General features: G+C 50.6%; 35 protein-coding genes and 1 pseudogene (1 of these 36 running past the window's edge). 8 read left to right on the top strand and 28 right to left on the bottom strand.

Going from position 1 to position 57,671, the window contains the following annotated elements; translation table 11 throughout:
* The 5 genes from PRUB_RS19830 to rppH form a co-directional block, all read right to left on the bottom strand.
* Positions 1-335: the beginning of a thymidylate synthase gene (locus tag PRUB_RS19830; protein WP_010386756.1), read on the bottom strand. Its footprint begins 499 nt before the window's first position; the window shows 335 of its 834 coding nt (coding positions 1-335); its start codon is at positions 333-335; the stop codon falls past the left edge of the window.
* A 150-nt stretch (positions 336-485) separates the two neighbouring features.
* Positions 486-1,280, bottom strand: a complete 795-nt coding sequence (gene lgt, locus PRUB_RS19825) for a prolipoprotein diacylglyceryl transferase (protein WP_010386755.1) — start codon at positions 1,278-1,280, stop codon at positions 486-488.
* Between the two features lie 9 nt (positions 1,281-1,289).
* Positions 1,290-2,102, bottom strand: coding sequence for a sulfite exporter TauE/SafE family protein (locus tag PRUB_RS19820; RefSeq protein ID WP_010386753.1), 813 nt, complete (start codon positions 2,100-2,102; stop codon positions 1,290-1,292).
* A gap of 66 nt (positions 2,103-2,168) precedes the next feature.
* Positions 2,169-4,448, bottom strand: a complete 2,280-nt coding sequence (gene ptsP / locus PRUB_RS19815; RefSeq protein ID WP_010386752.1) for a phosphoenolpyruvate--protein phosphotransferase — start codon at positions 4,446-4,448, stop codon at positions 2,169-2,171.
* Between the two features lie 93 nt (positions 4,449-4,541).
* The gene (gene rppH, locus PRUB_RS19810) at positions 4,542-5,060 is read right to left on the bottom strand and encodes an RNA pyrophosphohydrolase (protein WP_010386751.1); all 519 of its coding nucleotides are present in this window, start codon (positions 5,058-5,060) and stop codon (positions 4,542-4,544) included.
* A 431-nt stretch (positions 5,061-5,491) separates the two neighbouring features.
* Between rppH and mutH the strand changes: the two genes are divergently transcribed.
* Positions 5,492-6,166: a DNA mismatch repair endonuclease MutH gene (gene mutH, locus PRUB_RS19805; protein ID WP_010386750.1), complete on the top strand. Its 675-nt coding sequence runs from the start codon at positions 5,492-5,494 to the stop codon at positions 6,164-6,166.
* Positions 6,167-6,245: 79 nt separating this feature from the next.
* Here the strand turns inward: mutH and PRUB_RS19800 are convergent, their stop codons facing one another.
* The 6 genes from PRUB_RS19800 to rlmD all read right to left on the bottom strand — a co-directional run bounded on the left by PRUB_RS19800 (position 6,246) and on the right by rlmD (position 14,382).
* On the bottom strand, positions 6,246-6,611 hold the full coding sequence (locus PRUB_RS19800) for a hypothetical protein (protein WP_010386749.1): 366 nt from the start codon (positions 6,609-6,611) through the stop codon (positions 6,246-6,248).
* 265 nt (positions 6,612-6,876) lie between these two features.
* Complete coding sequence (gene eno, locus PRUB_RS19795; protein WP_010386748.1) at positions 6,877-8,169, bottom strand: phosphopyruvate hydratase; 1,293 nt, start codon at positions 8,167-8,169, stop codon at positions 6,877-6,879.
* A gap of 185 nt (positions 8,170-8,354) precedes the next feature.
* Positions 8,355-9,989, bottom strand: a complete 1,635-nt coding sequence (locus PRUB_RS19790) for a CTP synthase (RefSeq protein ID WP_010386746.1) — start codon at positions 9,987-9,989, stop codon at positions 8,355-8,357.
* 103 nt (positions 9,990-10,092) lie between these two features.
* A complete protein-coding gene (gene mazG / locus PRUB_RS19785; RefSeq protein ID WP_010386744.1) occupies positions 10,093-10,893 on the bottom strand; it encodes a nucleoside triphosphate pyrophosphohydrolase in 801 nt (266 codons plus the stop codon).
* 2 nt (positions 10,894-10,895) lie between these two features.
* Positions 10,896-13,052, bottom strand: a complete 2,157-nt coding sequence (gene relA / locus PRUB_RS19780) for a GTP diphosphokinase (protein ID WP_010386743.1) — start codon at positions 13,050-13,052, stop codon at positions 10,896-10,898.
* A 4-nt stretch (positions 13,053-13,056) separates the two neighbouring features.
* Positions 13,057-14,382, bottom strand: a complete 1,326-nt coding sequence (gene rlmD / locus PRUB_RS19775) for a 23S rRNA (uracil(1939)-C(5))-methyltransferase RlmD (protein WP_021032890.1) — start codon at positions 14,380-14,382, stop codon at positions 13,057-13,059.
* Between the two features lie 82 nt (positions 14,383-14,464).
* Here rlmD and barA point away from each other — a divergent pair, with 82 nt between their 5' ends.
* Positions 14,465-17,242, top strand: coding sequence for a two-component sensor histidine kinase BarA (barA, locus tag PRUB_RS19770; RefSeq protein WP_010386741.1), 2,778 nt, complete (start codon positions 14,465-14,467; stop codon positions 17,240-17,242).
* A gap of 94 nt (positions 17,243-17,336) precedes the next feature.
* Here barA and PRUB_RS19765 read toward each other — a convergent pair whose 3' ends face one another.
* The 8 genes from PRUB_RS19765 to pspA all read right to left on the bottom strand — a co-directional run bounded on the left by PRUB_RS19765 (position 17,337) and on the right by pspA (position 24,019).
* Complete coding sequence (locus PRUB_RS19765; protein ID WP_010386740.1) at positions 17,337-17,681, bottom strand: 4a-hydroxytetrahydrobiopterin dehydratase; 345 nt, start codon at positions 17,679-17,681, stop codon at positions 17,337-17,339.
* A gap of 10 nt (positions 17,682-17,691) precedes the next feature.
* Entirely contained in the window at positions 17,692-18,489 is a 798-nt protein-coding gene (gene phhA, locus PRUB_RS19760; protein WP_010386739.1) for a phenylalanine 4-monooxygenase, read from the bottom strand.
* 213 nt (positions 18,490-18,702) lie between these two features.
* Positions 18,703-19,881, bottom strand: coding sequence for a trans-sulfuration enzyme family protein (locus tag PRUB_RS19755; protein ID WP_010386738.1), 1,179 nt, complete (start codon positions 19,879-19,881; stop codon positions 18,703-18,705).
* Between the two features lie 200 nt (positions 19,882-20,081).
* Positions 20,082-21,158, bottom strand: a complete 1,077-nt coding sequence (locus PRUB_RS19750; RefSeq protein ID WP_010386737.1) for a TIGR01620 family protein — start codon at positions 21,156-21,158, stop codon at positions 20,082-20,084.
* Entirely contained in the window at positions 21,155-22,561 is a 1,407-nt protein-coding gene (locus tag PRUB_RS19745) for a YcjX family GTP-binding protein (RefSeq protein ID WP_010386735.1), read from the bottom strand. Before PRUB_RS19745 ends, PRUB_RS19750 begins: the two co-directional genes overlap by 4 nt.
* Before the next feature lie 76 nt (positions 22,562-22,637).
* Entirely contained in the window at positions 22,638-23,054 is a 417-nt protein-coding gene (gene pspC / locus PRUB_RS19740; RefSeq protein ID WP_010386733.1) for an envelope stress response membrane protein PspC, read from the bottom strand.
* On the bottom strand, positions 23,051-23,284 hold the full coding sequence (gene pspB, locus PRUB_RS19735; RefSeq protein ID WP_010386732.1) for an envelope stress response membrane protein PspB: 234 nt from the start codon (positions 23,282-23,284) through the stop codon (positions 23,051-23,053). Before pspB ends, pspC begins: the two co-directional genes overlap by 4 nt.
* Positions 23,285-23,359: 75 nt before the next feature.
* On the bottom strand, positions 23,360-24,019 hold the full coding sequence (pspA, locus tag PRUB_RS19730) for a phage shock protein PspA (protein WP_010386731.1): 660 nt from the start codon (positions 24,017-24,019) through the stop codon (positions 23,360-23,362).
* A gap of 181 nt (positions 24,020-24,200) precedes the next feature.
* Between pspA and pspF the strand changes: the two genes are divergently transcribed.
* The 6 genes from pspF (at position 24,201) to PRUB_RS19700 (ending at position 30,605) form a co-directional block, all read left to right on the top strand.
* Complete coding sequence (pspF, locus tag PRUB_RS19725; protein WP_010386730.1) at positions 24,201-25,265, top strand: phage shock protein operon transcriptional activator; 1,065 nt, start codon at positions 24,201-24,203, stop codon at positions 25,263-25,265.
* Between the two features lie 89 nt (positions 25,266-25,354).
* On the top strand, positions 25,355-26,935 hold the full coding sequence (locus PRUB_RS19720) for an ABC transporter substrate-binding protein (protein WP_242065286.1): 1,581 nt from the start codon (positions 25,355-25,357) through the stop codon (positions 26,933-26,935).
* A gap of 2 nt (positions 26,936-26,937) precedes the next feature.
* Positions 26,938-27,972, top strand: a complete 1,035-nt coding sequence (locus tag PRUB_RS19715) for an ABC transporter permease (protein ID WP_010386728.1) — start codon at positions 26,938-26,940, stop codon at positions 27,970-27,972.
* A complete protein-coding gene (locus PRUB_RS19710) occupies positions 27,959-28,852 on the top strand; it encodes an ABC transporter permease subunit (protein WP_010386727.1) in 894 nt (297 codons plus the stop codon). Before PRUB_RS19715 ends, PRUB_RS19710 begins: the two co-directional genes overlap by 14 nt.
* Positions 28,852-29,859 (top strand): peptide ABC transporter ATP-binding protein, encoded by a 1,008-nt coding sequence (locus PRUB_RS19705; protein WP_010386726.1) that lies wholly within the window; start codon positions 28,852-28,854, stop codon positions 29,857-29,859. The genes PRUB_RS19710 and PRUB_RS19705 overlap by 1 nt, the downstream gene beginning before the upstream one ends.
* Positions 29,844-30,605 (top strand): ATP-binding cassette domain-containing protein, encoded by a 762-nt coding sequence (locus PRUB_RS19700; RefSeq protein ID WP_010386724.1) that lies wholly within the window; start codon positions 29,844-29,846, stop codon positions 30,603-30,605. The genes PRUB_RS19705 and PRUB_RS19700 overlap by 16 nt, the downstream gene beginning before the upstream one ends.
* Positions 30,606-30,668: 63 nt before the next feature.
* On the opposite strand, the gene PRUB_RS19695 is transcribed toward PRUB_RS19700, so the two are convergent.
* The 9 genes and pseudogenes from PRUB_RS19695 to PRUB_RS19640 all read right to left on the bottom strand — a co-directional run.
* Entirely contained in the window at positions 30,669-33,077 is a 2,409-nt protein-coding gene (locus PRUB_RS19695; protein WP_010386723.1) for an ABC transporter permease, read from the bottom strand.
* An 11-nt stretch (positions 33,078-33,088) separates the two neighbouring features.
* Entirely contained in the window at positions 33,089-33,796 is a 708-nt protein-coding gene (locus tag PRUB_RS19690) for an ABC transporter ATP-binding protein (protein WP_010386722.1), read from the bottom strand.
* Positions 33,797-33,805: 9 nt separating this feature from the next.
* Entirely contained in the window at positions 33,806-35,065 is a 1,260-nt protein-coding gene (locus PRUB_RS19685; protein ID WP_010386721.1) for an efflux RND transporter periplasmic adaptor subunit, read from the bottom strand.
* Positions 35,066-35,163: 98 nt separating this feature from the next.
* Complete coding sequence (locus PRUB_RS19680) at positions 35,164-36,135, bottom strand: TauD/TfdA family dioxygenase (RefSeq protein WP_010386720.1); 972 nt, start codon at positions 36,133-36,135, stop codon at positions 35,164-35,166.
* Complete coding sequence (locus tag PRUB_RS19675; protein WP_198452397.1) at positions 36,113-39,886, bottom strand: non-ribosomal peptide synthetase; 3,774 nt, start codon at positions 39,884-39,886, stop codon at positions 36,113-36,115. Before PRUB_RS19675 ends, PRUB_RS19680 begins: the two co-directional genes overlap by 23 nt.
* Complete coding sequence (locus PRUB_RS19670; RefSeq protein ID WP_198452396.1) at positions 39,883-43,101, bottom strand: condensation domain-containing protein; 3,219 nt, start codon at positions 43,099-43,101, stop codon at positions 39,883-39,885. The genes PRUB_RS19675 and PRUB_RS19670 overlap by 4 nt, the downstream gene beginning before the upstream one ends.
* Positions 43,098-46,331, bottom strand: coding sequence for a non-ribosomal peptide synthetase (locus PRUB_RS19665; RefSeq protein ID WP_198452395.1), 3,234 nt, complete (start codon positions 46,329-46,331; stop codon positions 43,098-43,100). The genes PRUB_RS19670 and PRUB_RS19665 overlap by 4 nt, the downstream gene beginning before the upstream one ends.
* A gap of 328 nt (positions 46,332-46,659) precedes the next feature.
* Positions 46,660-52,239 carry a non-ribosomal peptide synthetase gene (locus PRUB_RS26510; RefSeq protein ID WP_242065265.1) on the bottom strand — a complete coding sequence of 1,860 codons (5,580 nt, stop codon included), beginning with the start codon at positions 52,237-52,239 and terminating at the stop codon, positions 46,660-46,662.
* A 17-nt stretch (positions 52,240-52,256) separates the two neighbouring features.
* Positions 52,257-57,671 (bottom strand): annotated as a pseudogene (locus tag PRUB_RS19640) (amino acid adenylation domain-containing protein); the annotation flags it as partial.

Here is a 57,671-nt window from a genome sequence, read left to right as displayed (position 1 = left end):
ATTTGGTTAATCTCGCCGCCTTCTTTGGTCGGCCAGGCCGTCCACTGTTTGCCATAAATCGGGCCCAGATCTCCGTCTTCCAGTGCCCATTCATCCCAGATTTTAACGCCGTTTTCATTCAGCCAGGTTTTATTGGTATCCCCTTTTAAGAACCAGATCAACTCATTGGCAATACTCTTAAAGTGCAACTTTTTGGTGGTCAGCAGCGGAAAACCATCCTGGAGGTTATGACGGATCTGACGGCCAAATACGGAGCGCGTACCTGTACCAGTACGGTCCCCTTTCTGGGTGCCGTTTTCTAATACGTCTCGCAACAACTCCAAATACACTTTCATGCTTTACTCCTCAAAATGATCTCTCTAATGACCCTACACAGGGGGTGGTCTGGTACAAAAGTATACTACGTTCGCACGCTGGGGTAACTAATTCACGATGGGATTTATTGAAAGGCAGACGGGACCCCAAGTACGGGGTCCCGATGTAGTTTAAGCGCTCGCTGTCGAGGTGCGCTTGTGGCTCCAAAGCATTAAGCCAAGGCCACCAATCATCATAGGTAAGGACAAAATTTGCCCCTGAGAAATCATGCCGGCATACAAACCGATATGCGCATCTGGTTCACGGAAGTACTCAACGATAAAGCGGAAAGTACCGTAGCCAACCAGGAACAAACCGGCAATACTGCCAGCCGGACGCGGCTGCTTGCGATACCAGATCAGCATGATGAATAACACCAAGCCTTCTAAAAAGGCTTCATAAAGTTGCGAAGGATGACGTGCAAGCGGGCCTCCTGTCGGGAAAACCACCGCCCAGGGCACATCTGTGGGACGACCCCACAACTCACCATTAATAAAGTTACCAATACGCCCGGCCAGCAAGCCCACAGGGACCATAGGTACTACAAAGTCGCCGACTGCCAACGGTGACTTTTTGAATCGCCATGCAAAGATAAAAATACCTGCAATGACACCCAATGCGCCGCCATGGAAGGACATGCCGCCCTGATCGATACGAAGCAGATACATCGGGTTTTCAAGGAAGAGATTGAACTGGTAAAATAAGACGTAGCCAATTCGTCCGCCCAGGATGACCCCCAACATGCCATAAAATAGCAAGTCACTGACTTCATCTTTGGTCCATCCCGAATTGGGCTTATCGGCTTCTTTATTCGCCCACCACATGGCAAACGCAAAACCGATTAAATACATCACGCCATACCAGCGCACACTTAGGGGTCCAATCGAAAATATAATTGGATCGATTTCTGGAAACTGCAAAGCCATCGCTTTCCCTCAATAAAATAACATTTTTCCCGCAATCACCACGAGCAGTAACGCGAACACTTTCTTAATCACTGGCACCGGCAGATAGTGCGTTGCTTTGGCGCCCATTGGCGCAACAAACCAGGATGTCAGCACAATACCAAATAATGCCGGTAAATACACAAAACCGGCAAAACCGTCTGCTAATTTCAATGCCTGTCCACCCGACACGATGTAACCTACGGAGCCAAATAAGGCGATCACAATGCCACTGACCGCTCCGCACCCTATCGCTTTGCGCATATCCACAGAAAAGTAGCTCAACAGTGGCACAATCAGTACACCGCCGCCAATGCCTATCATCGCAGACAAAGCCCCCATTAGGGTGGTGATGGCGGTTAAAACCGGGCCTGGCGGCAAATCGCGTGGCTTGTCGGGGGCCGATGATTGAGAACTGAAGACCATTTTAATGGCAATAAGCAACACAGAAATGACAAACGTCCACTTTACCCAGTGCACCGGGATCAGTGAAACCATAAAGCCACTGACTAAAGCGCCCAGAGCCACGCCCGTCATCACCCAGGGGGCAATCTCCCAGGGCACATTGTGATTTCGATGGTGTGCCAGCGCGGAAGACGTTGACGTAAACAATATCGATGCCAAAGACGTGGCAATGGCCACAACAATCACATGTTCATCAGCCAACACTTCGAAATACAATAAAATTGCCGACAGTACCGGAACGATGATCAAGCCGCCGCCAATACCTAATAACCCTGCGAGGAAACCAACCACACAGCCAAGCAAGGCGCAGCTCAAAATGAGTAACACACTGATTGTCATAAAGACACTCTTATTATTATGGGCGCGTTATAGTAACGTATCTGGGCAGACGCCTCCAGTCGTGGTTCAGGCTGTATCACTTTTGGTATACAGTAACTCGCTTAGTCCCTGCGCTATCAAAAATTCACGTAACAGTCGGTGAACCTGTTTGGCACTGGATGCCGCAAGGCACTGGGCAAGCAAGGCTTCCATATCTTTGACGGCAAGCCGGCGCAGTGTCCACTTGATTTTGTTCAAAGAGGAGATATTCATACTGAGACGACGAAACCCCATCGCCACAAGTAAAATGGCACCTTCCGGTTCACCACCCAGTTCACCGCATAAACTAAATGGCAGCTCCAGCTGCTGGCAGTCATCAGCAATTTTTTTCAACACCCGTAATACGCTAGGGTGATAAGGCTCAAACAGCTCTGCAACCTGTGCATTGGCTCTGTCTACCGCCAGCAGATATTGCGTTAAATCATTACTGCCTACTGAGCAAAAATCGACTTTTTCAGCCCATTCGGGCAACAAAAATATACTTGATGGTACTTCAAGCATCACGCCGATGTCAGGCTTATCTATGGTATAAAATTGGTCAGCCCACTCTTCTTGTAGTTCAAAGTAGGCCTGCTCCAGAAGCCCCAAAGCTTCATCCACTTCCTCGGTATGACTAACCATAGGCAACATAATACGTAAATTGCCCAGACCGGCATTGGCTTTAAGCATGGCCTTGAGTTGATCTAAAAACAGTTCAGGGTGATCAAGCGTCACCCGGATCCCTCGCCAGCCAAGAAAGGGGTTGTCCTCACTGATGTTAAAATAGTCCAGTACCTTATCACCCCCAATGTCCAGCGTACGCATAATGACAGGTTCAGGGTGATAACGTGCCAGCACATCGCGATACCAGCTCTCCTGCTCAGCCTGAGAAGGAAACTGTCCGCGCTGCATAAACCAGGCTTCGGTACGATACAAGCCTACGCCATCACAGTACTTAGCACTGAGATGCTCAGTTGATAAGTCAAGGCCTGCATTAAGCAACAGGCTGATCCGCTCACCATCAGCGGTAACAGAAGACAAATGATGCTCAGCTTCAAATTTGTCGTGTAGCTGGCCCTCTTTAAGCTTCAGCGCTGAGTATTCGTTACGCAATACATCGGAGGGTGAAATATAGACACGCCCTGCGTAAGCGTCGAGGATCATATCTTTGCCATCGAACTGCAACAAAGGAATGTCTTCAATCCCCCAGATAGCGGGGATCCCCATTGCCCGGGTCAAAATAGAGGCATGCGAGTTTGCCGAGCCATGTACACTGATGACCCCTTTGAGTTTGTTTTTAGGGACCTCAGCCAGCATCGCCGGTGTCAGCTCATTGGCAATTAAAATGGTATTATCCGGGTAACTCTTAACCATGCTCTCGGTGCTGACCAGGTGATGCAGAACTCTGAGCCCCAGATCTCGAACATCAACCGCCCGCTCACGTATATAGGGGTCTGACATGGCTTCAAACTGTGTTACCAGCTCAATAATCACATGCTTCAACGCAGATTTAGCATTCCACCCCTGCTCCAGCTGTTGCTCAACACGCTGACCCAGGCTGCGGGCATCCAGCAGCTGCTGATACACTTCAAACACAGCCAGTGCTTCTTTGGGTAGCGAATCACTAAGGGTGTTTTTCAGCACATGAAATTCTTGGCGTGTCGCAGCAACCGCCTGTTGGAATAGCTGCCGCTGCTGATGTATCTGTTCACACTGCTGAGATTCAATACTGGCAAAGTCGAGCTTGGGGATGACCACAAAAGCTTCACCAAGGGCAATACCAGGCGCACTTGCCACCCCTTTGAGCACCGAAGTTTTATGACTGGATGCGTCCTGCTTCAGAACAGACTGCAATTCCACCTGCGCCAGTTGTGAGGCCAGCTGGGCAGACAGCGTAATTAAAAAGGACTCCTCATCATGGCTGAAGACGCGCTCTTCTCGTTGCTGAACCACAATCACGCCCAACACTTTTCGTTGATGCACGACAGGCACTGACAAAAAAGCGTTATAGCCTTCTTCATGCACTTCGGCGTGTAATTTAAATCTGGGGTGACTCTGGGCATGCGCGATGTTGATAGGCTCTTCACGCTGGGCAACCAACCCAACCAGACCCTCTGTGAAGCCGACCCGAAACTGGCCAACGGCGTCCGGATTGAGGCCGTCACTGGCCATCAGTACAAAGTTGTCCTGACTATAATCGGCAAAGTAAACGGAACAACACTCAGTGTGCATTGCTTCCTTAACCATCATCACAAAGCGAGATAAGGCCGTTTCGAGGTTATCCTGCTGTGAGACTACCTCCGCGATGGTTCGTAATGTTGCTAACACACCTGACTCCTAAATTGGTAGAAATCGCTCTGTACTGCTCATTTACTCTTTCTGTTAAGCTTAACCAACACTGGTGACGATACGCTGCGCCACTTAACGACGTCGCCAGTGGTCTTTATGTGCATGTTCTTTACGATTAAAAGGCATCGCAAAGGGGGCAAACTCTTTCATCACCCTGCGGTATACATCGCGTTTAAACGACACAACCTGGCGCACGGGATACCAGTAACTGACCCAACGCCAATCATCAAATTCAGGGTGATGTGTGCGCATTAAGTCTACATCTTCATCTTTGCACTTGAGTTTCAGCAGAAACCATTTTTGTTTCTGGCCAATACACACTGGACTTGAATCTTTACGGATCAGTCGCTTTGGCAATTTATAACGTAACCAATGTTTTGAGCTGGCAACGATTTCCACATCTTCCGGTCGTAGCCCAACTTCTTCATGCAGTTCTCGGTACATGGTCTGCTCGGGCGTTTCACCTTCATCCACACCCCCTTGCGGAAATTGCCATGAATGCTGACCATAGCGCCGCGCCCAAAATACCTGCCCCTGATTGTTACAAATAACAATTCCTACATTGGCACGAAATCCTTCGGCATCAATCACCTTAAGTGCCTCGTATATTTGTTTGATATGATTTTGATTGTTCCACAACTCAGAGCACTGGGCAAATTTAATTCCTGCTTTTACGCAACTTACCCACAACTTGTGCATAAGTTTAACTATTCATGATGATTTTACAAACAAATCCACAATAGCCTAGTCAAATTTGCATTTTCTCCACAGAATCTGTGGATAATTATGTTTATATACTTGTATTTATCCAATGACTGGCCATTTTTGACACGGAATGATGTTGAGTGAATTTTAAAAAAGCCATATAAATCATCAAATTAAACCTTAATAGTGAGAAAGTCACAGCTTAAAGAGTAACCCACAGAAAGAGCGTTCAAAAAACACACAAAACTGTTTTCATCCACATTTCCTATTTATTTTTGTTACCATACGAAATCATTCAGATAGTAACGAGCCAGACTGTGCAAAAGCCCACCCCTCCCCAATCCATTGCTGAACTCATGACCCGTGTGGATGCCATCGCCGGGCAAACCCTGGGAGAACTGGCTACGCAGTTTCATTTCAAAACCCCACAAGACCTGACTCGGGAGAAAGGCTGGCCCGGTCAGCTCATTGAATATGTATTGGGTGCCAGCGCAGGTTCCAAGCCTGTTCCTGACTTTGAATTTATTGGTGTCGAGCTAAAAACGCTGCCCATTGGCTATCACGGCAAACCTCTCGAAACCACCTATGTGTCTGTGGTCCCCCTCACCAATCTGACGGGTTTACGCTGGCAAGACAGTACCGTAAAGAAAAAACTCAATCATGTATTGTGGCTGCCGATTTTAGCGGAACGGGACATCGCCCCGGTTGATCGCACCATAGGGACAGGTTTCTTATGGCAACCAAACGTACTTCAGGAACATCAGCTCCAGCGAGACTGGGAAGAGCAGATTGAATTGATTGCACTGGGGCGTGTGGATGAGATCAGTGGCAAACTCGGTGAAGTGATGCAGATAAGGCCAAAAGCCGCCAACAGTAAAGCGCTGACCGACGCCATTGGCCCACAGGGCAAACTCATAAAAACCCTGCCACGCGGGTTTTACCTGAAAATGCAATTTACCCAGGGCATTTTAGCTGAACAGTTTGCGGGATGACGATCCCGCTAATTACTCCCCTTCGCCAATGCAGAGCTTATATTGCAACCCTCTAGTATATTACGCTTCGTACTTTGAACTAGCGCTGCAATCTAAAATTATATAATCCTTTTTTATCCAGAGATTGATAGTTACCACTTGGGCATACTTGATCTACATCTGTATTTTTAAACCACATTGTGACTTCGTTTTGAGTAGTCAGCGCAATTAGCATAGCACTGTATAATGCCTGGCAATACTCACTTGCACTCCCATTGAGCGTACAAAGTCCTGAATTCTTAACAGTCATAGGCTTTGTATATTGGTCACTAACACCAACAAAAGAGGCTACCAGACGATTAGCTGTGTTTAACTGCACATCCGTGACTTTAGCGCGACAAATTGCTTTACCAGCTGTGGCATTTAAAGAAACAGCCAATAACAGTAACCCAAACATTTTCTTCATATCATTATTCCAGAATTTTCCATATAAAAAAGCATTCAACGTCCGCTCAGCGTTGCCTATTTGAAATTCAAAAGGGATTATTATGGGTAGGCAATTGGTACTTTAAAACCAAGCAGAAAGAACCTAAAACAGGTATTTTAGATAATTGCCCCGGTAAGGTAAATAATTTTTAATTTTCTTATGGATATTCAGCATGCATTCTATGTTGTCCCGACAAAAAAGCCGCGCTTAATAAAGCGCGGCTTGTTCAGTCAGATAATATAACTTACTGACCTTTGATCTCGCTACGACCTTTGTAAATAGCCTTGTCGCCCAGCGCTTCTTCAATACGTAGCAACTGGTTGTACTTAGCAACACGGTCTGAGCGGCAAAGAGAACCAGTCTTGATTTGACCTGCCGCAGTACCCACTGCTAAATCAGCAATCGTTGCGTCTTCTGTTTCGCCTGAACGGTGAGAGATAACCGCAGTGAAACCTGCATCCTGTGCCATCTTGATAGCATCCAATGTTTCAGACAGTGAACCAATTTGGTTGAACTTGATCAGGATAGAGTTACCGATCTGCTCATCGATACCACGCTTAAGGATCTTCGTGTTGGTTACGAACAAGTCGTCACCGACCAGCTGTACTTTATCACCGATCTTATCTGTCAGAATCTTCCAGCCAGCCCAGTCACTTTCGTCCAGACCATCTTCAATAGAAACGATTGGGTAACGTGCTGCCAGATCAGCCAGGAAGCCAGCGAAGCCCTCTGAATCGAATGCTTTGCCTTCACCCTGTAGGTCATATTTGCCGTCTCTGTAGAACTCAGAAGCAGCACAATCCAACGCTAGCGTCACATCCTGGTTCATTTCATAACCAGCAGCTGCAACTGCTTCAACGATTACTTCCAGTGCTTCTTCGTTTGATTTAAGATCTGGCGCAAAGCCACCTTCATCACCAACCGCGGTATTCAGGCCACGTGATTTAAGTACTTTCTTCAGGCTGTGGAAGATTTCTGCACCCATGCGCAGTGCTTCACGGAAGCTTTTCGCGCCAACTGGCTGAACCATGAATTCCTGAATATCAACGTTGTTGTCTGCGTGCTCGCCGCCGTTCAGAATGTTCATCATAGGTACAGGCATAGAGTACTGACCCGCAGTACCGTTGATGTCTGCAATATGTTCGTACAGTGCAACACCTTTTTCCTGTGCTGCTGCCTTCGCGGTTGCCAAAGACACTGCCAGAATCGCGTTTGCACCTAGCTTTTCTTTGTTTTCAGTGCCGTCTAAGTCCAGCATCAGCTGATCGATTGCACGTTGTTCCAGGGCATTGTGTCCGTTCAGGGCTGCTGCAATTTCATTGTTCACATAGTTTACCGCAGTCAGTACACCTTTACCCAGGTAACGAGCTTTATCTCCGTCACGTAATTCAAGTGCTTCGCGAGTTCCTGTTGATGCACCTGATGGTGCACATGCGCGGCCCCATGCGCCCGACTCTAAATGAACATCGGCTTCAACGGTAGGGTTACCACGTGAGTCCATAACTTCACGGCCAATCACTTTTACGATTTTTGACATCTTGATTCCTCTTTTCCCAAAGTGGTGAGTGTGTTGTGTGTCTGCTTTCGCATTGCTATATAACCGCGCAGTGTTTGGTGATGGCCCATGCAAAGTGGAGCCTGGCAGTTACATAGCAATGCGCTGTGTTATTTTACGCATTCGGTAATTAAAAAAGCCGTGCACTGAGGCACGGCTTTTTATCATTAAGAATCAGCTTTTTGGTAGCTGAACGCAGCGGCAACGAAACCCTCAAATAACGGGTGGCCGTCGCGTGGCGTAGAAGTAAACTCAGGGTGGAACTGAGCGGCAATAAACCAGGGGTGATCTTTATTTTCGATGATCTCAACCAGTTTTTTGTCTTCTGACAGGCCAGTGAAAGCCAGACCAGCCTGCTCAAGGCGCTCAACATAATGGTTGTTCACCTCATAGCGGTGGCGGTGACGTTCTGTGATCTCCGCATTGCCATATACGTCGCGTACCTTAGAACCTTCTTTCAGGTGACACAGCTGAGCACCTAAGCGCATTGTGCCGCCCAGATCCGACTCTTCAGTACGGGTTTCAACCTTACCATCGGCATCTAGCCATTCAGTGATCAGGCCAACTACCGGGTGGGGAGATTTAGCATCGAACTCAGTCGAGTTAGCACCTTCCAGACCCGCCACGTTACGCGCATATTCAATCAGAGCAACCTGCATCCCCAAACAAATGCCCAGGTAAGGCACCTTGTTTTCACGGGCATATTTGGCCGCCAGGATCTTTCCTTCAACACCGCGGTTACCGAAACCACCTGGTACCAAAATCGCATCCAGGTGATCAAGTAGTTCAGTACCTTTGCTCTCGATGTCCTGAGAGTCAACATATTCGATATTAACGGTTACCCGATTCTTCAGGCCTGCATGTTTCAGTGCTTCATTGACTGACTTGTAGGCATCTGGCAATTCAATGTATTTACCAACCATACCAATGGTGACTTCACCAGTCGGGTTAGACTCCTGATAAAGTACTTGTTCCCACTCTGACAGGTCCGCTTCTGGTACATCCAGATAGAAACGACGACATACCAGGTTGTCCAATTCCTGAGACTTAAGCAGCGCAGGGATCTTGTAGATACTATCTACGTCTTGCAATGAGATAACGGCCTTTTCTTCAACGTTAGTGAACAGTGCAATCTTAGCGCGCTCATTAGCTGGTAATTTGCAGTTTGAACGACAAACCAAAATATCCGGCTGAATACCAATTGAACGTAGTTCTTTAACCGAGTGCTGAGTTGGCTTGGTTTTCACTTCGCCTGCCGCACCCAGGAAAGGCACCAATGTCAGGTGCATGAATAAAGCATGCTCACGGCCCAGCTCAGTACCGAGCTGACGGATCGCTTCAAGGAAAGGTTGTGACTCGATGTCACCCACAGTACCACCAATTTCAACAATGGCGATATCATGGCCTTCTGCCCCTTCCAGTACACGACGCTTAATGTCGTTAGTGATGTGTGGGATCACCTGGATAGTCGCGCCCAGGTATTCACCCTTGCGCTCACGACGCAGTACATCTTCAAAAACACGACCTTGCGTGAAGTTGTTGCGGCTGGTCATCTTGGTGCGAATGAAACGCTCGTAGTGACCTAAATCCAGGTCAGTTTCTGCGCCGTCTTCTGTCACGAAGACTTCACCATGTTGGATCGGGCTCATTGTGCCAGGGTCAACATTGATATAAGGATCCAGCTTAAGGATAGTGACGTTTAAACCACGCGCTTCTAATATTGCAGCTAATGAAGCAGCAGCAATACCTTTACCCAAGGAGGAAACAACTCCGCCCGTTACGAAGATAAATTTTGTACTCATGCGAACCCTAGAATATCAGGAAAAATGGAATTTAAATAAGAATCAAGACGGGGCAATAGTATAGCAAAAACGCTAGGGGCAATCCAGCGAAAAATCACCCCCTTTAATTATTCTCACCTGAACGCTGACGTCGCTTGACCTCTTCCCAGGCATCATCCATTTGCGCCAAACTGGCGTCAGATAAGGCTATCTGCTGTTCAGCCAGAATACCTTCAATGGCGCTAAAACGGCCAATAAATTTGTCACTCGCGCGACGTAGTAGCTGTTCCGGGTCGCGTTTTACATGACGCGCAACATTGACGGTGGCAAACAACAAATCTCCCAGCTCCTCAGCACTGTGCTCAGATAGCGGGTCCTGACTCAGTGCTTCATTCACCTCTGTGATCTCTTCAGCCACTTTATCCATGGCCCCCTGATACGTGGGCCAGTCGAACCCTAAAGAAGCCGCGCGCTTTTGAATTTTCGCCGCCCGCGACAAGGCAGGTAGATTCAGTGGCACATCGTCGCCAAATCGGACAGGCTTTGCACTGCGCTCCTTATCTTTGATGGCCTGCCATTGCGCATTCAATTCAGCATCGCTCAAAGTGCTATCCGGCGTTTCAAAGACATGCGGGTGGCGGCGCACCAGCTTATCATTAAGCCCTTTCACTATGTCTTCAAACTCAAACAAGCCGGCTTCTTTGCCTAACTGGGCATAAAATATCACCTGAAACAGTAAATCACCCAGCTCATCTTTAAGCCCGGAAAAATCTTGCTTTTCTATACTATCGGCCACTTCGTAAGCTTCTTCCAGCGTATGCGGCACTATGCTCTCGAAGGTCTGTTGTTGATCCCAGGCACAGCCCTTTTGCGGGTCGCGCAGGGTCGCCATAATATCCAGTAGCTGCTGTAACGGGGCACTCATACTCAGTGTTGTCTCCTGGCTTCAAATACACCTTCAATCTGCATCAGCTTAGTGAGTAAGCGATTCATTGCTCCCAGATCGCCGACTTCCAGTTTCATCGTGAAAATCGCAACATCTTTGTCATCCAGGGTATTGACGTTCATATTCATCACATTGAGTTTTTCGTTGGCCAGTACCGAGCTGATGTCGCGGATCAGGCCATGACGATCGTTGGCTTCAATATGCAGGGTCACGGCATAACTGGAACGAACTTCATCCGCCCAGCTAACGGCAATTTCCCGCTCGGGATGCTGCTCACAAATATGGGCAAAAGAGTCACAGTCGGCGCGATGCACCGCAATGCCCCGACCCTGAGTAATATAACCCACGATTTCATCACCGGGCACGGGCTGACAGCATTTGGCAACATGGCTCATCAAGTTGCCAACGCCCTCTACCACAATGCCATTGCTATCGCCTTTGTGTTTCTTCGGCGCGCTCATTTTGAGCTTAGGCATCGGCTCTGGCTTGTCCTGCACGTAGTTCAGGAACTGATTAATACGAATATCACCGGCCCCAATGGCCACCATTAAATCATCGAGTTCTTTAAAATTAAACCGTTCAATGGCTGAGTCCAGATCCTTATAAGTCAAATCCAGCTTTTGCAGGTGCCCATCCAGGATCTCTTTACCAGCCTGCAGGTTTTTGTCTCTGTCTTGTTGTTTAAACCAGTGATGTATCTTGCTGCGCGCTCTGGATGAGTGCACATACCCGAGAGACGGACTGAGCCAGTCCCGGCTTGGCGAGGGGTTTTTCTGGGTCAGTATCTCAACCTGATCGCCAGTCGATAACTTATGGGTAAACGGCACGATTTTACCAAATACCTTGGCACCAATGCAGCGGTGTCCGACATTGGAATGAATATAGTAAGCAAAATCCAGTGGCGTGGCGCCCAGTGGCAGATCAAAAATATCGCCTTTGGGGGTAAAGACATACACTCTGTCTTCCACAACCTGGTTTTTTAACTCTTCAGCCAGCTCACTGCCATCAACCACTTCTTCTTGCCATTGCAGCAGTTTTCTCAGCCAGCTGATCTTTTGCTCGTACCCCGAACCACGACCCGGCAAAGCACCTTCTTTATACATCCAGTGCGCTGCAACCCCCAGCTCTGCATCCTGATGCATAGCCTGGGTACGGATCTGGATCTCAACGGTTTTACCCTCAGGGCCGAAAACAACGGTGTGGATAGACTGGTAACCATTCTGTTTAGGAGTCGCAACATAGTCATCAAACTCTTTGTGCAGATGGCGCCAATTGGTGTGCACTATGCCCAGCGCACCATAACAATCCTGAATTTCATTGACCACCACCCGCATGGCGCGGATATCAAACAGCTGATCAAACTCATAATTCTTTTGCATCATTTTCTTATAGATGCTGTAAATATGCTTAGGACGGCCGTACACTTCAGCCTCTATCCCGGCGTCTTTAAGCTTACTCTGAACCAACTCCACCATACTGGCCATATAGGCTTCACGATCAAGGCGTTTGTCTGACAGCTGCTTGGCAATGTTTTTATAGGTTGTCGGATGCAAATAGCGAAATGAGAGATCTTCGAGCTCCCATTTGAGTTGTCCTATTCCCAGCCGATTTGCCAGCGGCGCAAAAATATTGGCCGTCGCTTTGGCGGCCACCACACGCTCTTCTTCAGAAGCATTTTTTACCGCGCGCAGGTAGCAGATCTGCTCAGCCAGCTTGATCACCACAGCACGCACATCTTCCACCATGGCCAATAACATGCGACGAATTTTGTCGATTTGCAGGCTGCCCTTCCCCTGGTGTGCCAGCGTACTGATCGAGGCCATTTGCTCAACGCCTTTGAGCAATAAAGCGACATTTTCACCTTGTGCCTGCTCAATAGCCTCAAGCTCAACCTGCCCGGACAAAAAATAAGGGGTCAAAAATGCCCCGGCCAGCGACTCTGAGTCAAAATTCAGCTCTGCCAGTATCTCAACCATTTCAATGGCTTTGGTCAGGGTAGTGGTCGAATCATCTTGCGGACACAAAGCATAGACCTGATCCAGGCGGTCTCGTTTTTCCTGCGCTATGTTCAGTAACGCAAGCCGGGCATGAAAATCAGCCGGCAAACCGGATTGATGAGACTGGCGAGTCGCAACCATATGACTACCTCCTTTGGAACAACGCCATGGTTTCTATATGTCCTGTATGTGGGAACATATTCATTAAGCCTATTTTATCGACCACAAAGCCGGCTTCCAGCAGCAGTGCCGCATCTCTGGCCATAGTCACCGGATCGCAGGACACGTACAATACCTGTTTAAATTGCGTCAACGGCAACTGGCGTAACACTTCATAAGCACCCGTGCGTGAAGGGTCTAACACCAGCACGTCCAGCGCTTCATGAAACCAAGTGGCTTCTGTCAGTGGCTGAGTCAGATCAAACTGATGAAAAGTGACTGTGTCGATGTGGTTAGTGTGCGCATTTTGTCGTGCCATTGCAACCGACTCAGCCACCCCTTCAACGGCAACCACTTCGTTTGCTTGTTTTGCCAGCAATAACGAGAAGTTACCAATGCCACAAAACAGATCCAACAGACGCGCCTGGCCGCTCAAGGCCAGCCAGTCCAGTGCCTGTTTTAGCATCAACTCGTTAATGTCCCGGTTAACCTGAATAAAGTTATTGAGTTTAAATTCAAACGTCACGCCAGCACTTTGATAAGCAGGCAATATTTCATAACTCGGATCAGTCTTGCCATCATCCCAGATAAGCTGCCAGTTATGTACCGCCAGCTGCTCAGCAACATGCGCTTTCGCCTGCTCGCTGACTACGCGGGTATGACGAAACAGCACAAATGCGCCATTGTCGGCCGCACACAGCTGGATGTGGCTGACGCTGCGCAGCTCCGGATGACTATTTAGGACCTGCCGTAACGCATCAAAGCCATCAGCAAAGGCATCGACCATCACCCCACAGTGGTCAATTTCGATAATCTTCTTTGACCCTGCTGCCCGAAAACCCAATTTAACCTGATCGGTTTGTTTATCATAAATACAGGCGATGCGCGCTGCACGACGATAATGACGCGTCTGGCCTGTCAAAGGTGACATCCAGGGCAGGTCAGTTGCACCGGCAAATTTGTCAAACAAAGCACTCACCGCTTGCTGTTTGTGAACCAGCTGCGCGCTGGCGTCCAGGTGTTGCAACGAGCAGCCACCACACTGTTGATAGTACTCACAAAATGGCGTAACCCGCTGATCACTAGGTGTAAGTACTTTGACGGTGCGCGCTTCGAAAACACGACTTTTCTGGGCATGGATGCGCGCTTTAACCCGCTCTGAACTCAATGCGCCATCGACAAAGCCGACTTTACCCTGATGTCTGCATACACCTCGCCCCTGGTGATCTAACGAGTCGATTTGTAGCTCAACTGTCTCGACTTGCTTACTACGTTGTTTAGAAGATTTTCCAGCACGAAATATTTGTGCCATATTGCCGCCCCTATAAGATTGCTAAACACCCGTTAACTCGATACTCTAGGACTCAGACTACTTACTGTTTTACATCCAATTTATGTCTAAATTGAGTTTGCGCGACAGCGTATTAGTGTTGACCCTGATCCCAACGGTGTTAATCGGCCTGGTACTTGGCGGCTATTTTACTATAAATCGTTACGTTGAGCTTGAACAAATCCTCAAGCAACAGGGCACCAGCCTGGCCAATACACTGGCAATGACCGTGGAGCAACCGCTGGCCGACAAAGATAAAGCCAGACTGCATCGGGTGATCACCACTACGCACAATCAGCATGGTAATTTCGTCAATAGCATCGCGCTGTTCAATGAAGACAATCAATTGCTTTTGACCAGTAACTACCACAATGATTTTAATCAGCTGCATTATCGTGGCAATGTGACTGAGTTACATGCAACCGAAATCGTCCAGTATCTCAACAGGTACATTATTTTTGCGCCGGTGAAATTACAGCAACAGCCTGCCTCCGACTGGCAAAATGCCCATACCCGCACCACCGCTGTGCTGATGATAGAACTCAGTAAAGATCAAGCCATCATTGGCCAGCAACAGGCCCTGCTGTTCAGTGGTGCCATCATTATGGTGGCCTTGTTGCTCAGTGCCTTTGTCTCGACCCGGCTGAGCCGGATGTTCTCAACGCCCCTGTCCCATTTACTCCTGGCCACAGATAAGCTCCTTGAAGGCAAAACCAAAATCGGTGTAGAACAGCCGATGCAGGGCGAGTTTGACTTACTCCGTGAAGGGCTGATCACCATCAGTGAAAAAATGGTGTTGCAACGCGATGAGATGCAAAAGCACATAGATCAAGCGACCTGCGATTATCGGGAAACACTGGAACAGTATGAAACTCAGAACATTCAGCTGAACATTGCCAAAAAAGAAGCACAGGTTGCCAACCGGGTGAAATCAGACTTCCTGGCTAAAATGAGTCATGAATTAAGAACCCCGCTTAACGGCGTTATCGGCTTTACCCGCCAACTGTATAAAACCCCGCTCAACAAACATCAAAAAGACTATCTGGATACCATAGAGTTATCTGCCAACAGTTTGTTGACCATTATCAGTGACATTCTGGATTTCTCTAAACTCGAAGCCGGCGCGATGGAGCTTGAAAGTATCCAATTCCAGCTCAGAGATGCGGTCAATGAGGTCATGACGCTGCTCGCACCCAGTGCCTACGAAAAGCAACTGGAGTTGTCGATTGCCATTAATCGCCAGGTACCGGACAACCTGGTCGGCGACCCCACGCGCTTTAAACAGGTGCTGATCAACCTGATCAGCAATGCCGTCAAGTTTACCGAAAAAGGCTCAGTCAAAGTCGACATCAGCCACCGCCTCAAAGGAGATAGCCAGACATCGCTCCTGATCTCTGTCAGTGATACGGGGCTGGGCATCGCTCAGGAAAAACAAGACACACTCTTTACCCCGTTTGCGCAAGCCGACTCCAGTATTACCCGTAAGTTCGGCGGCACGGGGCTTGGCTTAATCATCACTAAACACATTGTTGAAGCCATGAGTGGCCGCATCACGCTGAACTCTGCCCCGGGCAATGGCTCCTGCTTTACCTTTAATGCCATTTTTAATCTGCCAAGCCGCTTGTTCGACGACGACCTGCCGACTAAGCCGCTTGAGAACAAACGCGTATTGTATTTTGAACCGCAAGAGCACACCCGCAATGCCGTTCAGGCTCAGTTAGAAGACTGGGCAATGCAGGTCACTTGCTGTAAAAATGAAGACACTTTCTTCGCCGCATTAGAGCAAGAGTTTAGGTATGACATCTGCCTGATCGGCAATATGGCAACGGTAGACGATATGCAAACCGTAAAAGCCTATATTACTCAGGCCAGAGAGATGGCGGATTACCTGTATCTGATGGTGAATACCATCTCTCACAACATGCGCGAGTCGTTAATTGGCAGTGGTGCCGACGCCTGTATTAGCAAACCTATGCATCACCGCAAACTGTGCGACATGCTCGCAGCACCTTATCGCTTAGATCACCCCAGTGTGTCGATTGATGATACAGACTTGGCGCACTTACCGCTCAAAGTCATGATAGCCGATGACAATGATGCCAATTTAAAGCTGCTTTATACTTTGCTGGAAGAGCAAGTAGACACCATAGACACAGCTCACAACGGCGCGCAGGCCGTCAGCCTTTGTAAATCACAAAAGTATGACCTGATCTTTATGGATATTCAGATGCCGATTATGGATGGCATCACAGCATGCCGAACAATCAAAGAATCGTCACTGAATGACGATACCCCGATCATTGCGGTAACAGCCCATGCGTTGACTGGCGAAAAAGAGCAATTGATCAAAGACGGCTTCAACGGCTATATGACAAAGCCTATAGACGAAGATATGTTACGTCAGATCATTTGTGATCACAGCCCTTCGCTGCCACCGGAAAAACAAAAGACGCAACAACCTCAGGTTGCCAGCATTGCCCCGTTTGAAAGCCATTTGCTGGACTGGGAGCTGGCATTGCAACGTGCAGGCAATAAACCTGAACTGGCGCTGGAAATGCTGGATATGCTGTTGCAGAGTGTGCCCGAAACCTTAGAGCAACTGAATGGCTCTGCACAACAGGAAGACACCCAAACTTTACTGACCGTGATCCACAAGTTTCATGGCGCCTGCTGTTATACCGGCGTCCCCACGCTCAAGAACCTGGCCGAAACGCTGGAAACGGCATTAAAACAATCACGTGATTTTGATTATATTGAACCAGAATTACTAGAGCTAATTGATGAACTGGAACATTTAGAGCGGGATTCACAAACAGTATCGGGACCGACGCTTACGCATTAGCACACGTACAATATAAGGCTATCAGCTCTGCTTCGACAGCCTAACAGGCATTAAAAAAGGCGCATAAAGCGCCTTTTCTTTTTTACCTGACGCCTTACAGCGCAGCAAAGATCTCATCGGTTTTCGCCGCACAGATGAAGTCATTTTTGTGCAGACCTTTGATAGAGTGGCTCCACCAAGTTACGGTCACTTTGCCCCACTCAGTCAGCAGACCTGGGTGATGGCCTTCATCCTCCGCCATATCACCTACTTTGTTAGTGAATGCAATGGCTTGCTTGAAGTTCTTGAACTTATAAACACGTTCAAGCTGCATAATGCCATCACGTACTTCTGGCACCCAATCCGGGATCAGCTTGATCAGTTCAGCTAATTCGGCATCTGACACTTTAGGCGCATCCGCACGACACGCTTCACATTTTTGTGCACTTAAATCAGACATCAATAAATCCTTAACTTGCTAGTTTGTTTTTAGGTGGAAACTTAGGCTCAAACAGGCCCAGCTCTTTGGCTTTACGTACAAGCGCCATAATATCCATTTGTGAGATTTCAAACAAATCATCAATGGCGTTAATGGTATAATATAAAGGCTGCATAATATCAATACGATATGGTGTACGCAGTACATCAAGTACTTCTAACGGTTTGATCTCTGGCTCACCACTATACACATACTGGGTCTCACCCGGGCTCGACAAGATCCCACCGCCATAAATACGCAGGCCATCATCAGTTTGCATCAGACCAAACTCAACGGTGAACCAGTAAAGGCGTGCCAGATAGACACGGTCTTTTTTCTCAGCTGCATAGCCTAACTGACCGTATCTATGCGTAAACTCAGCAAAGGCAGGATTGGTCAGCATGGCACAATGGCCGAAAATTTCGTGGAAAATATCCGGTTCCTGCAGATAATCAAACTCCTCGCGGCTACGGATAAAAGTTGCCACCGGAAATTGTTTATTGGCAAGAAGACGGAAAAACTCATCAAAGTCGATCAACGCGGGGACTGGCGCAACCTGCCAACCCGTTTCACGCTCCAGTGCCTCATTCAGTTCATGCAACTGCGGAATACGATCGTGAGGTAAATTGATTTTTTGCAGGCCTTCGAGATATTCATCACACGCTTTGCCTTTAATGCACTCAAGCTGTCTGGCAACCAGCTCAGACCAGATCTGATTTTCTTCTTCTGTCCACTCGATCAGGCCCTGTTCGTTGGGCTGCTTAGACGTGTATTTACTCGATTTAGCCATAGTAACCTTCTTGGTAATGCGTCGCATTTGAATAAAAACAACGCGTCAAAGTGTTATCCGGATACTATGTAAAAGTGAGGAAAAGTTTAATAGCCAGGCCTGAAATCGGCCTGGTCAGAAAGGTCATTTTTGTACACTTTAAATTACACAAATAGACACAAAAACATACACCCTATATTTTATGGGGTCTAGATGGCATTAAAGTGTAAATAATTATATACACAAAAACGCATTTTCTAGGTCCGCGATGATATCTTCGACCGCTTCAAGTCCCACAGAAATGCGGATCAGGCCATCAGAAATCCCAGCGGCCTGACGCTCTTCAGGTGTGTAGGGAGAGTGTGTCATCGATGCCGGATGCTGGATCAGCGTTTCTGGATCGCCCAGACTCACGGCCAGAGTGCATAACTCAGTGGCATTAATAAACTTCTCGCCGTCACTGACCCCACCTTTGATCTCAAATGCAATGACACCACCAGCCCCTTTCATTTGCTCACCAAGGAATCGATAACCTGGATGAGACGGCAAACCCGGGTAGTAAACAGTGTCCACCTTCGGATGGCCATCAAGAAACTCAGCCACTTTCTGTGCATTTTCGCAGTGACGTGCAACGCGCACATGCAAGGTTTTCAGGCCACGATTGATAAGCCAGGCATCGTGTGGGCTGATGGTCGCGCCGATGTCTTTCAGTACAGTCAGTTTGATAAGTTCGATATGCTCTGCGCTGCCACACACAATGCCTGCTACTACGTCGCCATGTCCGTTGAGGTACTTGGTGGCACTGTGGATCACAATGTCGATGCCAAAATGCTTGGGTTTTTGCAGTAATGGCGTCATAAAGGTGTTGTCTACCACACTGATCAACTTATGCTGCTGAGCAAACTGCCCCAACATTGCCAAATCCAATACCGTCATATTTGGATTGATCGGTGTTTCGGCAAATAACATCTTACTGTTTGGCTGCACCGCGTCGGCCAGTGCCTGTGGATCGGTCATATCAACAAAGGTCACCTCGATACCGAATTTGGGCAACATGTGCGCAAATAAAGCGAAGCTACATCCATACAGGGCTTTGGATGCAATCAGGTGATCGCCTTGCTGTAAAAAGCTCAGCACGGAAGCGGATACAGCGCCCATGCCAGTTGCAGTGGCCGCAGCATCTTCCATTTCTTCCAGCTGAGCGAGTTTTTCTTCCAGCTCTCGGGTGGTGGGGTTGCCAAGGCGGGTATAGATATAGCCAGCCTCTTCACCGGCAAAACGCGCAGCCCCCTGTGCCGCGTCTTTAAACTTGAACGTTGAACTCTGATACAGAGGTGCCGTCAGTGCACCATGTGGATCATCAAAGTGGTGTGGACCATGAATACAATTGGTCTGATCGTGTAACTTCTTCATTGCTTGCCTATTTTTGTTATTCGGATGAATACTAATTAGATATTCCATGGCACAAAAATGTACAAGCGTGCCGGACGCGCAGATGGCTAACCCGAGCCGGTTAAATTCACTCGGGTGTACACATAAGTTGTCATGAAAAATAGGAAAAGCCAGGGTTTTCTTTCATATTAAACCCCGAAGAATAAGTGTGTACTTACACACTAACTTTTATTGGTCTCCTCCGACTTGTCAGAAGACTGACGAATTAACAGGTTTGCGAGTTGTCGCGCTGTTTGTGACAAGTATCCAGCAGCCGGCGCCTTAGCGGGTATAGGCCGACATAAGTCCATGGCTTTATAACCCAGTCGGGCGGTGAACACACCGGCGCTGAGCCCCTGTGCTGAGCGTGCGGACAATTTACCCAGCAGCTCCGCTCCCAGGCTGGTGGCAGCCAGATCGCTCAGCAACTCACTGGCACCGACAAAAACGATCTGCTTGAGCAGCAAGCGATAAAGTTCAATGCGACTGCGATACCCCAGTTTAATGCCGTACAACTGGCTGATCCGCTCAATCAGCGTAACACCCCGCCATAACACGGCCAGCATATCGGTAATGGCCATTGGGCTAATCGCCACCATCAATGCTGACGTACTGGCAAACTGGGCTATCAAAGCCCGGGCCTGCTCGTCCAGGTCTTTTAATAAAGTTGCGTCATATAAGGCCAGCACTTCCTGATCGGTAAAATGAGGCTGGACTGTCGCCATAAACTGGCTAACCTGTTGTGAATCATGCTGCTTTAACAGCGGCTTCAACCAGGCCTGCGCTTCTCCGATCTGGTTGCTACTCATTAACCTTTGCGCCCCGACGCGTTGCTGTTGCAACTTTTTCAGCCTGCCAAGCGCGCGTACTTCCGACCAGCAAAACTTACCCAGCACAACCAGCGCACTCACAATGACCACCCCGTACAACCCGGCCAGCAGCCAACTGCGGCTGAGCGCCTCGATCAATGTCAGACCCATTTCTACTGGAATGAGAATGGCCAGTCCCAGCAGCAATAATTTGCGCCAGGTCAGTCCGGTGCTGACCGGTTTTGTGACGGTTTCCACATTGAGCGTCTGCAACTGAGTATCCAGCGCCGCCTCCGGGACGTGTGATGTCCCAACCTCGATGTGCTCCGCGCTTTCGTCTATTCGCCGGGCTTGTTGCGTATCGTCGGGTTCTGTTGCTGGCTGGGCAGCCTGTGGGGCAGCTTCAACCCGAACTCGCCGTCCTCTGGGTGACTGGGCAGGCTCACTCATAAAAGTTTATCTCCCAATAAAAACTGTAATACATGGTCCAGACGAATATGTTCAATTTGTCCCTGATGAGCCGGGTAAGGCTCAAAAGGCAAAAACTCATAACCCTGTTTTGGCCACTGCTGCTCAGTCGGCAGATGCTCAGGCGGAATGGGCGGCAAATAACTGATATAGCTCGATTCACCAACCGGCTTACCGTAAATACAAGACAGCGGTTTCCCCTGCTCGGTGAGCTGTTTTGGCTGGGTGCTCTTCACTGAAGAAATCGCCATGGTATCGATATCAACACCTGAGAATTTCAGTTCGTTTTCGCAGGGGGTCAGTAAAGCGTGTAACAACCGGGTCAGCTTATCCTGATCTGCCAGCGCAACACTGTCGCATTTATTAGCAGCAAACAGCACCTTGTCTATGCTGGGACGAAATAAACGACCCAGTAAACCACTTTTACCATGACGAAACATCGCCAGCGTATCACCTAATGCGGCCTGAGTTTCTGTTAATGTGGTATGTCCGTCGTTCAGCGCACTGAGCAAATCCACCAGCACCAGCTGGCGGTCGAAGCGGCAAAAATGCTCCCGGTAAAACGGGGTGATAACCTGCTTTTTATAAGCTTCAAAGCGCTGTTCGAGGTGGTGATACTGGCTCTGCTCAGATGCATTTTGTGGCTCTGGCAATGGGAAAAACTGCAAAATTGGTGCACCGTCGAGCTCTCCGGGGATCAACATGCGGCCGGGCTGTAGCTGCGCCAGTTGAGTTTGTGCCTTGAGCTGCTTTAGCACATCCGCATAGAGACCGGCTATCGTTGTGAGTTCGCTTTCATTCACCGCTGCGCATGCATCAAATTGTTCCAATTGCTGTAAAAAAGGCGCACTGACCTGTGTATAGTCGGTTTTTTTCAAGCGATTGAGTTGTTGCTCACTCCAGGATGCAAAGTCCTGGTTCAACATCGGCAAGTCCATTAGCCATTCACCCGGATAATCAATCAACTCCAGGTAAACAGTGTGGGTTTCACTGAGGTGCTGTCTGACCCCCTGCGCCGAGCGGAACTTCAACGCCAGCGTCAGGGTATTGATCCGCTGTGTGGAAGGTGGCCAGCTGGGTGGATCGGCCAGTAAATGCTGCACTGCATGTTGGTACTCAAAACGGGGAATGTCCAGTGCACTTTGTGGCACCTGCTTGCATGCGATCAATCGCTGTTCACGCACGACTTCAAAAAAAGGCAGGTTCTGTGCTGTCGCCTGAGTGGTTAAGTGTTTCACTAACGCCGTAATAAAGGCCGTTTTACCACTCCCGCTGAATCCGGTCACAGCCAGTTTGACATGTCTGTCCAGGCTTCGGGTAAGGGTTTTATGGGTGGTTTGCTGTAGCTTTTGCAGCGCCCTGGCAGTCAGGCCCGATACACTCATAAAGACACATATTCCTTATTTTGTTGGCAAAGGTGGCAGGGCTGCCAATATCGGGCAGCGCCCCTTTGCGCTTTGATCAGAGTTTGTTGATCTCGCGTTTTACCGTGTACTCACTCGAGGTGACATATGTTTCCATGTGCTGGATACGGCCATCCAGGCGTGTTAAGCGTTCTTTCAGGTCAAACAGGGCCTGACGCGGCGGCTCACCCTTTTGCCAGACTTTAAACTTGACCGAAACAGGATCTTCATCTTTGCTCGAGTAGTTGCTATCTGTGCCCGGCGTCGGTGGTGTTTCTGCTTTCTTGTCCAGAATAAACCAGCAAGCAATATAAACTACGATAAACAGTGGGCCACCTGATAACAACACAGCGGTTACAAACAGGATCCGAACCAGCCAAAGTTCCATGTCAAAGTAATCACTGAGTCCGGCACATACGCCCGCTAACTTGCCCCTTTTCGGGTCGCGGTATAATTCTCGTCTACGTTTACTCATACTTTGCGTCTCCATTCTGGTGACTCTTGGTCAAGCAGGGCCTCCAACGTTTCAACGCGCTGCGCCATTTTCTCTGCTTTGTGTGCCAACTCTACCAGCTGGCGGTGCTCGTGTTCGCTTAGCCCCTGACTCACCTGCTTTTTGCTGCGATAGTGCAGGATCAACCATAGCGGCGCCACAACAATCATAAAAATAATGATCGGGGCGACTAAAATCTCTGCATCAAACATATTCCTCTCCTGTCTAACCTGGGCACGTTGTTATTTTCATTATTGCACCTACCTTAACAGCAGGTGCAGTCAAATTCACTTATCGGCTAACTTTTTCTTCAACGCCTCAAGTTCATCGTCTACTTTTTCATTTTTTTGCAGATCGGCAATCTCATCAGCCAGCGATTTTTTGCCTAAATCGTATGATTCGACCTGAGACTCCAGTCCGTCAATTTTGCTCTCGTAACGTTCGAAACGATTCAGTGCATCCTCCACTTTGCTGCTATCCAGCGCCTTTTTCACATCCAAACGTGATTCGGCAGAGCGCTGACGCAGGACAATGGCTTTTTGACGCGCTTTTGCATCGGCCAGCTTTTCCTGCAAGGTCGTTACTTCCTGTTGCAGCTTCTCAATGTGTGACTCAACATGTGACAATTCCTGAGACACGCTATCTGCTGCATCAGTGGCTTTTTGCTTTTCTAGCAGCGCCGCACGTGCCAGATCCTCGCGGTCTTTAGTCAGTGCCAATTCTGCCTTTTGCTGCCAGTCATCGGCCTGCGTACGCAGCTGTTCAACACGACGTTCCAGCTCTTTCTTCTCTGCCAGCGTCTTTGCCGACGTCGAGCGTACTTCAACTAAGGTGTCTTCCATTTCCTGAATGATCAAACGGACCATTTTTTCTGGATCTTCCGCTTTATCCAGAATCGCATTGATATTAGAATTAACAATATCAGCAAAACGTGAAAAGATTCCCATAATCTATTACCTCTTTGGTTAGTAATTTAGTTTGCTGGTTAGATGTATCAATTAGCTTGCCAACTTTTCAATAAAATTAATTTATTAAAATCAACAAGTTATAATTACAGAAAAATACTTTCGCTTCACCATTTTTTAAAATACACTAGATGTTAGTCAAAAATACTAAGAGTTAGGCAATATGAGCCAGTTTCGCCAACAGGATAATTTACTCGGCCAGTCGGATAGCTTTTTAGCTGTATTAGACCAGGTGTCGCAACTGGCACCTCTGGAAAAGCCAGTGCTGATCATCGGAGAACGTGGTACCGGTAAAGAGCTGATCGCAGCCCGTTTGCATTACCTGTCAGAGCGGTGGGACCAGAACTATGTCAAACTCAACTGTGCCGCACTGAATGAAAACTTGCTGGAAAGTGAGCTGTTTGGTCATGAAAGTGGCGCATTTACCGGGGCGAGTAAACGCCACGAAGGTCGCTTTGAGCGCGCCAACAGTGGTACGCTGTTCCTCGATGAACTTGCTAATACATCCGCCATGGTGCAGGAAAAACTGCTGCGGGTAATTGAATATGGCGAGTTTGAACGGGTGGGCGGTAAACAAACGGTCAAAGTGGATACCCGCCTTGTTTGCGCGACCAACGAAGACCTGCCAACCCTTGCCGATAATGGTGAGTTTCGCCACGATTTGCTGGATCGCTTAGCATTTGACGTCATCACCTTACCACCGCTGCGCGAACGTAAAGAAGATATCCTGCTGCTGGCCGAACATTTCGCCATTAATATGGCCCGAGATCTGGGCTGGTCGTTGTTCAGTGGCTTTACCCGCAGCGCTACAGAGTTGCTGCTCGATTACCCCTGGCCGGGCAATATTCGTGAACTTAAGAATGTGGTAGAGCGAAGTTTATATCGCCATGGCAGCGAACAGCTGGCCGTTCACCAGATTGTATTCGACCCGTTCGCCAGCCCTTATCGACCCACACAGAGAATTAAAAAGGCCGCAGAAACACCCGCTCCGGCAGCGATTGCTCCTGTCGTCATGCCAGAAGCAACGCAAACTAAGCCCACACCGGCCGCTTTTCCTTGCGATCTAAAAACGCTGTCTAATGAATTTGAAATCGACCTGCTGCGTAGTGCTCTAGAGCACAGCCAGTTTAACCAGAAAAAAACCGCTCAGAACCTCGGGCTAACCTATCACCAATTACGAGGCTACCTGAAAAAATACAACCTACTGGACTCGCAACAAGAGGCTTAGCCGTGGCTAACAGAGCAACTGATAAAACATCAACCCGGGTGCCCCACTCAGCGCATCCAGGCCTACGCTGGCTGCTGTCCATCGGCGCTTTGCTCAGCGTCCTGATAAGTGGCTGTGGTGACAGAACCGCACAAGCCCAGCGTAAGATCCAGGGCATCGTCTATTGCGCCGAAGCCAACCCGGTCTCGTTTAATCCACAGGTGACGACCACAGGCTCAACCATAGATATCATAGCCAACCAGCTTTACAACACCTTGATCAGTATAGATCCCCTTACGGCTGAATTTCGTCCGGAACTGGCAACGGCGTGGGAGATCAGTGAAGATGGGAAACAAATCACCTTTACACTACGCAAAGACGTTACCTTTCATAGCACAGACTACTTCACGCCAACGCGCACCATGAACGCGGATGATGTGGTGTTTTCGTTCAATCGCCTGTTCGACGTCTACAATCCTTTTCACTTTGTCGGTGATGCCAATTACCCGTATTTTCAGAGTGTCGGCATGGACCAGTTGATCCGCCGGATAGTCAAAGTAGACGATTACACGGTACGATTTGAGCTATTTAGCAGTGAAAGTAGTTTTTTATCTAATATTGCCACTGACTTTGCTGTGATCTTGTCACAGGAATACGCCATGCAGTTGGTAGAGCAGGAAAACAAACAGGATTTCGATATGCTGCCGGTAGGCACAGGCCCCTATAAATACAAAGGCTTCCTGCGTGATAACCTGATCCGTTATCACAAGCATCCTGGTTACTGGAAACATGACCTGGCCATGGATCAGCTGGTCTATGACATCACCACCAATAACACCAGCCGTATTGCCAAAATGCTGACCAAAGAATGCGATATAACCGCTCACCCGAGCGCCACGCAGCTGGAAACTCTGGCGGCACGCAGCGATATTCGGGTCGATAAGGCCGTTAATCTAAATGTAGGCTACTGGGCGTTTAACACTGAAAAACCGCCGTTTGATAATGTCCTGGTGCGTAAAGCACTGGCACACAGTATCGACTTTCAAAAAATCATGAAAGCGGTGTTTTACGGGAACGGGATCCAGGCCCGTTCCATATTGCCACCTTCTTCCTGGGCATTTCAGACTCAGGCAATGCCCAGCTATGACCCCGAGCGGGCTCGGGAATTTTTGATACAAGCAGGTTACCCTGACGGCTTTGAGATGGACTTGTGGGCCATGCCAGTATCCCGTATTTATAATCCTAATGCCCGTAAAATGGCCGAGTTGATCCAAAGCGATCTGCGCGAAATTGGCATCCGGGCCACCATCGTTGAGTACGAATGGAATACCTTCCTGGAGCGAGTTGGCAAACATGAACATGACAGCGTTCTGCTTGGCTGGGCTGCGGATACACCCGACCCGGACAATTTTTTCAGCCCTTTGTTGAGCTGCACGGCCACATTTAGCGGTAAAAACCCCGCAAACTGGTGTCATCCTGAGTTTGATTTATTACTGACTCAGGCACTCGACACCACAGATCTGCAACAGCGTAAACAGTTTTATCAGCAGGCCCAGCAAATGCTGATTGCTGAACTACCAGTGGTGCCAATCGCCCATGGCATGCGCTTTCAGGCCAGTAATACCAGCGTCATGGGCATAGAATTGCGTCCCTTTGGCGGGATCTCTTTGGCGAACGCGAGGAAAAACTAATTATGTTTGCTGACTTTCTGTTTCGCCGCCTCAGCCTGCTGTTGTTTATGTTGTTTGCGCTCACGGCATTTACCTTTGCACTGAATTATTTATTTCCCGGGGATCTGCTTACCAACTTCAGTGGTGAACTGAACGCCAATTACAGCCAGACACAAATTCTGGAGCAAAAGTACCATATCGATGACAACCTGCTGATCCAGTATCAGGCCTTCCTGGTGCGCCTATTTCAGGGCGACTGGGGATTGTCACTGTCTTCCGGCCAGGCCGTATTCGGCCACGTGAAGCAGCTGTTTCCCGCGACCATTGAGCTGTGTGTTTATGCGCTCATCGTTGCGCTGTGCCTGGGTATCCCAGCCGGTGTGATTTGCAGTGCCTATCATAATAAGTGGCCAGACAAAGTGATCAGCTCGCTGACCTTATTGGGCTTTTCTATTCCGGTATTCTGGCTGGCGCTGTTATTGATCATGATTTTTTGCCTCAGCTTTGGCTGGTTTCCCATGTCTGGCCGCATTGGCCTGCTATATGAGATCCCACCCGTCACCAACTTTATCCTGCTGGATATCTGGCTACATGACTTCCCGTATGGCGGCCAGGCTTTTGCTGATGCACTGCACCATCTGACGTTGCCCACCGTGGTGCTGGCCATGTATCCCACCACAGTGTTAGTGCGCTTTACCCGCGATTCAATGTTAACTGTGTTGGAACAAAACTACATCAAAACAGCACGCGCTAAAGGTCTCAACCGTCGCCAGTTAATCCTCGACCACGCACTGCGCAATGCGCTGTTGCCGGTGATTAAACAGATAGGTCTGCAATTTAGTACGCTCATCACGCTCGCGATGGTGACGGAAGTGATCTTTTCCTGGCCGGGGATAGGCCGCTGGATGATCGAAAGTATCTATCAACGTGATTATCCGGCCATTCAGGGCGGCCTGCTTGCGGTCTCCTTTTTTGTCATTTTCGCCAACATGCTGGCTGATGTGATCCACACACTCCTTGACCCGCTAGCCAGGAACCAGGCCCATGGCAAAGTTTAATCTCTTTACAGAAGAGTCAAACCGCTCTCCGTTATCGCGGCTGTGGCGAAAATTTAAAGCCAACCACCCGGCTCTGGTCGGTTTGTGGTTATTTATTGCGCTTACCTTGCTCGCGGTGCTGGCCCCCTTGCTGGCCCCCTATGGCATTGACCAGCAACATGCCGATGCCCTGTTACTGCCACCTTCCTGGCACGATGAGGGCAATGTGAATTTCATTCTGGGCACCGATGATTTAGGCCGCGATGTCTTATCCCGACTCATGCGCGGAGCCACCTATACCTTTGGCTTGTCGATTGTCGCAGCATTGTTAACCACCCTGATGGGTGTGGTACTGGGCACCCTGGCTGGATGCAGCCAGGGCTTTAAATCCAGTTTGCTGAATCACCTATTGGATATCACCTTGGCGATCCCGTCATTGTTACTGGCCATCATCATTATTGCGATTCTGGGCCCCGGCTTATTCAATACCGTGTGGGCCATTATTTTCGCGCTGCTTCCGCAATATATTCACTCAATCCGCAACCTGGTGGTTGAAGAACTGAACAAAGACTATATCAGTGCGTTCCGACTGGATGGTGCCACTCGCTGGCAACTGATCATACGGGGCGTACTGCCTAACATTTATGAACACATTGTGGTGATATTCACGCTGGCCTTGTCCACCGCAATTCTGGACATCGCGGCACTGGGCTTCTTGAAACTCGGGGCGCAGCCCCCCACCACTGAATGGGGCGCCATGCTGGCAGAAAACCTGGGACTGATTTACCTTGCCCCCTGGACTGTCGGCTTACCCGGAGCACTGTTGTTTTTATCGGTGCTTGCGACTAACCTTGTCGGTGATGGGTTACGTGACGCTTTGCAGGCGAGAAAGGCGGATTAATGCAATTACTTGATATCAAAAACCTCACCATCGAATTACCCACAGACAACGGCGTGATCCGCGCCGTTGATCGGGTCAGTTTAAGTCTCAAAGAAGGTGAAGTACACGCCCTGGTTGGTGAATCCGGTTCAGGTAAAAGTCTAATAGCCAAAGCCATTGTCGGGGTATTAAACCATCGCTGGCGCATTACCGCTGACCGGATGCACTGGCAAGGTGTGGACCTGATGCGTCTGAGCCCGGAAAAGCGCCGTAAACTGGTGAGTCGGGATATTGCGATGATCTACCAGGAGCCGAGTCGAAGCCTGGATCCCACCGCCAAAATATTTGACCAGGTCGCTGAATCGCTGCCTGATAATTGTTTTAAGGGTGGTTTTTTTAGTCGCCGTAATGAGCGCAAAGAAAAGGTGAAGGCACTGCTGCACAAAGTGGGGATCCGGGATCACCGACGGGTGTCGAGCAGCTATCCTCATGAGCTGTCGGAAGGCGTCTGCCAGAAGGTAATGATAGCGATGGCCATTGCCAGAAGCCCTAAACTGCTGATTGCAGATGAGCCAACCACCGCACTCGAAACCACCACCCGGGCACAGGTTTTCCGCTTATTGAAAAGTCTCAACCAGCTTAAAAATATGTCAATCTTGATGATCACCCATGAGCTGGAAGAAATCGCCGACTGGTCCCATGCCATGCATGTACTTTATTGTGGCCAGATGGTCGAAGCGGGACCCACGACAAAAGTATTTTGTCACCCCTACCACCCTTATACACAGGCGCTGGTAAAATCTCTGCCAGATTACGCGCATGGGATTGGTCACAAGGCGTCTTTCTTTGCACTCAAAGGCACCATTCCTCCCTTACAGCACTTGCCAATTGGGTGCCGACTGGGCCCAAGATGCCCACAAGCACAGCGTGAGTGTGTGGTTACACCGGCTCAGGTGAAATCGCACGGGCATGCCTATGCCTGCCACTTTCCCTTGCTGCAGGAGAAGAAAAAATGCAACCCGTGCTGAAGGTACAATCACTGAATAAAACCTTTAACACCCGGGCAGGCCTGTTTCGACGCAAGCGGGTTAAAGTGCTGAAGGATGTTTCTTTTGCCGTTGCACCGGGCGAAACGCTGGCGGTGATTGGCGAAACCGGCTCAGGGAAAAGTACCTTAGCCCGCGTGCTGGCCGGGGCTGAACACGCCGATTCCGGGCAGATCCTGCTAAATGGTGAAATGATTGAAGACAATGGCCACCAGAACCATGACTGTCGTCATATCCGGCTTATCTTTCAGGACCCCACTCGCTCGCTCAACCCGGGCCTGACCATAGGTGATATGCTGGATGATTGTCTGCGCTTAAATACGCAACTTACCCAGCGCCAGCGCGACAAGAAAATCAATGCGACTTTATCTCGCGTGGGTTTGCTCTCTGAGCATTATGACTATTACCCTCATATGTTCAGTGGTGGTCAGTTACAACGGGTTGCGCTGGCACGTGCGCTGATCCTCGATCCCAAAGTTGTGGTACTGGACGAAGCACTGTCCTCTCTCGATCCATCAGTTCGGGCACAGACGGTCAACTTACTCCTGGCACTGCAACGCGATTCCGGGTTGAGTTATATTCTGATCACCCATCATCTCAGCCTGGTGCGTCACATGAGTGATAAGTTGCTGGTGTTAAGCCGGGGAAAAAGCGTGGAATACGGGCAAAGCGAAGCGATTTTTCGCGCGCCACAGTCTAAAGTAATGCAAAAACTGCTCGCAGTTTAACTGGTTAAAATATTATGCAGGTGGGCCAGACACCTCATTCCTCTGCCTGGCCCGCCCGGTTACTTACTCAGCTCTGAGTGCTGCAACCGGCTCGTCTTGAACGGCACGGCGCGTTGGCACATAACCCGACAACAACAACATGCTGGTCAGCAAAGTGCTGGTGATCAAGGCTATCGCGATATAGGTGCTCAGACCAATCTTAGAGCCTATCATAGACGCAAATACCATACAGCTCAGTACATACACGACCAGACCGACGCCCAGACCAATCAGCAAGGGACCCATATTACGTTTCAGGAATAAAATGGTGATTGCCGTATCTTTGGCACCCAATGCACGGCGAATGCCTATCTCGTGGCTACGCATACTCACCGATGCCGCAGACACGCCATATACGCCCATCAATGCCAGGAACAAAGAGAACACACCGGAGTAAATCACCCCGTTGGACATAATCCCCAGCATATCAGCATAAAGGTTGGCATTTTTCTCCAGGTCAACAATAAACGAGAAGTATGCCTGATAATCACTGCGACCAAGCCAGGTGTAAAAGTCTTGCTGTGCAGACTGCATGCCAGCCTGCTGCTCAAAGATCAGTTGCACCCACTCGTAAGGCGATTGCAGATAAGACACATACAGTTCATCGTATTCAGCCAAAGGTGCATACATGCCCTGAGTATTACCACTGCGATCACTGACTATGCCCACCACAGTATGGGTGACATATTTATCGGACAACTCAATATCCAGTTGCTTGCCCAGTGCCGACTGGCCATTAAAGTGGCGCTTGGCAAATGATTCGCTGACGAGCACAACACGCAGGTTTTCACTATTATCACGGGCATCGATACCGCGTCCGGCAACCAGGGTTTGATCAAAAAACGCCAGCTTACCGAGTGTGCCCATTACATCGACGCGCACGCGCGATTCAGCATCCATACGGACATTTTTCAGTCCCATGTTTTGCATCATGTCAGCCTTTGAGACACTGCTTAATTTCGACAGGTCCTGCACCGCAGTTTCGACAAAATTGACCTTTTGTTCCGGGCTTTCAAACTCAGCCCCCACCAGATTGAAATAAGCAGAATAACGCCCCTCGGTTTTTTCTGCCGTCACCATATCTGTGATATTGAAGATAACCGAACTGCCCAGGCTGCCTGACAACATTAAGACCGCAATAATCGCGACCTGAATGGTCACAATGATCCGAGATAAACGACCTGCGCCTCTGCCCAGCGACCCACGGGTGCCGTCACGCAAAACCGTATTAATGTCCATCTTGGCGGCTTTCACTGCCGGTAAAACACTGGCAAAGAAAAAGGTAAACAGAATAAATAATACCGCCATTGTTAAGGTCTGCCAGTCAAGATGCCAGTTCCACCAAAACGGCATGCCACTGCCCAGACTCGCCTGCAGGGTGCCATTGATCACTGACAATAGGACAGCCGTCAGTACAATGGCCAGCGCCCCACCCAGCAAAGTGATCAGTCCACCTTCACACACTAGCTGACGTACCAGACGCTTGGTTTTAGCACCCAGGGCCCCCCGGATAGCGGTTTCTTTTTGACGTTCAATAGAACGGGAAAACAGCAGGTTACCTGTGTTGATACAGGCCATAAACAGGATCGCCAGCGCGAAACTTTGCAGCCCGACAAAAATAAATGCCCCCATGCCTTCAATGTTTTGCTGTTGCAGACTCATGTGCGTGACAGTCGGTGCGATAAACTGCACTCTGTCACTTTGTGATAAACGTCTTTCGCGCACGGCGGTCAGGGCGCTGGCCAGCTCGGAGTTGGCCTGCGCCTCAGAGACACTGGCATGCAATCGACCCAGCACACTCACCTGCTTGTCCTTTAAGTCAAACTGAGCGAATTGCTTGGTATCCAGCGGCAACCACAGATCAGAAGTCACAGGGAACTTGTAACCCTCAGGCATAACCGCAACCACTTCGTAGCTCTTGCCGCCAAGTCGGACATGCTCGCCCAGCACAGACTCGCGGCCTGCAAATAAGGTTTGCCACACGTGATAGCTCAGCGCAACGACCGGAGCCTGTCCTGCCGCACCATCATTATTATTAAAGGCTCTGCCCAGCAGCGGTTCAGTGCGGGTGAAGGAGAAAAAGTTTGGCATCACCTTCTCGCCCAGCAGGCTCACGCCCTGGCCCTGGTTCTCCATGCGCACTTCTTCACGATAGTGCAAAGTATATTCATCATACACGGCGCTGAATTGCGACTGACCCAGTTGCGTGACATCTTCAAACGTCAGCACCCGGGTACTGCCGGTCAGATGCGGCGTAACAATGCTGCTGGCATCTTTACCTTGTAACGGCTTAAATGAAATGGTGTATACCATGTTGAAAGTCAGCAAACTGATCGTCAAACCTGCGGTCAGTATAAAAGTCACCAGCATGGTGAACTTCGGCGCTTTCGCTAACAGCCTGAGGGCGTAGCGAATATCAATTAAGAAACCCATAACTCGTTACCTCAGGCGCTTTTTGCCAGCTCAGGCAGCGGTTTATCACTGACCAGCTTGCCATCAAAAATATCAATTCTGCGACTGGCGCAGGCTGATGAACGAGGATCGTGCGTCACCATACAGATGGTCCGCCCTTGCTGGTGCAGATCATCAAACAGCTGCAATACGATGTCGGCATTTTTTGAATCCAGGTTACCGGTTGGTTCATCCGCCAGGATCAATTTGGGGTCGTTGACCAGTGCTCTGGCTATCGCAATACGCTGTTGCTGACCGCCGGACAGGGCAGACGGAAAGTGCTTCACCCGATGCAACATGTCAACCTGCTCCAGCACTGACAAGGCTTTTTCTTTGGCCTCTTTGGCGCTGTATTTATCCTGGTAAGTCAGCGGTAAAATAACGTTTTCTTCTATTGTCAGATCACTGATCAGGTTAAAGGACTGAAATACAAAACCGATGTGGTTACAGCGCACCGTGGCGCGCTGATCTCGGCTCAGATTTGATACATCATTGCCCGATAAAAAGTACTGGCCACCAGAAGGCGTATCCAGCATGCCCAAAATGGACAACAGGGTTGACTTACCGCACCCCGAAGGCCCATTAATAGAGACGTATTCTCCTCCTTTCACCGAAAAGCTGATGTCTGACAGGGCCATCGTCTTCATCTCGTCGAACTGAAAATACTTACTGATATTCTTAAGTTCTAATATATTGCTCATTGTGCTGTCCTAATTATGTAAAAATATTTTTTCGTTATTAGCAAAATTGTCGGTGGCGGAAATAATCACGGTATCGCCGTTATTCAGCCCCTCTGTAATCTCAATAAAATTCACCGAACTTTGCCCAAACCTGACCTGTACGGCCTGTGCAATATTGCCTTTGCTATCGACTCTGAAAATCTTGGCACTTTGGTACTCCTCAGCAAACGCAGGTTTCGCAACGAACAAAGTGTTGGGCTTGTCGGTGATGTTGATCACCCCTTCAATTGACAATTCCGGACGGGCTTCACTGGGTAGTGCATCGATCAAATCCACTTCTACCGCAACCAGGCCCTTTTCAACCTGAGGACTGACCCGAGACACAACGCCCTGGATCTGTGATTTACGGGTATCTATGGTGACCCCTAAACCCGGTGTCACATCCTTAATTTGCAGTTCCTGCACGTCTATTTCTGCGATCAGGCTACGTGGATTGGCAATTTTGCCCACACTGCCACCTTCTGCTACATCCTGACCTAACTCCAGATCCATGCTTTGCAATACACCATCCATTGCCGCACGGACATACAGGTTGTCGAGTTGCTCTTGTGCCCGGGCCAGCTCCTGTTGCAGGGTCTGCTGCTGTGCTTTATGGGCCAGCTTTTGTGCCTCAATATTGAGCTTCAGCTTTTCCAGACGTTGCTTTTGTAACTCATGGTCCAGCTTGCTGCTTTGCACGGTAAACTCAGTGCGCTTAAACTTAATTTGCGACACGCTGCTGTTGCCCATCTCGCGCAGTTTACGCTGAGCGTTAAGTTCCAGCTCATTACCCTGATGGGTCATTTTTGCGCGCTTTACCGCGGCTTCCGCATCCAGCAAGTCAGACTCAAACTGAGCATACTGAGCGGTATTTTCAGCAATCGTTTTTTCCAATTTGGCTTGTGCATTGGCCAGAACCAACGACAGCTTGGGGTTATTGAGTTTGACTATGGGCTGCCCTTTTTCAACCACCGCTCCCGCTTTAACAAAGACCTTTTCTACACGCCCGGCCACTTCAGACGCCACCCAAATGACTTCTTTGGGTTTCAATACGCCCATGCCTCTCACGCTGACCTGAAACTGCCCGTTTTGTACTTTGGCAGTGCGCACATCTGTGCTATCAACCAGGGCGGTTGCCTGTCCAAAGTAGCTCTTCAGCCACCAGGCACCGGAAATAATCACCACTGCGGCTAGCGCAATTTTGACGTACCGCCAGTTAAATTTCTTTTGCTCTTCAATGGTAATGTCCATCTATGTTCTCCACTGCGGACTGGACCCGCTGTCCAATTCAATTAATGTGTTATCTTGGTAATGCCTGCTTTTGAAATACAAAATCATATAGTGAGTACTTACCACCCATATTCTCTGGCCATGCCAACCAGGACCTTACGGTCACCACTAAAGGGTCGTCGACCATGGGTAAACAGCATATTGTCAACCAGCATCAGATCGCCTTTTTGCCAGGGGGTGTAAAGCGTTGTGTCATCATAAGCGGCACGAATGATGTCCAGCACTTCAGGTTCCAGCGGCTCACCGTCACCATAGAATGCGTTACGCGGCAAACCATCTTCCCCACAGGCACTGAGCAACTGGGCACAGGTTTCCTCACCCAGCGAGGACACATGGAATAAATGCGCCTGGTTGAACCACACCTGTTCGTCGGTTTTAGGGTGTCTGGCAATGGCAGGGTTGACCTGCGAGGTACGCAAACGGTGCTCGCCAATCCACTCAAAATCGAGCTGATTATTGAAACAATACTGCTCAACTTCACGCTTGTCCGTGGTCTGAAATACCTCGCTCCAGGGCAAATCAATATCACCGTAGTTGCGTACATACTTCACTTTCTTCGCTGCAAACTTTTCGCGGATCTCCTGCGGAATACGTTTAAATACCTCCCGGCTGTCAGCGATTGGGGTTTCACCTCCGGCCTGCGGGGGGAGCAAACAACATAGTCCCAGTCGCATCGCCCACTTGTTTGAATAAGCGTGCTCATTGTGCTGCGGGATCACTTCATCCGGGTGATATTCCGTCGCGGTGTACACATTGCCTTTTAGCTCAGTGCGTGGTGTTGAGCGATAAGAGTAATTCAACAATTCAGCGTCAAATAACGTGCTCAGCACCTGACCAAACTGTTTACTGCTCATAATGTTGAGGCCACGTAACATCACTGCGCCATTGTCATTGAGCAGAGCATCTATTTGCCCGGCATGCTCAGCAGCCCAATGAGTGGCTCTTTGTCCCTCTAAAGCGACTTCCAGTAGCAGAGGCATGCCCTTAACTGACTGTAAATCCTCCACGCTATACTTCTCTAACACTGTCATCTTCAAATCTCTCTTGTTGTAACTGTTGTTTGCCAATACGCTGATCAATCTGCTGTTTTATCTGGGCAGTCAGTTCTTCGATATTTTCCTGCCACAAAATTGAATAGTGATCGCCGGCCACACTGCTGTGAGGTAGCTGTAATTTATCTCTCAAAAATATCTGATAGGTTTCGGTCCAGCTGGGGTTTGCCCGGGCACCAATCAGGAAGCAACGCTGTGCTACTTCGCTCGTCAGCTGATAGCCTTTAGCCAGACTGGTATGACGTAACATCAGGCGCTCAAACTGCTCGGCAAAACCCGCAGGGATTGCCAGCTGTTGAATCAGAGCCTGTAGAGCCAGCTCCGTGTTTGTCTCATTGACTTGGGAACAGGCTATATAGCTGTCCAGCAATATGGTCAGCACAGGCGGGGTCAATGCCAGCTGCTTGCTGATCTCAGCCGCTAATAGTCCGCCCATAGAGTGGCCTATTAGCACCAAACGACCCGCTTTAAGTGGCTGCATAAAATGGTTGCGAATATGCGCGCAATATTCATTTGCATAGGCCTGAATGCTTGAAGCAGCAGCATGTTCAGGCAAGTGTTCATAGCCATAGACCGCCACTTCTCCCTCCAGGGCTTGAGCTAGCGGCGTAAAGCTGCGCGCCAGGTCGGCCGCGCCCGGCAAACACAACACAATGAATGCTGCATCTGTGCTGCTGTTTAATGGCTTCAGCTGTGGCGTCGCCTGCTCGGTGCCGCCCGCTGCAATCAAGTCTGCCTGAGCTGCCAGCTGCGTCGTTTTAAACAACTGCTCCAGTGAAACTGCACAGGCGAAAGACTTTTCAATCAGCATCGCCAGCGTGATCAACTTCAGCGAGCTGCCTCCGAGTGCAAAAAAATCACTCTCTTTATAAATCGTCTGTTTCGGGCACTGCAGAACCTGCTGCCACAAGGTCGCCAGCTGCTTTTCCATGTCCGTTTGTGGCGCGAGTGCCGCCACATTTTTACGTGCTGGCGTTGGCAGAGCGCGGCGGTCGACTTTGCCATTTGCGGTCACTGGCCAGGGTGAAACATGGCACAACAGAGTTGGCACCATATAGGCCGGTAAACTCTGACTCAGTCGCTCTTGTAACTGCTCGGTTAGCTGTGCTTCATCCAGCTCAGTGGCAGTTAGCGTGCTTTTAAAATAGGCCACCAGAGTCGGGGTTGCCTGGTCCAGCTCAATGGTGGTAACCAGGGCTGAATCCACTTCAGGTTGCGCCAGTAAGGCACTTTCTATTTCTCCCAACTCGATGCGTAGTCCATTGATTTTTATCTGATCATCGCTGCGTCCGAGATACTCAATATCGCCGTTATCCAGATAACGCACTAAATCACCGGTTCGGTACAGGCGGGTACTGGCCCGCGCGCCCATTTCGCTCTGGTATGGATTGTTAATGAACCGCTCAGCAGTCAGCTCTGGCTGGTTATGGTATCCCCAGGCCAGACCATCCCCGCCGATAAACAACTCTCCGGCACTGCCAAAGGGCACCAGCTGCAAGTCGTCATCAAGGATCAACAGCTGGATGTTCTGAATGGGTTTACCTATGGGCACTGTGGTGCTGATTGGCTGCGAGCAATCCCAATAACTGACATCAATTGCCGCTTCGGTTGGCCCATAGAGGTTGTGTAGTTGTGCATCAGGCAAACTGGCTCTGAAGCCCTGTACTTGTTTGACCTGTAACGCCTCCCCACTACAAAATACCTGACGAATACTGGTGCACTGCGCCAGCGCGCCATAATCCAGCATGATGCCCAGCATGGAAGGAACAAAGTGCAACTTAGTCACACCGTTTTGGCGTATTAACTGACACAAATACTGCGGATCTTTATGTCCCTCAGGCCGTGCCAGCACCATCTGGGCACCGCGACATAACGGCCACATAAATTCCCAGACGGAGACATCAAAGCCAAACGGCGTTTTTTGCAAAATAACATCGTGATGATCGCAACCATACTGCTTATCCATCCAGTCAACCCGGTTAACCAAAGCCTGATGGCTGACTAACACTCCCTTGGGTTTTCCTGTCGACCCTGAGGTATAAATCATATAGGCCATATCCTGAGCACTCAGCCCGGTTTCCTGCGGACTCAGATCCTGGGTTGCATAATCTTCAAAACGTGTCGCGTCCTGCGCGTATCCATCCATCAGGATCAGTGCTGGCGTATTTTCATTGTTTGCCTGACACTTAGACTGATGTTCACTTTGCGTCAAGATGGTCGTAATACCTGCGTGTGCCAGCATATAGTCTAGACGTGTTTCTGGCAGTGTTGGGTCAAGCGGCACATAGGCACCACCGGCTTTCAGTATGGCCAGTATGCCGATCACCATTTCCAGAGAACGAGTCATGCATACGCCCACCAGAGTGCCTGGAGCAACCTGATGCTCTGCACGCAGGTGCCTGGCCAGCTGGTTCGCTTTATCATTGAGAGACTGATAACTCAGTGTCTGCCCTTCGTAACATAGCGCGGTTTGCGTCGGGGTTTTAGCGACCTGACGTTCAATCCACTGCGCCATCGTCAGCGAAGTGTCATAATCAACCGGTGTCGGATTGAGTGTCTCAAGTAAATGCGTTCGCTCCTGTGCGGATAACAACGCGATGCTACTTAACGGCACTGACGTGGATTGCAGCTGTGATAGCTGAGTCAATATCTGCATCAGATGGCGATTGAGCGTACTGATGTGCGCGTGCGTAAACAAGGCTTTGTCATACACCCAGTTAATCGCAACCCCCTGCGCTGACGTACTTATGTTGACTTCAATATCGAATTTGGCAACCGTCTGTGCTGCGCCACGCATGGTCAGTGCAGCCCCGTTCAGGTCCAGCTCCCCCTGCTCGGTGGCCTGGTCATCAAGGCCATAATCGGTCTGCGTGGTGAGCATAATTTGAAATAGTGGCGAATGTGCTGTACTTCTGGGCACATTTAATCGCTCAACCAGCTGTTCAAATGGCACGTCCTGATGCGACTGTGCGCCAAGGTGCACCGCTTTAACATGCTCTAAGTAACGCGTTATGTCGGGCTGAGCCGTGTTCACTCTCAGCACGAGTGTATTGACAAAAAAGCCAATTAAAGACTCAAGTTCAGTCTGTGTGCGATTCGCAACCGGTGTGCCTATCACCACGTCTTTGCTGTTACTGTGTCTGCTCAGCAATAATGAAAGCGCGCTGTGCAATAGCATAAAGGAGGTTAGTCCCTGCGATTGAGCCAGCTCGGCCAGCCCAGCTGCGACATCACTATCCAGTTTACCCTGTACCAGCTCCCCGACATGCTGCTTGACCTGCGGACGCGGATGGTCCAGCGGCAGGCTGTGTACCGGAGGCAGATCAGATAATTGCTCACTCCAGTAGGTTAACTGGCGCTCCAGAACCGGGCCGCTCAGGTAGCTATGTTGCCAGTGAGCATAATCAGCGTACTGAATCGATAACGGGGTCAGCGGATTGTCCTGACTTTGCGTGTATGCCCGATACAACAGTACAAACTCTTTCACCAGCAGCTGCAACGACCATCCGTCAGAAGCGATATGGTGGATATTAAACAGTAACACAGACGCATGCTCGGAATCGGCACCCGTATCTATATACGCAGCCCGGATCATCAGGTCCTTGCTCAGGTCAAACGGCTGTGATTGTAAGCGTGGGATCAGTGACGCAATTGTCTGTTGCTGTGTTGCCGGGCTCAGCAACCTGAGGTCTTCATAATCCAGTGTGAAGTGTACGTCAGTCTGGATCACCTGCTCTGTTCCCGAGTCGCCGTCCCGATAAACTCCATCAGGATCAGTGCTGGCGTATTTTCATTGTTTGCCTGACACTTAGACTGATGTTCACTTTGCGTCAAGATGGTCGTAATACCTGCGTGTGCCAGCATATAGTCTAGACGTGTTTCTGGCAGTGTTGGGTCAAGCGGCACATAGGCACCACCGGCTTTCAGTATGGCCAGTATGCCGATCACCATTTCCAGAGAACGAGTCATGCATACGCCCACCAGAGTGCCTGGAGCAACCTGATGCTCTGCACGCAGGTGCCTGGCCAGCTGGTTCGCTTTATCATTGAGAGACTGATAACTCAGTGTCTGCCCTTCGTAACATAGCGCGGTTTGCGTCGGGGTTTTAGCGACCTGACGTTCAATCCACTGCGCCATCGTCAGCGAAGTGTCATAATCAACCGGTGTCGGATTGAGTGTCTCAAGTAAATGCGTTCGCTCCTGTGCGGATAACAACGCGATGCTACTTAACGGCACTGACGTGGATTGCAGCTGTGATAGCTGAGTCAATATCTGCATCAGATGGCGATTGAGCGTACTGATGTGCGCGTGCGTAAACAAGGCTTTGTCATACACCCAGTTAATCGCAACCCCCTGCGCTGACGTACTTATGTTGACTTCAATATCGAATTTGGCAACCGTCTGTGCTGCGCCACGCATGGTCAGTGCAGCCCCGTTCAGGTCCAGCTCCCCCTGCTCGGTGGCCTGGTCATCAAGGCCATAATCGGTCTGCGTGGTGAGCATAATTTGAAATAGTGGCGAATGTGCTGTACTTCTGGGCACATTTAATCGCTCAACCAGCTGTTCAAATGGCACGTCCTGATGCGACTGTGCGCCAAGGTGCACCGCTTTAACATGCTCTAAGTAACGCGTTATGTCGGGCTGAGCCGTGTTCACTCTCAGCACGAGTGTATTGACAAAAAAGCCAATTAAAGACTCAAGTTCAGTCTGTGTGCGATTCGCAACCGGTGTGCCTATCACCACGTCTTTGCTGTTACTGTGTCTGCTCAGCAATAATGAAAGCGCGCTGTGCAATAGCATAAAGGAGGTTAGTCCCTGCGATTGAGCCAGCTCGGCCAGCCCAGCTGCGACATCACTATCCAGTTTACCCTGTACCAGCTCCCCGACATGCTGCTTGACCTGCGGACGCGGATGGTCCAGCGGCAGGCTGTGTACCGGAGGCAGATCAGATAATTGCTCACTCCAGTAGGTTAACTGGCGCTCCAGAACCGGGCCGCTCAGGTAGCTATGTTGCCAGTGAGCATAATCAGCGTACTGAATCGATAACGGGGTCAGCGGATTGTCCTGACTTTGCGTGTATGCCCGATACAACAGTACAAACTCTTTCACCAGCAGCTGCAACGACCATCCGTCAGAAGCGATATGGTGGATATTAAACAGTAACACAGACGCATGCTCGGAATCGGCACCCGTATCTATATACGCAGCCCGGATCATCAGGTCCTTGCTCAGGTCAAACGGCTGTGATTGTAAGCGTGGGATCAGTGACGCAATTGTCTGTTGCTGTGTTGCCGGGCTCAGCAACCTGAGGTCTTCATAATCCAGTGTGAAGTGTACGTCAGTCTGGATCACCTGCTCTGTTCCCGAGTCGCCGTCCCGATAAACACTGCGCAGTACTTCGTGACGCGCAACTATGGTGTTTAATGCTGCCTCAACAGCGTTCAGGTCCAGCTCACCGCTCACTTCAAACGCGGCTGGCATGTTGTATTGCGCCGAACCACCCTGTAAGCGGTCGATGAACCACAGTCGTTGCTGCGCAAAGGATGCGGCCATGCGACCATCTTGCGGACGGGCCTGCACTTCTATACGCTGTGCTGTGCTGCCTCCCTGTGCCTGTTTATGCTCGACCTGTTGTGCCTGGCTGGCGATGCTCGCATGTTCAAACAACTCGCTGATACTGAATTCAACCCCGAAGGCCTGTTTGATTGCGGCCACTAAACGCACCGACAACAAAGAATGTCCACCCAGCTTAAAGAAGCTGCTGTCTACGCTTATATGCTCCGGCGTTAACTTTAATAATGAAGACCACAGCTCAACCAGCTGCTGCTCCGTTGCTGTGCGTGGCGCAACGTGTTGGGCCGCGGCTTTTTCCTGCGGGTCCGGCAGTGCTTTTTTGTCCAGTTTACCGTTCGCTGTCAGCGGCCAGTGTTGCAGCCCGACAAAGTGGGCCGGTACCATATAGGCTGGTAACTGCTCACCCAGCAGACGCTCGCAGTCACTCAGCAGAGCACCCAGCTGCGCCGAGTCTTGTGCCTTGATATAGGCGACTAGCTCCGGGCCGGTAGACAGGGGTTTACACAACACCTCAGCGGATTCAACGCCAGTGATTTGCTGCAACTGGCTGCTGATATCACCCAACTCCACCCGGAAACCCCGGATCTTAACCTGCTCGTCTATGCGTCCTAAAAACATCAGCTCGCCACTGTTTTGATAGCGCACCTGATCGCCGGTGCGATACAAACGGGCCGGACTGGTCGCATCACTGGGGTCATAAAACGGGTTCTCAATAAAGCGCTCGGCGCTCAGCGTCGGGTTATTCACATAACCTGTGGCCAGACACGGCCCGCCGACAAACAACTCACCCCGGGCACCCTGTGGCAGGGCGTTAAGCTGCGCATCCAGTACATAGGCATAGGTGTTGTCCATGGCCCGGCCAATGGGTAGCTCCGCCGGTAAGTCGGCCTGATTGGCACTGATGTCATACATCACACAGCCTACCGTAGCCTCAGACGGACCATAGTGGTTGAATACCTGACTGTCCGGGAATTGGGTTTGTAAGGCCAGTGCCACATCGCGCTCAAAGCGCTCACCGCCAATCACAAACACGTGCTGCACGCCTGCAAGCGGCGCCTCCTGCAAGGCCAGTATCCCTTCCACATGATGCGGCGTCATCCGCACCAGTCGTGGCTCATCCGCTTTATTCAGCGCTTTACTCAGGACCGGTAACAACTCCTGATTATCCAGCAATTGCACACTGCCACCACTCAAGAGCGGTAAGTACAAACTCGGAACACCAATATCAAAACCGTGTGATGTCACCAGCAGTGAGCCGTTGAGGTGGTCGGCATAGTAGCCTTTGAGGGCAAAGTTCAAATAATCCATCAGGGCCCGGTGGCTGATCTCCACGCCTTTGGGGGTGCCGGTGGAGCCTGAGGTGTAAATCACATACGCGGGGCTGTCATGGGCAACCGTTTCCGCGCCTCCGTTGCTGTGCGTGGCGCAACGTGTTGGGCCGCAGCTTTTTCCTGCGGGTCCGGCAGTGCTTTTTTGTCCAGTTTACCGTTCGCTGTCAGCGGCCAGTGTTGCAGCCCAACAAAGTGGGCCGGTACCATATAGGCCGGTAACTGCTCACCCAGCAGACGCTCACAGTCACTCAAAAGCGCACCCAGCTGCGCCGAGTCTTGTGCCTTGATATAGGCGACTAGCTCCGGGCCGGTAGACAGGGGTTTACACAACACCTCAGCGGATTCAACGCCAGTGACTTGCTGCAACTGGCTGCTGATATCACCCAGCTCCACCCGGAAACCCCGGATCTTAACCTGCTCGTCTATGCGTCCTAAAAACATCAGCTCGCCACTGTTTTGATAGCGCACCTGATCGCCGGTGCGATACAAACGGGCCGGACTGGTCGCATCACTGGGGTCATAAAACGGGTTCTCAATAAAGCGCTCGGCGCTCAGCGTCGGGTTATTCACATAACCTGTGGCCAGACACGGCCCGCCGACAAACAACTCACCCCGGGCACCCTGTGGCAGGGCGTTAAGCTGCGCATCCAGTACATAGGCATAGGTGTTGTCCATGGCCCGGCCAATGGGTAGCTCCGCCGGTAAGTCGGCCTGATTGGCACTGATGTCATACATCACACAGCCTACCGTAGCCTCAGACGGACCATAGTGGTTGAATACCTGACTGTCCGGGAACTGGGTTTGTAAGGCCAGTGCCACATCGCGCTCAAAGCGCTCACCGCCAATCACAAACACGTGCTGCACGCCTGCAAGCGGCGCCTCCTGCAAGGCCAGTATCCCTTCCACATGATGCGGCGTCATCCGCACCAGTCGTGGCTCATCCGCTTTATTCAGCGCTTTACTCAGGACCGGTAACAACTCCTGATTATCCAGCAATTGCACACTGCCACCACTCAAGAGCGGTAAGTACAAACTCGGAACACCAATATCAAAACCGTGTGATGTCACCAGCAGTGAGCCGTTGAGGTGGTCGGCATAGTAGCCTTTGAGGGCAAAGTTCAAATAATCCATCAGGGCCCGGTGGCTGATCTCCACGCCTTTGGGGGTGCCGGTGGAGCCTGAGGTGTAAATCACATACGCGGGGCTGTCATGGGCAACCGTTTCCGCGCCAAAATCGCTGTCATAGCCACTGAGCCAGTTTGCATCAGTGACATCCTGCTCCAGTAACAGCAGGTCAACCCCGGCATCCGGAACACGGGCGGCCAGTGCGTCACTGACAATCACCCACTCCAGAGCGGCATCAGCGATAATTTGCTGGTTACGGGCTTTGGTGTTGCTGGGTTCAAACGGAATATAGGCTGCCCCGGCTTTGAGCACGCCTAGTAAGCTGACCATCAGGCAAGCACTGCGTGGCATGCAAACACCCACCAGATCGCCGGGCTCAACGCCCTGCTCCTGTAAACAGTCAGCCAGTTTAGCCGCCTGCGCATTAAGCTGCGCATAGCTAAGCTGTTCGGTATCACTGTGTACGGCAATCGCATCCGGTGTCAGTGCAGCCTGCTGCTCAAATCGCTCTGTCAAACTGCGCGCGTCGTAAGCGCTGTGTGTGACTGGCAACTGGGTTTGTAACTGACTAAACTGCGTATCGCTGAGCGCTGTCAAAGCATCAATAGAAGTGTCAAATCCATGTTCTGTGTCCAGACAACGGGCATAGTTTTCTAAAATGGTTTCAAGATGTGCCATCATGGTCGTGATGCTTTGCTCACTGTACAAGGCATCATCATATGACCAGCCGATCACGGTCCCCTGCTGACCAAGCTCTGCATGGATATCAATATCACCGCGAATTGTCATGGTCATATCTTCGGGCACATAAGGTCTGAACGGCGTGCTTTTCGGCGCCTGCGGGCTGTCAGCTAACCCACTGTCATTGCAGGTCAGCTGAATTTGAAATAGCGGCGTATAGCTATTAGAGCGGGTTACATCGAGCTGCTCAACCAGGTGCTCAAAAGGCACATCCTGATTGGCCTGAGCCGACAAATGAACTTGCCGAATATGTTGCAGATAACTATCCAGGGACTGGGCTTTAAGCTCAACCCGCAATACCAGACGATTTAGGAAACACCCTATCAGCTGGGCCACTTCGGCCTGAGCCCGGTTAGCAACTGTGGTGCCCACCACAATATCCCGGCTGGCTGTAAAAGTATGGAGTAGCAATACCAGCGCACTGTGCAGACACATAAAGGGTGATAACTGATAGTGACGGGCAATGGTTACTAATTTTTCCGTCAGTTCAGTACTGAGTGTTTGATTGCACTTTTTACCACTGAACTTTTTCTTCGCCGGTCTGGGGTGATCTGGAGTCAGGCTGTGTAATTCTGGTAAGCCCGTGAGATGTGAACGCCAGTAGGCTAACTGGTCCTGATAGTCCTGCGACTTTGCCCAGTTTTGCTGCCAGTGAGCAAAGTCACTGTACTGCACCGTTAAAGGGGGCAAACCCTGTTCGCTGCTGTACAGCGTCATAAATTCATTTTTAAGTATGTCCATCGACCAGGCGTCGGACGCGATATGGTGCATGTTAAACAGCAAAATACCATGCGGCTGAGTACCAGATGGCGTATCGGTTAGTTTGACATAGTGAATATCCAGCAGTGCATCGTGTTGCAGATCAAATTCCCGTCCGGCATGGGCCAGCGCCAGTGCCTTGACCTCGTCCCGCTGCACAGGTTCCGCCAGCGCACTCAGATCGGTAAACTGCACCTCATTACTGACTTGTTCACGTACCAGGCGCCGGGGTCCTTCGTCACTGGCTTCATAGCCCGTTCTGAGAATCTCATGACGCGCGATAATGGTACGCAACGCATGCGTGGCACGTGGTACATCAAACGGCTGATACACCGAGTAGGCCATCGGCATGTTGTACTCACTGCCACCGCCTTGTAGTTGATTGACAAACCACAGACGCTGCTGAGCAAACGACAAACTATGTTGTTTATCTTGCTCTGCCACCGGCTGAATGCGCTCAACCTGCTCAATGGGGGCGGATTGGGACAGCGTTGCAATAATGTCATGCTTGTTCGCGCTAATAAGCGCTTTATGCTCTGCGGTCAGGGCCCCTTTCTGGGCTTTGGCCTTGAGCTTGCCATTATCCAGGTAAACTGCTACTCCCTGAGCAACCAGTTCAGCTAATAATTTGTTGATTTCAACCATTCATTCAAGTCCTGTTAGTCGAGACATGCGCCAGAGACTGACTTCATGTTACTTCTGTGGTCACTACATACGACTATTTATAACAGAACCGGGGTGGTGATGACTGCCTGTAAGATTTGACAAGGCCACTGATCTGTCACCTCTCTTGACAGCGAAAAGACCAGTAAATCAGGCAGGGTTGAGCGCTTTCATACTGCATTGCTCGAACAGGGTTGCACAACATTTTATCCGTGCAACCACGGTAAAGCAGCCGTGATCTCATGCATGAGATCACGGCTGTCAATCATGAACACGCATCCCGGTGCCATTGGCAACCGGGAATAGCCGCTTAGAACTCGACTTCGTCCAGCTCAGCTTCGTTAATTTCACTCAGCTGCAAGTCCAGTATTTTCTTATCCAGAAGCTGCGCCAGTTGATCGATTTGTGCATGCTCAATGGCTTCTTTAATCGACACAGAGACGTTGAAGACCTGATGCAGGCGTTGTACCAGCTTCATTAAGCTCAGTGAGTGGCCACCCAGCTCGAAGAAAGACTGATTAATACTGATCCGCGCACCATCATAATCCAGTAACTCAGCCCAGATATCCCGCAGCTGACACTCAGTCTCCGAGGACGGTGCAACCTGCTTGCTACCTGACACCCCTTCGCCCGGTTGCGGCAGTGCTTTTTTATCGATTTTGCCATTCACCGTCAGTGGCCAGTCCTGCATCAGCGTCATTTGTTCAGGTACCATATAAGCGGGTAAGAAAACCGCGGCCTCGCGCTTGATACGCTCAACCTCCTGCGCATGCTGCTGCTCATCGACACTGTGTTCCAGCTTCAGATAAGCATGCAGCACCTGAGTCCCCTGGCTCTGTCTGGCAATCACTACGGCACTGTCTACATGAGTGATACTGCTTAACTGATGCGTGACTTCACCGAGTTCAATCCTGAAACCCCGGATCTGCACCTGATCATCCATGCGACCGATGAACTGAATACGCCCATCGCGCTGGTGGCGACCCAGATCTCCGGTTTTATACAGTTTTTCGCAGTCTGTACCGACACAATGAGGGTTATCGATAAAGCGCTCGGCACTCAAAGCCTCACGGCCCAGATAGCCATCGGCAAGCCCAGCCCCTGTGACATACATTTCTCCCGCGACCCCCACAGGCACAGGTTGCAGCTGTGCATCTAGAATATAGACAGCCTGATCCGCCAGTGGCCTGCCAATGTGGATCTGGTCAATCTCCTGGCGCGCAATAGGCGCAAAGGTGACATGCACTGTGGTCTCGGTGATCCCATACATGTTAATCAATTCGGTCTGTGCATTTGCCGGATGCTGACACCAGCTTTGCAAATGCTGTGTTTGCAGTGCTTCTCCCCCGAATACCACATAGCGCAGTGCCGGCAGGCTGATATCGTGCGCAACCACATGCTCAGCAAATACCCCAAAGGCGCTCGGAGTCTGATTTAACACACTGAGCTGGTGCTGCTGACATAACTCAACAAACGCAGCCGTATCACGGGTCTGATGGTGCGTTGGGATCAACAATTTGCCACCGTGAATGAGCGCGCCCCAAATCTCCCAGACACTGAAGTCAAATGCATAGGAGTGGAACAAACACCAGGTGTCCTGATTGCTAAATGAAAAGTCCTCGGCAGCACTGGCGAATAAACGTGCCATATTACGATGAGTCTGTACCACGCCTTTCGGCGCCCCTGTCGACCCTGAGGTATAGATCACATAGGCAGGGTCGCTCAGTAACACTTCGGGTAACACAAGGGTCAAGCCGTGGTCCTGACTCAGCAGTGCCTTGCCATCCAGGCTCACCACCTGACACTGCGCCTCATCGAGCGCCGCAGCACACTGAGGCTGCGCCAGACACAGTGCAATGTGGGCATCATTAATAATATAGTTCAGACGCTCTGCCGGACTGTTTGGATCCAATGGTACATATGCCCCACCGGCTTTGAGAATTGCCAAAACCCCCACCACAGTGTCGATTGAGCGCTCAACACATAAACCTATCAGGTCACGCTGTTGTATACCATATTCATGAACTAATTGAGCAGCCAATGTGGTTGCCATCTTATCCAGTTCCGCATAGCTGAGCGTTTGATTATCCATGACCAACGCCGGACGCTCAGGCGTCGCACGGACATGGTGGTCAAACTGCTCAATCACGCTGTGCAACTGCGCATCGGCATAGGCCATTTTCGGTGCTGCAAGCAGTGCTTGTTGTTCCTGAGATTGCATAATCTCCATCTCACTAAGCGACGCTGTGGCGTCGAGTGACATAAGATTGCTCAGTGCTGTATTAAAGTGGCCCAGCAAGCCTTCCATATCGGCGCGCTCATACTGATGACCATGGAAACTCAATCGTAAACTCAATACTCCCTGCATCGAGGCGGTCATGGCAACCGGGTAGTTGGTGTATTCAATCGATGCAGCACTGTTCACCTGTAACTGACTTGCTCCGCTGTGCTGCGCCTGAGCTCCGGTATCATGCAGATCGGCCGGGAAATTCTCAAACACAAACAAGCTATCGAACATTGCCCCCTGAATACCATGCCCGCCGCAACTTAATATCTCCGGCAACGGCAGGTAACTATGCTGTTCACGCTGACTGTGCGCCTTATGCATTTGCTGTAGCTGAGCACCAATACTGGCCTGATGGTCCAGTTGCACCCTGACCGGCACCGTATTAATAAACAGCCCTATCATTTGCTCGACATTCGCCACTTCCGGCGGACGCCCGGATAAGGTGGTGCCAAAGCATACATCCGATTGCGCACTATAGCGGTGCAGTGTATAAGCCCATACTAATTGCAGCACAGCATTCGCAGTGACCTGCTGATTTTGCGCAAATTGACTCAGCTGACGGGTAAGCGTTTCATCACAACTCCATTTGATTTCGTCATAACACGGAACGTCACTGGTCGCAGCAGGTAACTGCAACGTAGTCGGTGCACTAACTCCTGCCAGTTCAGCATCCCAGAAAGCCCGTGCTTCATCCCTACTTTGGTTACATAACCATTGAATATAGTCCTCGTAATTCGCTGCAGGTGGCAAGGTCAGAGGTTGTCCACCGGTCAGACTCTGATAATAGCCCAGTACCTCGGAGAACAAGGTGGCCTGACACCAGCCATCGGTCAAGACATGGTGATGAGACCAGATAAGCTGGGCTTTTTGCGCAGGCAAACGCACCAGTGTCAGACTCATCAACGGGGCCAGATTAAAATCAAACCCTTTGGCTTTAATGGCGTGATGCAACTCACTGAGCTGGGTTTCCAGTAACTCAGCGGACTTATGTTGCCAGTCAAGTACTTCCATCTCAATGAGCGCATTGTTATGTACCACCTGATGAATATCTGCATCATCAAACACACTGAAGCTGGTGCGCAGAATTGCATGGCGTGCAATCACATTCTGCCAGGCCTGCTGCATGGCGGGTGTGTCCACCTCACCATTAAGCTCAAAGTGTGTCAGCGTGGTATACAGACTGGCATCTTGCTGTAGCAAATCATGGTAAATCATCCCCTGTTGCATCGGCGTTGCCACATACACTCTTTCAATATCTGAATATTGAGCTTGCAATGAGTCCAGCTGAGCCTGTTCCAGTGTCGCTGCCGGGAAATCCTCGACAATCAAAGTCTGACACTCAGCACCGGCTTTGGCCTTGGCTACCAGCTGAAGTAAAACCGCTTTAAATCGGGCTGATAATGCCTCAATTTGTGCCTCTGAATAACTTGGCATCGCAAAGCTCAAATCAAATCTCAACTGATTGTCCTGACTTTGACCATTGACCATTAAGTGATGCAGGTCGGCCGCCTCAGGGGCTGACTCTGCGCCACGCGATTCTTGCGCCATTGCCAGACGCCCCTGCGTGCCCGTCACATTGTCTAGTTTACCCAGATAGTTGAAGACGATTGCCTGGTCGACACTACGCTTATCCAACGCACAGATCTCATCGTCCTGCCGGATATACTTTAATAACCCATACCCTAAACCATGCATAGGCAATTGTTGCAGCGTCTGTTTTACCGACTTAACGGTTGCGATCAGGTCATCTTGCTGACCCCCGAGGATCAGCGGATAAAGATTGGTAAACCAGCCCATTGTCTGAGTCACATCCAGCCCGTCAAACAAGGCTTCTTCCCGGCCGTGACTTTCCATATCAACACGCAGCAAAGGTCTGTCAAAGGTGGTCTGATAAGCCAGCAGGAAAGCACTGAGCATCAGCGTGTCCACATTACTGTGGAATACCTGCTGACAGTCTGCCAGTAATATCCGGGTGTCCGATTCATCCAAAGAGAAGGACACATTTTGCCACTGCTCGGCCGCTACTTTGGCAGAAGACTGAGCCGGGAACAACGACAGTCTGTCACGCCAGTAAGTCTGTTGTTCACTCAGTGCCTCGGACTGCGCCAGCGCATTCACCGCTTCGCCCCAGGCCTGATAAGAACTGGTTTTTTCCGCCAGCTGGATAGGCTGTGCGGTTTCGATTGCCTGCAGCGCGGTTTCCAGATCCTGAAGCAAAATACGCCAGGATACCCCGTCCACAACCAGGTGATGAATGGTCATAAACAGCCGTGCAGGCTTATCATCACCGGCATAAAAATACACAAACTTGCACAATGGCCCCTTTTCTATATCCAGCTGCCGCTGCAATGCATCACACTGACGCTCAACCTCAGCACTGAAATCCGCCTCGTTCAGGTCACTCAAATCAACTATCTGATGCATATTGGCCACCTGCGTACCGCAAAGAGGCGCAAAGCTGGCGACCTCTGCAAACCGCAGTCGCAACGCGTCATGGCGTTCAACCAATGCGTTTACCAGCTCAGAAAAGTGACTTGTTAAGTTACCCGGCGCGCTGAGCAGTAATGACTGATTATAATGACTTGGCGCAGCCCGGTTTGCTGCAAAGAAGCGCTGCTGGATTGGCAGCAATGGCATCTCCCCGGTCACCGCATCCTGCTGCGCATTGATGCGAGTACTGAATTCAACATGTTCACTCAGGGTTGCAATACTTGGGGTGGCAAACAGTTGTTTCACGTTCAGGTGTAGACCTTGTTGTCTGGCGCGCCCGACCATTTGAATGGCAATGATGGAGTCGCCACCCAGCGTAAAGAAGTTATCCTGTATTCCCACCTGCTCTATGCCCAGTAAATCCTGCCAGATATCACACAGCGTGGCTTCGGTGTTGTTTCTCGGTGCACAATATGCATTTTGCAGCAATGCCTTATCCGGCTCAGGCAACGCCTTTTTGTTAATTTTTCCGTTCGCCGTCAATGGCCACTCGTCGATGACCACCGCCAGCTTAGGCACCATATATTCTGGCACCTGAGCGGCAAGCTGTGCCAAAGTCGCACCGATAAAGTCACTCTGATCCTCAGTTGTGACGACCTCTGTCGGCTGTACATAAGCCACCAGGTCATTGCCCGATGCACCTTTTTTGGCCACCACAACCGCGGAGTCAATTTCAGTCAGCTGGCTGAGTCGCTGAGCGATTTCACCGAGCTCAACTCGGAATCCACGAATTTTAATCTGGTCGTCGGCACGGCCCACGAAAGCCAGGTTGCCATCGTTCAGGTAGCGCACTAAATCGCCGGTGCGATACAGACGTTTCGAGCTGCCTGCCACCTTGGGGTCGTAAAATGGATTGTCAATAAAGCGCTCGGCCGTCATCTCGGGCTGACCCAGATAGCCACGCGCCAGGCCGTCACCACCGACATACAGCTCACCTAAGCTACCGTGAGGCAATAAGTTTTGTTGCTGATCCAGCACATAAGTCTGAACATTACACAAAGGTGTGCCGATGTGTATGGTGTCATCAGTGATTTCACCCACAGTCGCACAGACCGAGGTCTCCGACGGGCCATAAGCATTATAGAAAGGATAATGTGCGCGCCAGCGTGCCACCACACTAACCCATACCCTAAACCATGCATAGGCAATTGTTGCAGCGTCTGTTTTACCGACTTAACGGTTGCGATCAGGTCATCTTGCTGACCCCCGAGGATCAGCGGATAAAGATTGGTAAACCAGCCCATTGTCTGAGTCACATCCAGCCCGTCAAACAAGGCTTCTTCCCGGCCGTGACTTTCCATATCAACACGCAGCAAAGGTCTGTCAAAGGTGGTCTGATAAGCCAGCAGGAAAGCACTGAGCATCAGCGTGTCCACATTACTGTGGAATACCTGCTGACAGTCTGCCAGTAATATCCGGGTGTCCGATTCATCCAAAGAGAAGGACACATTTTGCCACTGCTCGGCCGCTACTTTGGCAGAAGACTGAGCCGGGAACAACGACAGTCTGTCACGCCAGTAAGTCTGTTGTTCACTCAGTGCCTCGGACTGCGCCAGCGCATTCACCGCTTCGCCCCAGGCCTGATAAGAACTGGTTTTTTCCGCCAGCTGGATAGGCTGTGCGGTTTCGATTGCCTGCAGCGCGGTTTCCAGATCCTGAAGCAAAATACGCCAGGATACCCCGTCCACAACCAGGTGATGAATGGTCATAAACAGCCGTGCAGGCTTATCATCACCGGCATAAAAATACACAAACTTGCACAATGGCCCCTTTTCTATATCCAGCTGCCGCTGCAATGCATCACACTGACGCTCAACCTCAGCACTGAAATCCGCCTCGTTCAGGTCACTCAAATCAACTATCTGATGCATATTGGCCACCTGCGTACCGCAAAGAGGCGCAAAGCTGGCGACCTCTGCAAACCGCAGTCGCAACGCGTCATGGCGTTCAACCAATGCGTTTACCAGCTCAGAAAAGTGACTTGTTAAGTTACCCGGCGCGCTGAGCAGTAATGACTGATTATAATGACTTGGCGCAGCCCGGTTTGCTGCAAAGAAGCGCTGCTGGATTGGCAGCAATGGCATCTCCCCGGTCACCGCATCCTGCTGCGCATTGATGCGAGTACTGAATTCAACATGTTCACTCAGGGTTGCAATACTTGGGGTGGCAAACAGTTGTTTCACGTTCAGGTGTAGACCTTGTTGTCTGGCGCGCCCGACCATTTGAATGGCAATGATGGAGTCGCCACCCAGCGTAAAGAAGTTATCCTGTATTCCCACCTGCTCTATGCCCAGTAAATCCTGCCAGATATCACACAGCGTGGCTTCGGTGTTGTTTCTCGGTGCACAATATGCATTTTGCAGCAATGCCTTATCCGGCTCAGGCAACGCCTTTTTGTTAATTTTTCCGTTCGCCGTCAATGGCCACTCGTCGATGACCACCGCCAGCTTAGGCACCATATATTCTGGCACCTGAGCGGCAAGCTGTGCCAAAGTCGCACCGATAAAGTCACTCTGATCCTCAGTTGTGACGACCTCTGTCGGCTGTACATAAGCCACCAGGTCATTGCCCGATGCACCTTTTTTGGCCACCACAACCGCGGAGTCAATTTCAGTCAGCTGGCTGAGTCGCTGAGCGATTTCACCGAGCTCAACTCGGAATCCACGAATTTTAATCTGGTCGTCGGCACGGCCCACGAAAGCCAGGTTGCCATCGTTCAGGTAGCGCACTAAATCGCCGGTGCGATACAGACGTTTCGAGCTGCCTGCCACCTTGGGGTCGTAAAATGGATTGTCAATAAAGCGCTCGGCCGTCATCTCGGGCTGACCCAGATAGCCACGCGCCAGGCCGTCACCACCGACATACAGCTCACCTAAGCTACCGTGAGGCAATAAGTTTTGTTGCTGATCCAGCACATAAGTCTGAACATTACACAAAGGTGTGCCGATGTGTATGGTGTCATCAGTGATTTCACCCACAGTCGCACAGACCGAGGTCTCCGACGGGCCATAAGCATTATAGAAAGGATAATGTGCGCGCCAGCGTGCCACCACACTTTCTTCACAGGCTTCCCCTGCCACAATTAAACATTGCAGCGCCAGATCTGTCTGCAACGTCATGGTCGATAACAACGCCGGTGGCAAAGTTGCATGGGTGATCTGCTGCGTTTTTAACAGCTCAGACAGCTGCTGTACATCCGTACGTTGTGATTCGTCGGCAATCACCAGGGTACCACCCGGGATCAAGGCCATCAGCCACTCCCAGGTCGCTGCATCAAAACTGATGGATGCAAATTGCAACACCTTACTGTCGGCACAGGTAGCAAAACGGGCTTGCTGGTTGTGAGCCAGGTTCACTGCGCCCTGATGAATAAGCTGCACGCCCTTAGGCTGACCGGTTGAACCTGAGGTGTAAATCACATAAGCCAGACTGTCACTGCTGATCTCATCCAGAGCCGGGTTGTGCTGCGGATAGTCATCCAATTCAAGGGCCGCAATATCTATGGCGGTGCCTGCCTGTTCGCTCATCAGGCTCTGAGCCACGGTCAGGCCACTGCCATACCCAATTACTTGCTTCAGACCTGCATCGACTGCCATATAGCTCAGACGACTGGCCGGATAATCCGGATCCAGTGGCACGTACGCGCCACCGGCTTTGAGTATCGCCAGCATGCTCACCATCATCTCCATCGAGCGGCTGCTGCACACCCCTACCAGGGTTTCTGGTGTGATCTGTTGCTCACTCAGCAGGTAATGGGCCAGCTGATTGGCCCGCTGATTTAGCTCGGCGTAACTGATGGATTGGTTCTGGAACACCAGGGCGATTGCCTCGGGTGCAGCCTCTGCCTGCTGTTCAAATAAATGATGAATACAGGCCGTGTCGTCGTAGCCTAAGCTGCGCTGACCCTGTGTCAGTAATCTGGCCACTTCATCCGTCGGTAATACGCTCAGTTCACTCACTGATTGTGTTTGAGTTGTGTCCGTCAGCTGACTCAGCGCCGTAATCACATACTCTGCAATGCGGCTGATCTCGACCTGCTCATCAATTTGTAAGTCCAGGCTGAACACATGGGCTGCGCCGTAATCATTCACCGATAAGTTAAACGGGTAGTTGGTGCGCTCCTGTGCACTCAATGCCTGAATATCGCTGCTTTGTGCTGGCGTATCGGCTTCATCCCGCTCGGTGTGGCGATAGTTCAGCATCGCGCTGAATAACGGACCATCTGAGCCCACCGCGCTGTGTTTCTGCGCCTGTGCCAGTGACACCTGCTCATAAGGCAGCAACGCTTTCAATCGTTTGTCCACGTCTTTAATCAAGCCTGCGACCGAAGATCCCTGTAACTCAACCGCCACGGGTAAGGTGTTGATCAACATGCCCAGCAGGCGTTCTACACCTGCGCCGCCATTCATCCGACCGCTCATCACGGTGCCGAACACCACTTCCTGCTGATTGCTGCAAGCCCCCAGCACCAGTGCCCAGGCGGCGTGGAAAATCGCCGCCGGACTGACTTCATGCTGTTTTGCATAAGCGCGGATGGCCTTGCTCAACGCATCACTCAGAGCCACTTTATGCTCTCGAATAGTGTCGCCATTACCCTGGGTATCCTGCAACCCAAAGGGCAGTGTCGGCTCGCTGATATGGCCCAGCGACTCAGAGAAAAACCCTTCGATGTCGAGCGTTTCCATGCGCGCCAGGGTGTCGCTGATAAACTGACGGTAAGACGCTGGCGCAGGCAAGCTCTGCGCCTTGCCTGCGCTGTAACTGTGTAATTCATCCTGGATCACCGCCATGGCAACATGGTCGATGATCAGGTGGTGTGCCTGTAATAGTGCATAGTGGTAACCCGTATCCGGGTCCTGACACACCTGCAGGCGTAACAATGGTGCCTGAGCCAGATCCAGCCACTGTGGACCATCGGCCAGTGCGGTGATGGTCTGCTGTGCACTCAGTCCCCCGGCACAGGCAAGCTGTGTCACCGGCAGCGTCACAGAGCGTTGGACCACCTGTAATGCCTGACGCTTGCCCTGCCAGAGAATGGCAGTACGCAGCACATCATGACGGGCCAGCAAAAAGTTCAGGCTGTCAGTAAACTGGGTCAGTGCTGCATCGTTTTTTAATTCATAAAGATAGTTAGTGACATAAGGGTCGTTCTCCGGGTCCATGCTATGTACGAACAGCACCCCTTCCTGTAACGGCGCCAGCGGATAGATATCCTGAATGTTGGCCATGCCCCCTGGGATCTCGGTGGCGATGTCGTTCAGCTCGGCCTGGCTCAATGAAGCGAGCGGCACCATATCCGGCGTAATGGCGGTGCAACCAGCTGGGATCAGGCTACGGCTTTCATCTGCGTCGCCTGTAGTGGCAAGGCTTAGTCCGTGTGCCATTTCCTGTAAAGACTGAGCGGCGAACAGCGCCTGTGCATCCACCTCAAAACCTTGCTGTCTGAGTCGGCTGGCCAGCTGCATAAGCAACAGGGAATGCCCACCCAGAGTGAAAAAGTTTGCCGTAACGCTGAGCTGCTCGGCAGGCTGTGCCAGCAATTCGCCACAAAGCGTAACGATTAATTGCTCGCGCTCTCCCTGCGGCGCCACATAAGTGCCCTGCAATGCCGACGTGTCTGCTTCAGGCAGGGCTTTTTTGTTTACTTTGCCGTTGGCCGTCAGTGGCCATTCGTCAATCACCACACCCAGCTTTGGCACCATGTAATCCGGTAAGGTTTGTGCCAGCGTGGCCAGCGTCTGAGTCATAAACTCTGGCTGTGCTTGCTCTGCGATGGTCTCAACTGGCTGGACGTACGCCACTAAATAGGTGCCTGCCGGGCCGTTTTTGGCCAGAACCAGTGCACTGTCTACTTGTGTCTGGCGGCTTAACTGCTGAGCTATCTCGCCCAGCTCAACCCGGAAACCGCGAATTTTAATTTGGTCGTCGGCACGACCCACGAAGGCCAGGTTGCCATCGGCCAGGTAGCGCACTAAATCGCCGGTGCGATACAAGCGTTTCGAGCTGCCTGCCACCTCAGAGTCATAAAATGGATTGTCAATAAAGCGCTCGGCCGTCAGCTCAGGTTGATTCAGATAACCCAGTGCAAGACCGTCGCCACCTACACACAATTCACCCACACTGCCATACGGTACCAGGCTCAGGTCATCACTCAGCACCAGGGCCTGATCGCCATTCAGCGGCGTACCTATGGCAATATCCTGACTTTCATGTAATGTCGGTATCGCGTAACAACAGCTGAAGGTGGTGTTTTCCGTCGGGCCATAGCCGTTGATGACTTGTGCCTGCGGTAATGCCTGCTGCACCCGCATCACATCAGCGCCGTGGACTATGTCGCCGCCAGCCAGTACATAACGCAGAGAAGTACGACCGTCACAGTGGTGGCTCCACTCACTGAACAAACCGGCCGTCAGCCACATACTATTAATGGCCTGACTATCAATCAGTGTATTGAGTGCATGAATGTCCAGCTGGTCCTGCGGATACAGCACACAACGTCCGCCATTGAGTAAAGGTCCCCACAGCTCTATGGTTGCCGCATCAAA

This window comes from Pseudoalteromonas rubra (assembly GCF_000238295.3).
In the GTDB taxonomy this organism is placed as follows: Bacteria; Pseudomonadota; Gammaproteobacteria; order Enterobacterales; family Alteromonadaceae; genus Pseudoalteromonas; species Pseudoalteromonas rubra.
The sequence above is the reverse complement of the archived record's forward strand: the minus strand, read 5'-3'. Positions and strand labels throughout refer to the sequence as shown.

Bases quoted from the DNA above. Each gene is read 5' to 3' on its own strand.
- pspC (WP_010386733.1), bottom strand. From the start codon at position 23,054: ATGAGTAAACGTAGACGAGAATTATACCGCGACCCGAAAAGGGGCAAG.
- PRUB_RS19765 (WP_010386740.1), bottom strand. From the start codon at position 17,681: ATGTCTGATTTAAGTGCACAAAAATGTGAAGCGTGTCGTGCGGATGCG.
- pspA (WP_010386731.1), bottom strand. From the start codon at position 24,019: ATGGGAATCTTTTCACGTTTTGCTGATATTGTTAATTCTAATATCAAT.
- PRUB_RS19680 (WP_010386720.1), bottom strand. From the start codon at position 36,135: ATGACAGTGTTAGAGAAGTATAGCGTGGAGGATTTACAGTCAGTTAAG.
- barA (WP_010386741.1), top strand. From the start codon at position 14,465: ATGTCTAAATTGAGTTTGCGCGACAGCGTATTAGTGTTGACCCTGATC.
- PRUB_RS19700 (WP_010386724.1), top strand. From the start codon at position 29,844: ATGCAACCCGTGCTGAAGGTACAATCACTGAATAAAACCTTTAACACC.
- phhA (WP_010386739.1), bottom strand. From the start codon at position 18,489: ATGGCTAAATCGAGTAAATACACGTCTAAGCAGCCCAACGAACAGGGC.
- PRUB_RS19705 (WP_010386726.1), top strand. From the start codon at position 28,852: ATGCAATTACTTGATATCAAAAACCTCACCATCGAATTACCCACAGAC.
- pspF (WP_010386730.1), top strand. From the start codon at position 24,201: ATGAGCCAGTTTCGCCAACAGGATAATTTACTCGGCCAGTCGGATAGC.
- rlmD (WP_021032890.1), bottom strand. From the start codon at position 14,382: ATGGCACAAATATTTCGTGCTGGAAAATCTTCTAAACAACGTAGTAAG.
- PRUB_RS19790 (WP_010386746.1), bottom strand. From the start codon at position 9,989: ATGAGTACAAAATTTATCTTCGTAACGGGCGGAGTTGTTTCCTCCTTG.
- PRUB_RS19690 (WP_010386722.1), bottom strand. From the start codon at position 33,796: ATGAGCAATATATTAGAACTTAAGAATATCAGTAAGTATTTTCAGTTC.
- PRUB_RS19755 (WP_010386738.1), bottom strand. From the start codon at position 19,881: ATGAAGAAGTTACACGATCAGACCAATTGTATTCATGGTCCACACCAC.
- PRUB_RS19695 (WP_010386723.1), bottom strand. From the start codon at position 33,077: ATGGGTTTCTTAATTGATATTCGCTACGCCCTCAGGCTGTTAGCGAAA.
- mazG (WP_010386744.1), bottom strand. From the start codon at position 10,893: ATGAGTGCCCCGTTACAGCAGCTACTGGATATTATGGCGACCCTGCGC.
- PRUB_RS19710 (WP_010386727.1), top strand. From the start codon at position 27,959: ATGGCAAAGTTTAATCTCTTTACAGAAGAGTCAAACCGCTCTCCGTTA.
- lgt (WP_010386755.1), bottom strand. From the start codon at position 1,280: ATGGCTTTGCAGTTTCCAGAAATCGATCCAATTATATTTTCGATTGGA.
- PRUB_RS19800 (WP_010386749.1), bottom strand. From the start codon at position 6,611: ATGAAGAAAATGTTTGGGTTACTGTTATTGGCTGTTTCTTTAAATGCC.
- eno (WP_010386748.1), bottom strand. From the start codon at position 8,169: ATGTCAAAAATCGTAAAAGTGATTGGCCGTGAAGTTATGGACTCACGT.
- PRUB_RS19750 (WP_010386737.1), bottom strand. From the start codon at position 21,158: ATGAGTGAGCCTGCCCAGTCACCCAGAGGACGGCGAGTTCGGGTTGAA.
- PRUB_RS19820 (WP_010386753.1), bottom strand. From the start codon at position 2,102: ATGACAATCAGTGTGTTACTCATTTTGAGCTGCGCCTTGCTTGGCTGT.
- PRUB_RS19665 (WP_198452395.1), bottom strand. From the start codon at position 46,331: ATGGTTGAAATCAACAAATTATTAGCTGAACTGGTTGCTCAGGGAGTA.
- PRUB_RS19715 (WP_010386728.1), top strand. From the start codon at position 26,938: ATGTTTGCTGACTTTCTGTTTCGCCGCCTCAGCCTGCTGTTGTTTATG.
- pspB (WP_010386732.1), bottom strand. From the start codon at position 23,284: ATGTTTGATGCAGAGATTTTAGTCGCCCCGATCATTATTTTTATGATT.
- relA (WP_010386743.1), bottom strand. From the start codon at position 13,052: ATGGTTGCGACTCGCCAGTCTCATCAATCCGGTTTGCCGGCTGATTTT.
- PRUB_RS19685 (WP_010386721.1), bottom strand. From the start codon at position 35,065: ATGGACATTACCATTGAAGAGCAAAAGAAATTTAACTGGCGGTACGTC.
- PRUB_RS19745 (WP_010386735.1), bottom strand. From the start codon at position 22,561: ATGAGTGTATCGGGCCTGACTGCCAGGGCGCTGCAAAAGCTACAGCAA.